Genomic DNA, 57,239 nt, shown 5'->3' on the forward strand with positions numbered 1-57,239 from the left:
CACCGCCATCGTAAATGGCGGTTTTTCTTTTATAGCCTCTCAAAGCACCAGCCATCTTCCCGCCATGTCAGACTGTGGGTCAGCTTCAGCGCCTGCAAGAAAGCTTCATCATGCGAGACCACCAGCATCGCACCGGGAAACCGGGCCAGCGCTTTTTCAATCGCCTGAGTGGATGCCAAATCGAGATGATTCGTGGGCTCGTCCAGCAGCAGAAGCTGCGTGGCATCACGCCGCCAGAGTACGCAGGCCAGCGCCGCCTTCAGTCTCTCGCCTCCGCTCAGTGCCGATAGCGGCAGATCGACTTTATCCGCCCCCAGCTGTAGCTGCGCCAGCTGGCTACGCAACGCGCCTTCTTTTAAGGGCGTATCGCCGAGGTTCAGGTGCTTCATAACCGATAATGACAGGTCCAGCTGGGTCAGATGCTGGTCCAGATACGCCGCGTTAACCGATAAGCGGCAGCGTCCAGCGATCGGCAGCTCCAGACCCAGCAGCGTTTTCAGCAACGTGGTTTTACCGCAGCCGTTGGGACCACGCAGCGCCACCCGCATTGGCCCATCCATCCGCCAGCTCAGCGGTGCCAACATCGTATGCGCCAACCGCACCGCATCCAGTTCCAGCACCTGTTTTCCCGGGGCTATCCGGTTGCCAGGTAACGTAAACATCACCGGGCTCTCCTCTTCCACTCTCTCCCGCGCCTGTACTACCGCGTTGTTAAGGGCGCCATTTTGCTGTCGATGCTGGCGCTGCAGGCTGCCGGGACGTTCTTTTGCTGCGCCTTTCCAGGCAACCCGCTCGAATGACGCGATATTTAGCGTATCGACGGTGCGTAACGTTTGCGCGGAACGCCGCTGGCAGGCATCGTGCTCTTTGTGCATCCGCGCGCGGGTACGGCGCCGTTCAGCGACGGCATGATCCAACGCGGAGCGAGCCGCCTGCTGTTCCAGCTCACGCTGCTGCTGATAATCCGCATAGTTGCCGCCGTAGCGACGCAAAGTCGCAGGCGTCAGCTCAAGGATACGCGGCATGACCGCTAATAACTCCCGGTCATGGCTGGCAATTAGCGCCCCGCCGCGCCATTGTTTAAGCTGCTGATACAGCCACTCGCGTCCCGGACGGTCGAGATGGTTGGTGGGTTCATCAAGCAGAAGAAAATCGGCGCCGGACAGGAATGCCCCGCAAAGCTGCGCCTTCACTCTTTCACCGCCGCTCAGCGAAGAGGCGGGCCGTGCAGGAGAAAATGTACCTAAGCCAGCCGCAAGAAACGCCGTATCCAGACGATCCGGGAGATCCCAAAAACCATCAAGACGTTCAAGATCGTCACTTCGTCCCTCCCCTCGATCAAGGCGAGCGAGAGCAGCGAAAATGGACTCCAGGCCCAGCAATTCCGCCAGCGTCATCTCTGAAGCCCTATCCCGCAGCTGAGCAACGTAGCTCACGGAAACCATGCGATCGATGTGGCCGCTCGACGGCGTGTCATGGCCCGCCAGCAAGCGTAAAAGCCGGGTTTTACCGACGCCGTTGCGCCCGACAAGGCCACAAAGAGAGGAGTCCAGCGATAAATTCAGCGGACCAAAAAGGGTATCTCCTGTCGCAAAGTGACAGGTGACCTGATGCAAAATAAAAGAGGGGATCTGGGCACAATGAGCCATAAGCACTCCTGAATGAAATCAATACTTCCCCTGCTCGCCAATAGCGCTAAGCAAGGCATGAGATTCATCAGTCGTGTTTGTTCATTTGGCGCGTGCTCTCCAGTAAGACGAGGGATTCGTCGGGCCATAGGATAGCCACACCCTGATATGAATTTCAAGCCTGTTTTTTCACCGGATGGCAAAACGGTAAAAAAAAAGCCTCCTGAAAACAGGAGGCAAATTATTTATTTGATGAAAAAAACAGGGTGCCTTGAGAATGCTTCACGCCGTAAGAATGGCGGAGATCGCTCTCCGCCACCGTCTCTTACGTTTTAATCCCACAGGCTAAGAACGCCACCAGCTCAATATTCCCCTGTCTGATCTGTAATTCACACAGCGAATCACGCACCATCCAGGTAAATAATAAAATAGTGAAGCAAATCACTATTAAGCTAAACAACAGATACTTTTGCGGCATTCCTCGCCTCCCGTGTTGATTTTCAACAGGTAAGAGGCTACTCTTATGGTGTTCATGCATAGGGGAGCCTCACTTTGATTTATCATCAGGTGGGGCTTTTCTCTGTTTGTCTCCCGCTGAACGCCTGAGACAAACAGTCTCAAGCACCCGTCAGCATTCTACCGTAAATATCTGACCAGATTACGTTAGCATATTCCTAAAATAATTCCTGGCAATCAATGCAAATTAAATAAATATTATTCAGAGAATTATTAACGGTTCATTTATTTATATTCCATGCATAAAAAAACCTGCCCGCAGGCAGGTTTTTTATTATTACCCATTCACTTACTGCAGCAGGGAAATATCCGCTACCTGCAGGAACAGATCGCGCAGCTTGGACAGCAGCGTCAGTCGGTTTACGCGCACGTCCTGATCTTCTGCGTTCACCATCACGTTCTCAAAGAACTCATCCACCGGCTCGCGCAGGGACGCCAGCTCAATCAGCGCATCCTGGTAACGCCCTTCGGCGAAGTACGGCTGCAGCTTATCGCGCAGCACGACTAAATTGCCCGCCAGCTTGATCTCGGCCGCTTCTTTCAATACCGAAGCATGGACGATATCGTTCAGCGTAACGTCTGATTTCGCCAGAATGTTAGAAACACGCTTGTTGGCCGCCGCCAGCGCAGAGGACTCTTCGAGGGTACGGAAGTGGGAAACCGCCTTCATACGCGCATCGAAGTCTGCCGGACGGGTCGGACGACGCGCCAGTACCGCCTGAATCGTGTCGACGGTATAGCCTTCATCCTGATACCAGGCGCGGAAGCGCCCCAGCATGAAGTCGATAACATCATCAACGACGTTGCCGTTGGTCAGCTTATCGCCGTACAGACGCACCGCTTCTTCGGTGAGGGTCTGCAGGTCCAGATTGAGGTTCTTCTCAACGATAATACGCAGCACGCCCAGCGCGGCGCGGCGCAGCGCAAACGGGTCCTTATCGCCTTTCGGATGCTGACCGATGCCAAAGATACCCGCCAGGGTGTCCATCTTATCGGCAATCGCAACCGCGCAGGCTACCGGGTTAGACGGCAGGTCATCGCCAGCAAAGCGCGGCTGATACTGCTCGTTCAGGGCAACCGCAACGTCTTCCGCTTCGCCATCATGGCGCGCGTAGTGCATGCCCATCACGCCCTGCGTATCGGTGAACTCGAAGACCATGTTGGTCATCAGGTCGCACTTGGAGAGCAGGCCCGCGCGGGTGGCATGATTCACGTCAGCGCCAATCTGCTCGGCGATCCAGCCGGCCAGCGCCTGAATACGATCGGTCTTATCGCGCAGCGTACCCAGTTGCTGCTGGAACAGGACGGTTTGCAGACGCGGAAGGTTATCTTCCAGACGTTTTTTACGGTCAGTATTGAAGAAGAACTCAGCATCCGCCAGGCGCGGGCGAACCACTTTCTCGTTACCGGAGATAATCTGCTGCGGATCTTTCGACTCAATGTTGGCGACGAAGATGAAGTTCGGCAGCAGCTTGCCCGCGTTGTCGTAAACCGGGAAGTACTTCTGGTCGCCCTTCATGGTGTAAACCAGCGCTTCGGCAGGCACCGCAAGGAATTTCTCTTCGAACTTCGCGGTGAGGACTACCGGCCATTCCACCAGTGAAGTCACCTCTTCCAGCAGACTTTCGCTCAGATCGGCGTTGCCGCCAATTTTACGCGCTGCTTCTTCTGCATCGGCTTTAATTTTGGCTTTACGCTGTTCGTAATCGGCGATGACTTTACCGCGCTCCAGCAGGATCTGCGGATACTGATCGGCATTGTCGATAGTGAACTCAGCCTCGCCCATAAAGCGGTGGCCGCGAATAACGCGATCGGACTGGACGCCCAGAATAGTTGCCGGGATGACTTTGTCGCCCAGCAGCAGGGTCACGGTATGAACCGGACGCACGAAGTGGACGTCGGACGCGCCCCAGCGCATCAGTTTCGGGATCGGCAGCTTCGCCAACGAGGTTGCGATCATGTTTGGCAGCAGCGCTTCGGTGCTCTCGCCTTTCACGTGAGCACGATACAGCAGCCATTCGCCCTTATCGGTCGTCAGACGTTCCGCCTGATCGACGGTGATACCGCAGCCGCGCGCCCAGCCTTCGGCCGCTTTACTCGGGTGGCCGCTGGCGTCAAACGCCTGGGCAATCGCCGGACCGCGTTTTTCGACTTCGCGGTCTGCTTGCGCAGCCGCCAGATTCGCCACTTTCAGCGCCAGACGGCGCGGCGCGGCAAACCATTCAACTTTACCGTGCGCAAGGCCAGCGTTATCCAGCTCTGCGGTCACGTTCGCAGCAAAGGATTCAGCCAGGCTGCGCAGGGCTTTTGGTGGCAGTTCTTCAGTGCCGATTTCCACCAGGAAAGTTTTCTCAGACATGGCCGCCTCTTATTTATTCTTGTTGCACATCGGGAAGCCAAGGGCTTCACGGGAAGCATAGTAAGCTTCAGCCACTGCTTTGGTCAGGGTGCGAATGCGCAGGATATAGCGCTGACGCTCGGTGACGGAGATGGCTTTACGCGCGTCCAGCAGGTTAAAGCTATGGGCGGCTTTCAGAATGCGCTCGTAGGCAGGCAGCGGCAGCGGGTTTTCCAGCGCCAGCAGCTGCTGGGCTTCTTTCTCGTACTGCTCGAAGCAGGAGAACAGGAAGTCCACGTCAGCGTATTCGAAGTTATAGGTGGATTGCTCCACTTCGTTCTGATGGAACACGTCGCCGTAGGTCGTTTTCCCCAGCGGGCCATCGCTCCAGACCAGATCGTAAACGCTGTCGACACCCTGGATATACATCGCCAGACGTTCCAGACCGTAGGTGATCTCGCCGGTAACCGGCTTACACTCCAGACCGCCCACCTGCTGGAAGTAGGTGAACTGCGTGACTTCCATACCGTTCAGCCACACTTCCCAACCCAGACCCCAGGCGCCCAGCGTCGGGTTTTCCCAGTTGTCTTCGACGAAGCGAATGTCGTGGATGGTCGGGTCCATACCCAGCTCTTTCAGCGAGCCAAGGTAGAGCTCCTGGATGTTCTCCGGGGAGGGTTTTATCACTACCTGGAACTGATAGTAGTGCTGTAAGCGGTTCGGGTTTTCACCGTAACGGCCATCGGTCGGGCGACGAGACGGCTGCACGTAGGCGGTCGCCATCGGCTCTGGACCCAATGCGCGTAAGCAGGTCATCGGGTGAGAGGTGCCTGCGCCGACTTCCATGTCCAGTGGTTGAACAATGGTGCAGCCCTGGCGAGCCCAGTAATCCTGTAAGGTCAGGATCAGGCCCTGGAAGGTCCTGGTATCAAACTTTTGCATATGATTTCGTGCTGGATACGTGTGGATTTAAAGGAAGGAGCCAGTATACCCGCTGGCTGCGAGATATACAGTACGAAACGGGGTTGTTTAGGGAAAATTGCGGAAATTAGCGCCAGCGCGGCCGTAGTTAGCGCATCGAAAGATGTAAAAACTGCCCGTCCGGGTCAAAAGAACAGATAAAGCGTTCATTCCGCGCAGTCTTGCCCGAAAGCTCGAAGCTGCCCTGGAACTGCTCGAAATGGCTGACGTCCACCTGGCGCACGCCTGTATTATAACGGACGGCGGCATTATCCTTGCAAAGCTGCTCCATATTGAGGGTGGTCTGCGGCGTTATCCGCGCTTTCTGCGCCTTCTGCGTAGGCTGAGGCGGCGTTGCGCTGCAGCCCGCCAGCAGACACAGCAGTAGTCCAGAAAACGCATATTTCATCACCATTTGTTCTCGACCGCCTTGTTAGTAAATTGTTATCGTGCAGCTTACGTAAAATAACCGGCTCATTGTGCGAATTGGGCCACACCTCGACAAGTCTATGGCGAAAAACTCAGATTATTCCACTGCGACAGGGTCGAATATGGATAGTCAGAGCCAGATGGAGAAGGTGAAACTGAGGTTCTGATGCAGGAAAAAATACACTGGATTACTAATTTGCGCGGCATTGCCTGTCTGATGGTCGTCATGATTCATAGCACTACCTGGTATATTACGCACCCGCACGCGATTAGCCTGCTGGAGTGGGATTTGGCCAATATCCTCAACTCTGCGTCCCGCGTCAGCGTACCGCTATTTTTCATGATTTCAGGCTATCTGTTTTTCGGTGAGCGCAGCGCCCAGCCCCGCCATTTTCTGCGTATCGCGCTGTGCATTCTCTTCTACAGCACGCTATCGCTGCTCTATATCACCCTGTTCACCCATATCAACGTTGAGCTGTCGCTGAAGAATTTGCTGCAAAAACCGGTGTTCTACCATCTGTGGTTTTTCTTCGCCATCGTCGTGATATATCTGCTTTCGCCGCTGGTGCAGGTTAAACAGGTAAGCGGCAGGATGCTGCTGGCGCTGATGCTGGTACTGGGCATTCTGGCGAACCCCAATATGGTCCAGGTAAAAGCCGGAGGCGTTGAATGGTTGCCGTTCAATCTTTATATCAATGGCGACACGTTTTACTACGTGATGTATGGCGTGCTGGGACGGGCTATCGGCATGCTGGATACCGAGAAAAAATGGCTGACCGCCCTCTGCGCCGCGCTGTTCATCGCCGGCGTGTGGGTAATCTCACGCGGCACGCTGCACGAGCTGCGCTGGCGCGGCGATTTCGGCGATACCTGGTATTTATACTGCGGTCCTGCGGTTTTTGTCTGCGCCATCGCTCTGCTGACGCTGGTAAAAAACACGCTCAATCGGCGTCAGCTGCCGCTTATTGCGCCGATTGCGCGCCATTCTTTAGGGATTTACGGTTTTCATGCGCTGATCATTCACGCGCTGCGCGCCAGCGGGCTTGAACTAAGCCGCTGGCCGTTACTGGATATTATCTGGATATTCAGCGCCGCGCTGCTGGGCAGCTTACTGCTCTCGGCTCTGGTTCAGCGGTTTGATAGCCGCCGTTTCGTCAGCTAAGGCTATTCCGTAGGGTCTTGCGGCGCCACGCCCGCCGCCAGTGCTTTATGCGGCAAGGCTGACGCGCCGTACATGCACACAAACCAGGCCGCCACGTAGATGCTTTTCTCATCCCAACCGGCAGGTACAAACCTCGCGCCGACCATTAACAGGCCAAGCGAAAGCAGGAGCACCAGTCGGCATAGCGATACAAACCCGTCGTCATTTCTGCGCTCCTCCTGCATCGTGCGCTGATGGGCCAGCATGGCGAACATCCCCATCACCAGTACGCCGAGGAAATAGCCTTTACCGCTAAATAACGGACAGGTGTGCCAGATCCCCATCAGATACACCAGCGCCCCGATGACCATCAACAGTTTCGGCGCAATATTCTTATTTTTCATGGAGCCTCCCTGCAAAAGATGGCGTCCATTATGTACCGGTAAAGCTTTACTGCTGATGCTTCAGGAAGCAGAAACGACAAATTCGGAATATATAAATACGCAGGACAGATAAATGCGAACGATGCATTCATGGATGTAATTTGCCCTCGTTAACCGAGGGCAAAATATTACGACATCAGCGGTAAAAGCTGCTGATAAATCTGTCGGAATGTCTCCCGACGGGGGGCGTAGCGGGCAAAACGCTCGTCATCAGGGCAGTGGGCCTGCTCCAGCGGGAGCTGCGGCAGCAGATCGGAGAATGCGACGTTTTTATGCAGCGCCAGCTGCGCCAGTCGCGCCGCGCCAAGCGCCGGTCCCACGTCGCCGCCGGTGCGGAAATCAAGCTGCTGACCGCTGATATCCGCCAGCATTTGCCGCCAGTACGCGCTGCGCGCGCCGCCGCCAATCAGCGTCACGCTTTCCGGCTTCACGCCGCAGGAGTGCACCACATCCATGCCATCCGCCAGCGCATAACCGACGCCCTCCAGCACCGCCCGCGCCAGCTCCGCCGGACCATGTTGATGAGTCAGGCCAAAAAAGACGCCTTTCGCCTGCGGATTGTTGTGCGGCGTACGTTCACCGGAGAGGTAAGGCAGAAACCAGATAGGATCGGCACTCTCGTTCGCCGACTCCGCCGCCGCAATCAACGCCGGAACCGTGCCAAGGCCGGTTAATGTCGCCGCCCAATCCAGACAGGAAGCCGCGCTCAGCATCACCGACATCAGGTGCCAGCGCCCGGGCAGCGCGTGGCAGAAACTGTGTACGGCGCTTTCCGGCTTACTAAGAAAGCCGTCGCTGACCGCAAAGTAGACGCCCGAGGTCCCCAGCGACAGCATCGCCTGCCCCGCATCCGCCATACCTACGCCAACCGCACCGGCTGCGTTATCGCCGCCGCCGGCTACCACCAGCGCTTCCGGCATATTCCACGACTGCGCAACCGTCGGGCGCAGCGCCCCCGTGACTTCACATCCTTCGAACAGCGTCGGCATGTTGTCGCGGTTCAGACCGCAGGCGGCGAGCATCTCATCGCTCCAGTCCCTTCGCGCTACGTCCATCCACATCGTTCCAGCGGCATCGGACATATCGCTGGCAAACTCGCCGGTCATGCGTAAACGTAGATAATCTTTAGGCAGCAGGACTTTATCAACCCGCTCGAAGATCTCAGGCTCGTGGCGTTGTACCCACAGCAGCTTCGGCGCGGTGAATCCCGGCATCATCAGGTTGCCGGTTATCTGCCGCGAGCGGCTGACTTTCTCTTCCAGCAGCGCGCACTCATCACCGCAGCGGCCATCATTCCATAAAATCGCCGGGCGCAGGACGCGCTGTTGCTTATCCAGCAGCGTCGCGCCGTGCATCTGGCCCGCAATACCTAACGCTTTGACTTCGCGCAGCGAGTGCTGCGCGCCCAGCGCCTTCATCGCGCGGTCCGTCGCCTGCCACCAGTGCTCGGGGTCCTGTTCAGACCATAGAGGGTGCGGACGCGACACGTTGAGCTTTTCAGTATGCGAAGCCACGACCTCGCCCTGCTCATTGAGCAGAATAGCTTTGACGCCCGAGGTGCCCAGATCAATCCCGATATACATACAGCCTCTCCTTACTGACGCGCCACGGCTAAGCGTGGCGCGAATAAAGCATCGGTTATAGCCAATGCCCGGTCCCGCCGGGCATCATCGCCTTCATTAGCGATCAAAAAGGTAGCGGTTTACCACATTTTCCAGCAGTTCCTGATGGCCGCTCTGGTGCTGCGGCGCCAGGTCATGCTGAGTGGCATAGCGAGCAATATCCGCCAGGTTCATCTGGCCTTTCAGGATCTGCTGACCCAGCTCGCCGTTCCAGCCGGCATAACGTTTGGCAACGCGTTTATCCAGCTCGCCGCCTTCAATCATGCGCGCGGCAACTTTCAGCGCCAGCGCCATGGTGTCCATTGCGCCGATATGGCCGTAGAACAGGTCGTATTTATCGGTGCTCTGACGACGCACTTTAGCATCAAAGTTCAGGCCGCCGGTGGTGAAACCACCCGCTTTCAGGATTTCGTACATCACCAGCGCGTTTTCTTCAACGCTGTTCGGGAACTGGTCGGTATCCCAGCCCAGCTGCGGGTCGCCGCGGTTAGCGTCAACGGAACCAAACAGTCCCAGAGCAATGGCAGTCGCAATTTCGTGATGGAACGTATGACCGGCCAGCGTCGCGTGGTTCGCTTCGATGTTCAGTTTGATCTCTTTTTCCAGGCCGAACTGTTTCAGGAAACCATAGACGGTAGAAGCGTCGTAATCATACTGATGTTTGGTTGGCTCCTGCGGTTTGGGTTCAATCAGCAGCGTACCCTGGAAGCCAATCTTGTGCTTGTGCTCAACGACCAGCTGCATAAAGCGGCCAATCTGCTCGCGCTCCTGACGCAGATCGGTATTCAGCAGGGTTTCATAACCTTCACGGCCGCCCCACAGGACATAGTTTTCGCCGCCCAGCTTGTGGGTCGCATCCATTGCGGTGACCACCTGAGTCGCCGCCCAGCTGAACACTTCCGGATCCGGATTGGTTGCCGCCCCGGCGCCATAGCGCGGGTTCGTAAAGCAGTTTGCCGTTCCCCACAGCAGCTTGACGCCGCTCTGCTGCTGTTTTTCCGCCAGCACTTCAACCATTTGCGCAAAGTTGTTGGCATACTCTTTCAGCGATGCCCCTTCAGGGGAAACGTCAACGTCGTGGAAACAGTAGTACGGTACGTTCAGTTTGTGGAAAAACTCAAACGCGACATCCGCTTTGCGTTTCGCCATTTCCAGCGCTTCGCCCGGCTGCTGCCACGGGCGGTTAAAGGAGCCCACGCCAAACATGTCAGCACCATTCCAGCAGAAGGTGTGCCAGTAGCAGGCCGCAAAGCGCAGGTGGTCCTCCATCCGTTTGCCCAGCACCAGTTCATCCGGGTTGTAATGACGGAAAGCCAGTGGGTTAGCGGATGTCGGGCCTTCATAACGAACGCGATCGAGTTGATCAAAATAGGTCTGCATAATGAACTCCATATTCAGGGATGCGGCGAGTAATAAGTCATAAGCCAATATAGAATTCTCTTTTTACTTTCCTCAATTACGTTATTTCACACCGTGATTGAGAGAATCCACAAACGTGCGCCAGGTCGCAAAAACAATAGAACAACGCCCTCACTTCGCTGCTTACGCCACGAGAGATCAATGAAATACGATGAGAACTAATTATTAAAGTACGATCCCGGTCATAAATTAACAAATAAACAAAATTTCATAACGGCAAAATAAGCATAGATAATTGCCAGCGCCCCTTTCCGCGTTAAAAATCTGCTACGTATCAGGCCGTTTATTTTTATCGTTCGTCTTATCCTGCACTTTACAAAAAAGGTGTTATTATTATGAAGATAAAGAACCTTTGCCTAACGCTCTGTGCTTCACTCCTCCTCACCAGCCTGTCGGGCATTGCGAAAGAAGTTAAAATTGGCATGGCGATTGACGACCTGCGTCTTGAGCGCTGGCAAAAAGATCGCGATATTTTTGTCAATAAAGCTGAATCATTAGGTGCAAAAGTATTCGTCCAGTCAGCCAATGGCAACGAAGAAACGCAAATGTCGCAAATCGAAAACATGATTAATCGCGGCGTCGACGTTCTGGTTATTATTCCCTATAACGGTCAAGTGCTGAGTAATGTGATAAAAGAGGCTAAACAGGAGGGAATTAAAGTTCTCGCCTACGATCGTCTCATCAATAATGCCGACATTGATTTTTATATTTCTTTTAATAATGAGAAAGTGGGCGAAATGCAGGCGCAAAGCCTGGTCGATAAAGTGTCTCAGGGTAACTATTTCTTAATGGGCGGCTCGCCCGTTGATAATAACGCCAAGCTTTTCCGCGCCGGCCAAATGAAAGTCCTTAAGCCCTATATTGATGAAGGCAAAATTAAAGTCGTCGGCGATCAGTGGGTTGACGGATGGCTACCTGAAAACGCATTGAAAATTATGGAAAACGCCCTGACCGCCAACAATAACAAAATTGATGCGGTTGTCGCCTCTAACGATGCCACCGCCGGCGGCGCCATTCAGGCCCTGAGCGCCCAGGGGCTCGCAGGCAAAGTGGCGATCTCCGGTCAGGATGCCGACCTCGCCGGCGTGAAGCGCATTATCGCTGGCACCCAAACGATGACCGTCTACAAACCGATCGCCACCCTTGCCACCACCGCGGCGGAGATTGCCGTCGAACTGGGCAACGACAAACAGCCGAAGGCTGACGCCACGCTCAACAACGGCCTGAAAGATGTCCCTTCTCGTCTGCTGACGCCCATTGAAGTCAATAAGGACAACATTGACCAGACGGTGATCAAAGACGGTTTCCATAAAAAAAGCGAGCTGTAATCTCTGACGCCCTCTGCCGGGGGCGTTACTCCATCCAGCCGGATATCGCTTATGCGGAGCCTCTATGTCCTGGTTACTCGAAATGAAAAACATGACTAAAACCTTCGGCGCGGTGAAGGCGATTGATAATGTCAGCCTGCGGCTGAACGCCGGGGAAGTGGTCTCATTATGCGGAGAAAACGGCTCCGGGAAATCTACGCTCATGAAGGTGCTTTGCGGAATATACCCGCACGGTAGCTATGAGGGAGAGATTATTTTTTCCGGAGAAACTTTGCAGCCGGGCCATATTCGCGATACCGAACGCAAAGGAATTGCCATCATTCATCAGGAGCTGGCGCTGGTAAAACACCTGACCGTTCTGGAGAATATTTTTCTCGGCGCGGAGATCTCCCGCCACGGTCTGCTGGATTACGAAACCATGACCTTACGCTGCGAGAAGCTGCTGGCCCAGGTCAATTTAGCCATATCACCCGACACCCGCGTCGGCGATTTAGGCCTTGGCCAGCAGCAGCTGGTCGAAATAGCGAAAGCGCTAAATAAACAGGTACGGTTGTTAATTCTCGACGAACCCACCGCCTCATTAACGGAACAAGAAACGGCCATTCTGCTGAATATTATTCGCGATCTGCAAAATCACGGTATTGCCTGTATTTACATTTCCCACAAACTCAATGAAGTCAAAGCGATATCCAATACTATCTGCGTGATCCGCGATGGGCAGCATATCGGTACCCGTAACGCTGACGGCATGAACGAAGATGACATCATCACCATGATGGTCGGCCGCGAGCTTACCGCCCTCTATCCGAACGAAGCCCATAGCTGCGGCGATGAAATCCTGCGCGTAGAAAATTTAACCGCCTGGCATCCGGTCAATCGCCACATTAAGCGGGTCAATGACGTCTCCTTTTCACTGCGGCGCGGCGAAATTCTGGGGATAGCCGGACTGGTCGGCGCGGGTCGTACCGAAGCGGTACAGTGCCTGTTTGGCGTCTGGCCGGGCCGCTGGCAGGGGAAAATTTTCATCGATGGCCAGCAGGTGACGATTCACAACTGCCAGCAGGCCATCGCGCAGGGCATCGCCATGGTGCCGGAAGACAGAAAGAAAGACGGCATCGTGCCGGTGATGGCGGTGGGTAAAAATATCACCCTCGCCGCGTTAAACCAGTTTACCGGCCCGCTGAGCAGCCTTGACGATGCCGGAGAGCAGCACTGCATTCAGCAATCCATCCAGCGTTTGAAAATCAAAACCTCATCGCCAGAGCTGGCGATCGGTCGCCTGAGCGGCGGCAATCAGCAAAAGGCGATCCTCGCCCGCTGCCTGCTGCTGAACCCGCGCATTCTGATACTCGATGAGCCTACCCGCGGCATTGATATCGGCGCCAAGTACGAAATCTACAAGTTGATTAATCAGCTGGTGCAGCAGGGGATCGCCGTCATTGTCATTTCATCCGAACTGCCCGAAGTACTGGGGCTAAGCGATCGGGTGCTGGTGATGCATGAGGGCAAACTGAAGGCCGATTTGATTAATCAGGGCCTGACACAGGAACAGGTGATGGAAGCCGCACTGAGGAGCGAACGCCATGTCGAAGAACACGTCTGAAATGAAACTCACCCCGCCCGTCTCCGGGGCTTTTTCCGGGCTAAAAGGGATGAATCTCCAGGTATTCGTGATGATCGCCGCTATCGTGGCCATTATGCTGTTTTTCACCTGGACTACCGAAGGCGCTTATTTGAGCGCGCGTAATATCTCTAACCTGCTGCGCCAGACCGCCATCACCGGCATTCTCGCGGTCGGCATGGTGTTTGTGATTATTTCCGCCGAGATCGATCTTTCCGTCGGCTCGATGATGGGCCTGCTCGGTGGCACAGCGGCAATATTTGACGTCTGGCTCGGCTGGCCGCTGCCGCTGACGATTGTGATCACGCTGGCGCTTGGCCTGCTGCTGGGCGCATGGAACGGTTGGTGGGTCGCCTACCGTAAAGTCCCGTCGTTTATCGTGACGCTCGCCGGTATGCTGGCATTCCGCGGTATTCTGATAGGTATCACCAACGGGACCACCGTCTCTCCCACCAGCCCGGCGATGTCGCAAATCGGCCAGAGCTATCTGCCTGATGGTATTGGCTTTGGTATCGGCGTGGCGGGAATGGCGGCCTTTATTATCTGGCAATGGCGCGGCCGTATGCGACGTCAGGCCCTGGGACTTGCCACGCCCGCTTCCGCTTCGACCGTAGGTCGCCAGACGATTACCGCCGTTATTGTGCTGGGCGCTATCTGGCTATTAAACGACTATCGCGGCGTCCCGACGCCGGTACTGATCCTCGCCGCGTTGCTGCTGGCGGGTATGTTTATGGCCACCCGCACCGCGTTTGGCCGCCGCATCTACGCCATCGGCGGCAACCTGGAAGCCGCGCGTCTATCCGGTATTAGCGTGGAACGCACCAAGCTGGCGGTGTTCGCCATTAATGGCCTGATGGTGGCGATTGCCGGGTTGATTCTCAGTTCACGTCTGGGCGCCGGTTCTCCTTCTGCCGGCAACATCGCCGAACTGGACGCCATCGCCGCCTGCGTGATCGGCGGAACCAGCCTCGCCGGCGGCGTCGGCAGCGTTGCCGGCGCGGTCATGGGCGCGTTTATCATGTCCGCGCTGGACAACGGCATGAGCATGATGGATGTCGCCACCTTCTGGCAGTACATCGTTAAAGGGGTCATTTTATTACTCGCGGTGTGGATGGATTCAGCCACCAAACGCCGGAGCTGAGAGCTTTGAAAAAAAATGCCCGAATTCTTTGCGCTACAGCCAAACTTAGGCACAAGTAGCTTGAAATAATCCGGGCATTGGCCGGTATTGTATGGCCTGCAAGAGAGACCAGGAACAACACTATGTTTGAAAAGCGTCACCGTATTACGTTGTTATTCAACGCCAACAAGGCCTATGACCGCCAGGTCGTTGAGGGCGTCGGCGAATATTTACAAGCATCGCAATTGGAATGGGATATCTTCATTGAGGAAGATTTTCGGGCGCGAATTGAAAACATCAAGGAGTGGTTAGGCGACGGCGTTATTGCCGATTACGACGACCCGGAGATTGAAAACCTGCTGCTCGACGTTAATGTTCCAATTGTCGGCGTCGGCGGCTCCTTCCACCGCCCGGAGTGCTATCCGCCGGTTCACTACATCGCTACCGACAACGCCGCGCTGGTCGAGAGCGCCTTCCTCCATCTGAAGGAAAAGGGCATTAACCGCTTTGCCTTTTACGGCCTGCCCACATCCAGCTGTAAAGGCTGGGCCGCAGAGCGCGAGCATGCTTTTTGTCAACTGGTCGCCAGAGAGAAATATCGCGGCGTGGTCTATCAGGGGCTCGAGACAGCGCCGGAAAACTGGCAGCATGCGCAAAATCGCCTCGCCGACTGGCTACAAACCCTGCCGCCGCAAACCGGCATTATCGCCGTCACCGACGCCCGCGCCCGTCATGTGTTACAGGCCTGCGAGCTGTTGCATATCCCCGTTCCGGAAAAGCTGTGCGTTATTGGCATTGATAACGAAGAGCTTACCCGCTATCTGTCGCGCGTGGCGCTGTCTTCCGTTGCTCAGGGCACCCGCCAGATGGGCTATCAGGCGGCAAAGCTGCTGCATCGTCTGCTGGAGAATGAAGAGCTGCCGCTTCAACGACAGCTTATCCCGCCGATGCGCGTAGTAGAGCGCCGCTCCACCGACTACCGTTCGCTAACCGACCCTTCGGTTATCCAGGCGATGCACTATATTCGTAACCACGCCTGTAAAGGGATTAAGGTAGAGCAGGTACTGGACGCCGTAGGCATTTCCCGCTCGAATCTGGAAAAACGCTTCAAAGAGGAAGTGGGCGAGACCATTCATACGGTGATCCACAGCGAGAAGCTGGAAAAAGCGCGCAGCCTGCTGGTTTCAACCACCCTGTCGATTAATGAAATCTCGCAGATGTGCGGCTATCCGTCGTTGCAGTACTTCTATTCGGTGTTTAAGAAAGAGTACGACGTGACGCCGAAGGAGTATCGCGATCGGCACAGTGAAGTCATGATGTAGAGAGCAAAGAAAAATGCCCGGACTTGCGCGCCGGGCATTAAGAATGTCATGGATAAGCCATTACATATGCGCGGCAATCAACCGCTGGTTATCCTGATACATGGCGAAGAGATAGTTGTTATAGCTCGACCCTTTAGTCGAATAGCCCTTCAGCTTATGAATCATGGTGCTGGCGGTCACTTCCTGATCGGCCTTGCGCAGCTGCGCACGCGATTTACGGAACGATGAATAAGCCGGATGCGTATTCAGGTTTCTCACGTAGGCCTGAACGGACTCTTCCACCGAATCAAACTGCGAGTAGCCCTTCACCGCGCCGCGGCAGTTTCCACCGCCACACTTCATACCAAACAGATTGTTGTTAACGCGCGCCAGTTTTGACGTTCCCCAGCCGCTTTCCGCCGCCGCCATGGTTGCAACCATGCTGTTCGGGATAATATCGACGCGTTCAAGCAACGAGTTCCATGGAATATGGCGAGTATTGCCGGACCACTTCACTTTATAGCGCGAGGCGATCTCTTTCAGGCGCGTACGCTCGCTCGGCGACCAGCGCGCATCGTACTGCTTGGAAACCAGCCAGTTACGATCGGCAGTAATCACCTGATTCTGTTTCGTAATATAAGGCATTACCGTCCGGAGAAACGCTTTTTTCCTTGGTGTCCCGGAAGGGTATTTTCGCAAATCAGGAAGTGAACTGCTCTTTACACTATTGCGAGAATACTCTTGTTTACTGCTTACCTTGCTTACTTTAACGGTACTTTTCTTTTTAACTATTGGGGCTTTATGACTCGTTGTTGCTGTGTGTGTTGTTGCCAGCACACTACCTGAAAATATGCAGGTAAGTAACATGAGTATCGCGGCCCCATATCGTCGAATGGGAGTCGATATCATTAGGTCTCCTGGTCGGATGCAATCATTCCAACGCCTTGTTTTTCACAAAAAATCGATAGTTGAATCGCGAATAGTATCAAAAATACCCAGATGACGCACCCACAGAAATAGTCCAATTCCGAAATGGTGTCACCTGAAATCGGTTTCTGCCAGCCTGCGAAGGCGCAAAAATGCTAGCGCCGTCTCATTTTCTGCGCATTTTTTGAGCGCGATCACTCACCCCTTTTCATCCTCCCTGGAAAAGCGCGGCCGGGATGAGTTCATCAGGCGGGTAGACGCGCAAACTGAACAAAACACCGCCTACAGGACTCCGCAATGAAACTCGCTGCGCTTGCGTCGCTGCTGTTGCCTGGGATGGCCTTCGCCGCCTGGACTACCGCAGACTTTCCCGCCTTCACCGAAGAGGGCACCGGCAGATTTATCAGTCAAAACGAGGTAGCAAAGGGTACGCGCCCGCTGCGAATTAATTTTGACCAACAGTGCTGGCAGCCCGCTGGCATGATCAAGCTCAACCAGATGCTCTCGATGGAACCCTGTCGCGACCCGGTGCCGCAGTGGCGCATCTTTCGCGACGGGCGCTATACCCTGGAATTGGACACCCGTTCGGGTACGCCAACCCTGATGGTCTCCCTTGAGGAGAAACAGTCCGCTGCCGCCGCGCCGCAGATCAAGCAGTGTCCGAAATGGGATGGCAAGCCGCTGACCATTGACGTCAGTAAATCCTTTGCCCAAGGCAGTAAAGTTCGCGACTTTTACAGCGGCAATATCGCGACCGTCAGCGGCGGTAAAATTACCCTCCAGCCGGCGTTTAACAGCAATGGTCTTCTGCTGCTTGAGCGCGCGGAAACCGAATCCGCCGCGCCGTTCAACTGGCACAACGCCACCGTCTATTTCGTTCTGACCGATCGCTTTGTTAACGGCAACCCGGCCAACGACAATAGCTATGGCCGCCACAAAGACGGCATGCAGGAAATCGGCACCTTCCACGGCGGCGACCTGCAGGGCCTGACCAGCAAACTTGATTACATCCAGCAGCTCGGCGTTAACGCGCTCTGGATCAGTTCGCCGCTGGAGCAAATCCACGGCTGGGTCGGCGGCGGTACGAAAGGTGATTTCCCGCATTATGCCTATCACGGCTACTACACCCAGGACTGGACTAAGCTGGATGCCAATATGGGGACGGAAGAAGATTTGCGCCGTCTCGTAGACGAGGCCCACAAGCGCGGGATTCGCATTCTGTTCGACGTGGTGATGAACCATACCGGCTACGCGACCCTGGCCGATATGCAGGAGTTTCAGTTTGGCTCGCTGTACATCCAGGGTGACGAACTGAAAAAGACGCTCGGAGAGCGCTGGACCGACTGGAAGCCTCGCGCGGGACAGAGCTGGCACAGTTTTAACGACTACATTAACTTCAGCGATAAAGCCGGATGGGAGAAATGGTGGGGTAAAAAATGGATCCGCACCGATATCGGCGATTACGACAACCCCGGCTTTGACGATCTGACCATGTCGCTGGCCTTCCTGCCGGATCTGAAAACCGAATCCACGGAGCCCTCCGGCTTGCCGAACTTCTATCGTCATAAGCCGGATACTGCCGCTAAAGCGATCCCCGGCTACACGCCGCGCGATTATTTGACCCACTGGCTGAGCCAATGGGTACGCGATTATGGCATCGACGGTTTCCGGGTTGATACCGCCAAACACGTCGAGCAGGCGGCCTGGCTGCAGCTAAAAACCCAGGCCAGTGAAGCGCTGGCGGAATGGAAAAAAGCCAATCCGGATAAAGCGCTGGATAACGCGCCGTTCTGGATGACCGGCGAAGCCTGGGGCCACGGCGTGATGCAGAGCGACTACTATCGTCACGGCTTTGATGCCATGCTGAACTTTGATTATCAGGATCAGGCAGCAAAAGCGACAAGCTGCCTGGCCAATATGGATCTGACCTGGCAACAAATGGCGGAAAAGCTCCAGGGTTTCAACGTCTTAAGCTACCTCTCTTCGCACGATACCAGCCTGTTCCGTGAAGGCGGCAGCACGGCGGCGGAACTGCTGCTGCTTGCGCCTGGCGCAGTGCAGATCTACTACGGCGATGAATCCTCACGACCATTTGGTCCGACCGGCTCCGACCCGCTTCAGGGAACGCGTTCAGATATGAACTGGCAGGACATCAACGGCAAAGCCGCGCGCAGCGTGACCCACTGGGAGAAACTGGGCCAGTTCCGCGCCCGTCATCCGGCCATTGGCATGGGTAAACAAACCACGCTATCGATGGCGACAGGCTACGGCTTTATCCGCGAGAGCGGTGATGACAAAGTCATGGTGGTGTGGGCAGGACAGCAGTAGCTTTTTGATGAGCGGCTCCCCCGACGATCGTGGGAGCCTTTTCAGGATAAACGACCAAAAATCATCTACCTCAAAGCATAAAAACGAATTATCTTCCTGATACCTCGATTTGCACCCTGTCTGCGCTGGCGTTATGGTTACCCACTTTCCTGGGATACCGACAGACTAATCGCGATGACATTTTCACTTTTTGGCGACAAATTTACCCGTCATTCGGGCATCACCCGCTTGATGGAAGACCTCAATGACGGCCTGCGTACGCCAGGCGCCATCATGCTGGGCGGCGGCAATCCCGCACAGATTCCGGAAATGAATGATTACTTCCACAGCCTGCTGAGCGACATGCTGAATAACGGCAAAGCCCTTGATGCGCTTTGCAATTATGACGGCCCGCAGGGTAAAAGCGAGCTGCTGACCCTGCTGGCGCAAATGCTGCGTGATGAACTGGGTTGGGAGATCGAGCCGCAGAATATTGCACTGACAAACGGCAGTCAGAGCGCGTTTTTCTACTTGTTTAACCTCTTCGCAGGACGTCGCGCGGATGGAACCACGCGTAAAGTGCTGTTTCCATTGACGCCTGAGTATATCGGCTACGCCGACTCCGGCCTCGAAGAAGAGCTGTTTGTCGCCACTCGCCCGAACATTGAACTGCTGCCGGAAGGCCAGTTTAAATACCATGTGGATTTCGAACATTTGCAGGTCACGGACGAAACGGGAATGATCTGCGTTTCCCGTCCCACCAACCCAACCGGTAACGTGATCACCGATGATGAGCTGATCAAGCTCGATGCGCTGGCCAATCAGCACGGCATCCCGTTGGTTATCGATAATGCCTACGGCGTTCCGTTCCCGGGCATTATTTTCAGCGACGCCCGACCGCTGTGGAATCCGAATATCGTCCTGTGCATGAGCCTCTCCAAGCTTGGCCTGCCGGGCAGCCGCTGCGGGATTATCATCGCTAACGAAAAAATCATCACCGCCATCAGCAATATGAACGGCATTATCAGCCTCGCCCCCGGTGGAATGGGGCCGGCCATGATGTGCGAGATGATTAAACGCAACGACCTGCTGCGCCTGTCGGAAACGGTGATTAAGCCGTTCTACTACCAGCGCGTTCAGGAGACTATCGCTATTATTCGCCGCTACCTGCCGGAAGATCGCTGCTTGATTCATAAGCCGGAAGGGGCCATTTTCCTCTGGCTGTGGTTTAAAGATTTGCCGATATCTACCGAGCTGCTGTACCAGCGCCTGAAAAAGCGCGGCGTCCTGATGGTGCCAGGCGACTATTTCTTCCCGGGGCTGGATAAGCCGTGGCCGCACACGCATCAGTGCATGCGCATGAACTACGTGCCGGATCCGGAGAAGATTGAAGCGGGCGTGAAGATTCTCGCCGAAGAAGTTGAACGCGCATGGAGCGAACAGGACGCGTAATGTGCATCAGCAGACCGGCGGGGCCACCATCGTCTGCCGATCAGTAGCCCCGACAGGCGCGTAGCGCCGTCTACAAGAAATACGCTACATCGCCAGCGCCATCCGCTGGCGACGTTCAGCGGCTATTCTTTCCAGCTCCATGGGCTCTATGCAGCGTAGCGCCTGCGTCGGGCATGCCGCCACGCAGGCCGGGCCCTCTTCACGATGGCTGCACAAATCGCACTTCAGCGCCTGTACGCCCTCCTCCACCCGCATCACCGTTATCGCGCCATAGGGGCACGCCACCATGCAGCTTTTGCACCCAATACAGCGGCGCTGATCTACGCGCCAGACCGAATTTTCTCGGCGGATAGCGCCCTCGGGGCAGACGTTGGCGCAGGGCGCATCTTCACACTGGCGGCACAACGTCGCCGTCGAAAGTTCATCATTCTTTACCACGCGGATCCGCGGTGCAAAGCGCGTAGCGGATACGCCAGAACAATCCTGATTCTGCTGATGGGACACCACGCAGGCGACTTCACAGGTACGGCAGCCGATGCACTTTTGCGCATCCGCGATAATAAACCGGTTCATCCTTGCTCCATTAGGGATAAAAATGCAGAGTGCCAGAAAAAGCCGCTTCCGCGCCTTGATCCTGAATGGAGTCAGCGGCGTTTTCTCTCAGATGCCCGGGACAATTAGGTCATCTGCCTTAGCCTTCCCGCACGGAAAAGCCCAGTTCGCGAGAAATCGCCTCTGCCGTCTCGCGCAGCGGTTTGAGTAAACGCTTCTCTCCCGCCATTTCAGGGCGCAGTGCAAATCAGAGTAACAACAGAGAAACGAACTCAGAAGCAGCAATAAGCGGGCTATTTTCAGATTGACCCCCCTCGCTCCCAGGCCACATACTTTCTCCCGCCCCCCGCTGCTAGCGGGCGTCTGATGGCGCAAGCGACGTCATGTCTCCCGGTGTTTTAGAACAGGATCTTTTGATTTATGGATGAATTCATTACCGTTTCTTTAAAAAAAATGAGCGCGAGCAGTATTTATAAAATCCTGCTTATCGGCCTGACCTGCTCATTAGTGCCGCTCGGCCTTTTAAACGGCATTCTCGCGGCGGTTGGCGTCAATTTACTGACGCTGCGCTGGAACGGAGAAACTGTCCATGGCTTCAGCGCGATTATTATCAGCCCGATCTTCTGCTTCATCCTGGCGCTGGTGTTGACCGGCATCGTCGGCAGCCTGGCCTGGCTCGGATTATGGATTTACGGCCAGTTTCGCCCGCTGACTCTGCGCATCTCTTCCACCGATCGGGGTTAATGCAACCCGCTGGCCGGGCCATCAGACCGGACCTGATAGCCCGGCCAGGCGCCTCCGGCAACTTCTGTTTATTCTTTTATGAACAATGCTTTATCCCGCAGAATATGGTCGTTACCGCGACGGCGAGTAAAACCGATGCGGTCAAAATACTCGAGGATCTGAATCGCCAACTTGCGCCCGACGTTCAGCGTATCGCGGAAATCCGCCGCGCATGTTGAACCCCTTTCCAGATCCAGTTCACGGATCATTTTGGCAAACTCCACGATCCGATCGTTGCGATAGTAGCGATCTTTGACGATCGCGGTAATCATCCCCTGCTGCGCCGCCTGGCGAAGCACCGCACGCATTAACGACTCTTCCACGCAGGCTTCCCGCGCCAGATCGCGAACCCACCAGGGCTCATCGGCAAACAGCCCGGCGACCCGCTGCCAGATGGCCTGCTGCTCGTCGGTAAAGCCCGCTTTATGTTCCGGCAGATGCAGCCAGCCGTGGTGGCTATGAACAATACCGCTTTCTCGCATTTGCTCAATCAGCAGCAGCACCAGCGCTTCATCTTCCATCGGCAGCGCAATACGCCGCAGCCGTTCGCGGCCCGGTCCCGGCTCATCGCGATGCTGATCGTGATAGCGCGCGAGGGCTTCAAGCAGCTTGCGCTGCCAGCGCGCGGCGAGCGGGGCGCTCAACAGGCTCTTTCCCGCCTGTAGATAGTCAGGGCGGTTAATCAGGGCGTTGAGGCCATCGCTACTGAGCTGACGCGCCCAGGCGAAATCATCGAGACGCACCGCATCGCGCTGAAGGTGAATATCCAGCGCCTGGACGTCATCGCTTTGCGCAGCAGCCAGCGCGTGCAGCCACTGTAAATACTCCGGCTTACGCTTGCCCCGGCGCGGCGGATTGAGCGTCACCACTCGCGCACCGGCGAGCGTCAGGCGCGCGGAAATATCGCGGAGCACCAGACGGTCATTATCCGCCAGCCGCAGCGGCGTATCGAGGACCAGCTCCGCCAGCGCGCCTTCAAGCAGCGACACCCGGCCGGTAATATGGCTGGCGGCGTGGTGGATATGCAGCGGCTGCCACTGGCTAAGCGGCGTGTGGCACTGGAGCTCGACAATGACCCGGTCACAGGCTTCCGGGGGCTGTACCGAGAGCAGCCAGTCGCCGCGATTGAGGTCCTCTTTTTGCGCATCGCCGACAATATTCAGGGCAATACGCTGGCCGGCCCGGGCCTGCTCAACCGGCTGATTTTGCGCGTGCAGACCGCGCACGCGCATCGGTTTATCCACGCCGGTCAGCCACAGCGTCTCGCCAACGTTGACCTCGCCGGATAGCGCCGTCCCGGTAACCACCAGCCCCGCGCCTTTGACGGTAAATGCCCGGTCGATCGCCAGGCGAAAACGCTGACGCTGCGGATGCGCGCGCGCGGCAAGGCGCAGGAGATGCTCGCGCAGCTCGTCAATGCCCCGCCCTTCCGTCGCCGCGACGGTAAACAGGGTCGCGCCGGTAAAGCCGAACTCCGCCAGCGCCGCATCGATTTCCGCCTTTACCTCCTCGATCCGAGTTGCTTCTACGCGGTCAGCTTTGGTCAGCGCGACGGTTAACGTCGGCTGCCCGGTAAGCTGGAGGATCGCCAGATGTTCGCGCGTCTGCGCCATCACCCCATCATCGCAGGCCACCACCAGCAGCGCGTGATCGATACCGCCGACACCGGCCAGCATGTTGGACAAAAACTTTTCGTGACCGGGTACGTCGATAAACCCCAGTACCCGCCCGTCGGGCTGCGGCCAGTAGGCGTAGCCCAGATCGATTGTCATCCCGCGCGCTTTCTCTTCCGGCAGGCGATCGGCGTTGATGCCGGTTATCGCCTGCAGCAACGTGGTTTTGCCGTGATCAACGTGTCCGGCGGTGGCAATAATCATCTCAGTAACATCTCCATAAACCGGGTTTCATCCTCAAGACAGCGCAGGTCCAGCCACAGGCGGCCATCATAGATCCTGCCAATAACCGGCACGGACAGCAGACGCCAGCGTGCCGCCAGGGCCTCCAGCTGGCTGCCGCGACCATCGCGCGGAGTCAACGTCAACGCCGCGCTGGGCAAGCGGTCCACCGGCAGCGAGCCGCTGCCGATCTGCGACAGGCATGGCTCAACCCGCAGGTCAAAATCAGCATAATGCGCGACCAGAGCCGTTCGTATACGTTCGGCCTGCTGACGAATATCATCCGCCTGACGAGTCAGCAGGCGTAGAGTCGGCAGCTCTGCGGCCAACTTTTCCGGGTGCAGATAGAGGCGCAGCGTGGCTTCCAGGGCCGCGAGGGTCATTTTATCCGCCCGCAGGGCGCGCTTGAGCGGATGGCTCTGCAAACGGGCGATTAGCGATTTTTTGCCGACGATGATTCCCGCCTGCGGGCCCCCCAGCAGTTTATCGCCTGAGAAGCTCACCAGGCTGACGCCTGCGGCAATCATCTCCTGCGGCATCGGCTCTTTCGGAAGGCCGTACTGGCTTAAATCTACCAGCGAACCGCTACCGAGATCGGCCACCACCGGGATATTCAACTCGCGCCCCAGCTCGGCCAGCTCCGCTTCATCGACCGCTTTCGTGAAGCCCTCAATGCTGTAGTTGCTGGTATGCACCTTCATCAGCAGGCCGGTATTGTCGTTCACCGCCTGACGATAATCTTTCGCGTGGGTGCGGTTAGTGGTACCGACTTCATGCAGAACGCAGCCCGCCTGGCGCATCACGTCAGGAATACGGAACGCGCCGCCGATCTCCACCAGCTCACCGCGCGACACCACCACCTCGCTGCCGCCGGCGATCGCCGCCAGCATCAGCAATACCGCCGCCGCGTTGTTATTGACGATACAGGCGTCTTCCGCACCGGTGATACGGCACAGGAGGTCGGCGAGCGCTCGGTCGCGGTGGCCGCGTCCGGCATCATCAAGATCGTATTCCAGCGTCACCGGCGCGCGCATCGCCCGGGCAACCGCCTCAACCGCCGCTTCCGCCTGAATCGCCCGGCCAAGATTGGTGTGCAACACGGTACCGGTCAGGTTAAAAACCGGACGCAGCGCGCTCTGCTGCGTCAGCGCCAGCCGCCTCGTCGTTTCCTGCAGCCAGTCATCGCACCAGCCCGGCAGCGCCTGGTTCTGACGGATATTTTCCCGCGCCTCGTCCAGCATCTGGCGCAGCAGCGCCACCGTCTGGGAGTGACCATATTGCATCAGCAGCGGCGAGAATGCGGGATCGCGGAGTAAACGGTCGATGGCCGGAAGCCGGGTATAAAGCGCACGAATCTCGGTAGTCATGAATGAGCCTATTTTCCCCCCTCCCGACGGGAGAGGGAGTCAACAAATGAGCAGCAATTGTAATCCCTTCACGAGAAAACTGTTACCTGCCTGGGTCAACTCACCGGCGGTTCGGTGCGCGCAAAGCTGGCGCGCTGAAAGAGGGAATCCACCAGACGGACCAGCTTCGGTCGGGTGGCGCACCAGCCTGGCGCGACGCGGCGGAAATTGAGATAAGCGATGGCGCAGGCTGCGGAGATGGTCGCCAGATTAACCTCATCAGGGCGCAACGTTCCGTCACTCGCATAGCCTTCCAGCGCATCGAGACCGCGCGCGACCTTTTCGCGCTGGCGCAGCAGTTCGCTTTCCGACTGCTGCGCCGCTGGCCACGCTTTCTCCCGTACCAGAGTTTGCGCGGCCTCCATCACCCCATCTGCCAGCGCCTCAATTTGACGCAGTTTCAGCGCGGCTTTCGGTTCCGCAGGCAGCATAGCCGGGGCGATGCCGAGCAGCTCCAGGTATTGAGCAATAATGGGAGAATCGTACCAGCAGTCGCCGTCATCGGTGACCAGCGCGGGCACTTTTCCCAGCGGATTATACTGCGCCACGCCGTTAGTCTCGTGGTAAGGGAATTCGTTGACGAACTCAAAGGGGATCGCTTTTTCCAGCAGTATGACGGAAATTTTGCGCACAAAGGGACTGGTGTAGCTGCCGATCAGTTTCATTGCCTGCTCCTTTCGCCAACAAAGTAATAAGTATGGCGCAGGCGCAGGCAAATAGCAGAGAGAGAAATCACCCCATGCCAGACTGACCCCGCTAATGGTCCAGATAGAGATAGTGCATCCAGCTGGTCATGCGCAGTAGCACTTTACGCATCACCGAAACGTGGGTGAAATGATCGGAGTAAACCGCCACCTGGGCATAGATCCCGTCAGGCAGAGCGTCGACGGCAGCGTTGGGCTCCAGCTCAATGGTCGCCAGCACGCCATCGGTACCCGGCGTCACCGTCAGTGCCTGCAGCGTGCCCTGCGCCTGGTATGTTCCGCCCGGCACGACCGGCAGGATACTCACCAGCTTGCCGCGAAAGACCTGTCCCGGCAGCGCGTTGAACACCGCTTCGGCATCGTCGCCCTGCTCCAGCCTGAGCAGCGAATTTTGCCGGAACTGCGCCACGATGAGGCGTTTCTGTTGCGGAATAAAGACCATCACCGGCCGCAGAGGCAGCGAGGCGGCATAGGTACCGGGACGAATCAGGACCTGGGTAATATAACCGTCGCTGGGCGCGCGCACGGTGGTCTGGTCAAGATTATATTTCGCCTCCGCCAGCTGCGCGCGGAGGCTCACTATCTGAGACTGCTCGCCGTTAACCATGCTGTCGAGCTGACTCTGAATTTGCGCCTGCTCCGCCACCGATCCTTTCACCATCGCATCCTGGGCGAGGTAGTTTTGCCGGGCATTATCGATATCGCTTTCCGAAAACGGATTAACCCGCGCCTGGCTTCCTTTCAGGTAGCGCTGATAATCCTTATACAGACGGTCGCGCTCCGCCGAAACGCGCGTGGTGTTGGCCTGAGCCTCAGAAAGCTGGGCTTTAAGGGTATTGATACTGTGCAGCGCGGTCACAAGATCGGCCTGGAGTCTGTCGACCCGTGCCTGATAACGTGTCGGGTCGATGGTAAACAGCACCTCTCCCTTTTTAACTCGTTGATTGGCTTTATCCGTAACGCTGCTGACCACTCCGGTAACCTGCGGGGTAATCGGAATAGAAATCACCGCCTTCTGCGCAGTGAAGGTATAAGGATGGTTGTAGTTCATTAATAAAATAAGCGCGCTAACAATTAATACGCCGCCCAGCGCCGCGGTGGGAACCGTCCATTTATTTACCGGGATCTTAAATATTTTAAATATCGACCAGGCTATCGCCACGTAGGTTAAAATAATCAGCAGATCCATGAGTTATTTCTCCACCGTAGGGGATTGGGTAGATGGCTGAATACCCGTTATCTGCTTTTCAAGCGCAATAACCCGTTGCCGCAGTTCGCTAAGTTCATCCTCGCTTTCCGTCGCCTCCGGCGACATCTCATCCCGCGAGTGCTGCATCCCCCAGCCGCGTTCAGGCCGATAAAGCGTGGCCCAGATCCATAAAAACGGCCAGATAACGTGCAGAGTAAAAAGACTCACCCAACCCGCAACATGAATGGCATCGGCATGCGGGTGGTTACGTTTCTTCGCGATCAGATAAGGAATATCATGGAGAATGATGATTCCATAAAAAATCACCAGAAATACAAAGATCAGAACGCCGAGCGCAAAATAATTGAGAAACATAATTTCCTCGGATTTACGCTAATTATTTCCAGGATGTATGCCGGGCCCGACAAAAAAAGGGCGGACAAATTGAGCATAATTCACCCGTTTCATTTTCGCCATTGACGACTAAAATGTTCTTTAAGCCCTCGCGTTGCTGAATGACGCATCAGCAAGCGGAACGCGGTATAACCTGCGCGAGATCACATCAGGGAAAATCCAGGTGAAAATATTTTGTGATATACATCACAAATAAATAACAAAACGTCAAAGTAAATTTGTGATTTTAATCACATAAAAATGCATTATCCCCCCTTAAAACCGGGTCTGTTGTTTTTTTACACACCAATTTTGTGACTAAGATCACTACAAAAGACCCTCGCCGCCCTATATTCATGTGATACAAGTCACATAAAAGTCCATCGACTGGACAGCTTAACGATTCAGTGCCAAATTTCGCACTATCACTCAGGGCCCGGCTACCTCTGCCGCCTTATTAACAACAAGCCTCGGGCTTTCAGCCTGCCGATAGCAAAAACAGAAGAAGGGGTGTTTTATGTCATCCGATATCAAGATCAAAGTGCAAAGCTTTGGTCGTTTCCTCAGCAATATGGTGATGCCAAATATCGGCGCGTTTATCGCGTGGGGTATTATCACCGCACTATTCATTCCGACAGGATGGTTACCGAACGAAACGCTGGCGAAGCTGGTCGGTCCGATGATCACCTATCTGCTGCCGCTGCTGATCGGTTATACCGGCGGTAAGCTGGTTGGCGGCGAGCGCGGCGGCGTAGTCGGCGCGATTACCACCATGGGCGTTATCGTCGGCGCGGATATGCCGATGTTCCTCGGCTCCATGATCGCCGGTCCACTGGGCGGCTGGGCTATTAAAAAATTCGACGTGTGGGTAGACGGTAAGATCAAGTCCGGTTTTGAGATGCTGGTGAATAACTTCTCCGCAGGCATCATCGGTATGATCCTCGCTATCCTGGCGTTCCTCGGCATTGGCCCGGCGGTTGAAGTTCTGTCGAAAATCCTGGCTGCGGGCGTTAACTTCATGGTGGCGCACGACATGCTGCCGCTGGCGTCTATCTTTGTTGAACCGGCAAAAATCCTGTTCCTCAATAACGCCATCAACCACGGTATCTTCTCGCCGCTGGGCATCCAGCAGTCTCACGATCTCGGCAAATCTATTTTCTTCCTGATTGAAGCCAACCCGGGTCCGGGGATGGGCGTCCTGCTGGCGTACATGTTCTTTGGTCGCGGTAGCGCGAAACAGTCTGCGGGCGGTGCGGCAATTATCCACTTCCTCGGCGGTATTCACGAAATTTACTTCCCGTACGTACTGATGAACCCGCGCCTGATTCTGGCGGTTATCCTCGGCGGTATGACCGGCGTGTTTACCCTGACCCTTCTCAACGGCGGTCTGGTTTCTCCGGCCTCTCCGGGCTCCATCCTCGCCGTGCTGGCAATGACGCCGAAAGGCGCCTACTTCGCTAACATCGCCGCGATTGTTGCCGCCATGGCCGTCTCCTTCGTGGTTTCAGCCGTGCTGCTGAAAACCAGCAAAGTTAAAGAAGAAGATGATATTGAGGCCGCAACCCGCCGTATGCAGGATATGAAAGCGCAGTCCAAAGGCGGCGCCACTCCGCTGGCCGCGGGAGACGTGGCTAACGACCTGAGCCACGTGCGTAAAATCATCGTTGCCTGCGATGCCGGTATGGGCTCCAGCGCAATGGGCGCAGGCGTGCTGCGTAAAAAAGTGCACGATGCCGGACTGAGTAATATCTCCGTCACCAACTGTGCGATCAACAACCTGCCGCCGGATGTTGACCTGGTCATCACCCACCGCGACCTGACCGAGCGTGCGATGCGCCAGGTGCCGCAGGCGCAGCATATTTCGTTGACTAACTTCCTCGACAGCGGCCTGTACACCAGCCTGACCGAACGTCTGGTTGCGGCGCAGCGCCACACGGATAACGAAGAGAAAGTTCGCGATAGCCTGAAAGACAGCTTCGACGCGTCTGACACCAACCTGTTCAAACTCGGCGCGGAGAACATCTTCCTCGGCCGTAAAGCGGCGACGAAAGAAGAAGCGATTCTGTTTGCCGGCGAACAGTTGGTGAAAGGCGGCTACGTTGAACCGGAATACGTCCAGGCGATGCTGGATCGTGAAAAGCTGACCTCCACCTATCTGGGTGAGTCCATCGCGGTACCGCACGGCACCATTGAAGCCAAAGACCGCGTTCTGAAAACCGGCATCGTCTTCTGCCAGTACCCGGAAGGCGTGCGCTTTGGTGAAGAAGAGGATGAGGTGGCTCGCCTGGTTATCGGTATCGCCGCCCGTAATAACGAGCATATCCAGGTGATTACCAGCCTGACCAACGCGCTGGACGATGAGTCGGTGATTGAGCGTCTGGCGAAAACCACCAGCGTTGAAGAAGTTCTGACGCTGCTGAAAGCGTAGCCTGTAGCCCGGCAGTGCGCCGGGCAACGCCCGCCTCTCCTCATACGTGGGGAGAGGGTTCGGGTGAGGGAAAAGCCTCACCCGAACCCTCTCAGGTAAAAACATTAATTGAAGGTTAATACTATGAAAGCATTACATTTTGGCGCAGGTAATATCGGTCGTGGTTTTATCGGCAAACTGCTGGCGGACGCGGGGATACAGCTGACGTTCGCGGATGTAAATCAGGTCGTGCTTGATGCCCTGAATGCCCGTCATAGCTATCAGGTTCACGTGGTCGGCGAGAATGAGCAGGTCGATACCGTTTCCGGCGTTGACGCCGTCAGCAGCATCGGCGACGAAGTTGTCGAGCTGATTGCCAGCGTGGATCTGGTGACCACCGCCGTCGGCCCGGTCGTGCTGGAACGCATCGCCCCGGCGATTGCCAAAGGCCTGGTCAAACGTAAGGCGCAGGGGGTTACTGCCCCGCTCAACATCATCGCCTGCGAGAACATGGTCCGCGGTACCACCCAGTTGAAGGGACATGTCTTTAACGCCCTGGCCGAAGAAGATAAAGCCTGGGTTGAAGCCAACGTCGGCTTCGTTGATTCCGCCGTTGACCGCATCGTTCCGCCATCGGCTTCCGCTACTCACGATCCGCTGGAAGTCACCGTGGAAACCTTCAGCGAGTGGATTGTCGACAAGACCCAGTTCAAAGGCGAACTGCCGAACATCCCCGGTATGGAATTAACCGATAACCTGATGGCATTTGTCGAACGTAAGCTATTCACCTTAAACACCGGACATGCTATAACCGCCTACCTCGGAAAACTGGCGGGTCATCAGACCATCCGTGACGCGATTCTTGATGAGAAGATTCGCGCTGTGGTTAAAGGGGCCATGGAAGAGAGCGGCGCGGTGCTGATCAAACGCTATGCCTTTGACGCGCAGAAGCACGCTGCTTACATCCAGAAAATTCTCGGTCGCTTTGAGAACCCGTATTTGAAAGATGACGTTGAGCGCGTTGGCCGCCAGCCGCTGCGTAAACTGAGCGCGGGCGACCGTTTAATTAAGCCGCTGCTTGGTACGCTGGAATACGGCCTGCCGCACCGGAATCTGCTGAAAGGGATCGCCGCGGCGATGCACTTCCGCAGCGAAGACGATCCGCAGGCGCAGGAGCTGGCGGCGCTGATTGCCGAGAAAGGCCCACAGGCCGCGCTGGCGCAGATTTCTGGTCTGGACGCGGCAAGTGAAGTGGTGGCGGAAGCCGTTAACGACTACAACGCGACCAAATGAGGCAAGACCTGGCGCGGTCAGAACCGCGCCCATTACTTATGTCAGATATGCAGGCAATAATGGAAGAAACACAGGCATTTGAAAACCGTGTGCTTGAACGTCTGAATGCTGGCAAAACCGTACGAAGCTTCCTGATCGCCGCCGTTGAACTGCTGACGGAAGCGGTCAATATCCTGGTGCTTCAGGTATTCCGTAAAGACGACTACGCGGTGAAATACGCAGTGGAGCCGTTGCTGGACGGCGACGGGCCGCTGGGCGACCTTTCCGTACGCCTGAAGCTGATCTACGGCCTTGGGGTGATTAGCCGCGCCGAATATGAAGATGCCGAACTGCTGATGGCCATGCGCGAAGAGTTGAATCACGATGGTAATGAGTACAGTTTTACCGACGATGAGATCCTCGGACCGTTTGGCGAGCTGCACTGCGTCGCCGCCCTGCCGCCCACGCCGCAATTCGATGATAGCGATGCGGAGCTGCTGGCAATGCAAAAGCTGCGCTACCAGCAGGTCGTACGTTCAACAATGATGCTTTCTCTGACCGAGCTGATTTCTAAAATCAGCTTAAAAAAAGCCTTTCAAAAATCAACGCTCTGATTCTGACTCTTGCTGGTCGCACGTCGGCCGATAAAGCTGACGATAATACTCAAGACGTCGCAGAAACAGCGCTTCTTTATCAGCCGGAATATCCGGCGGTATATGCTGCAAACGCGGAGATTTTTTTAGATATTCCATAAAAGCCTGACTTGAAGCCATAAAATCTACGGCTTTATCAATAATACGCGGTACGCCGTCGCCTATTTTCGCCATCACGCTCTCCTCTGCTGGGGAATGATCCTATTAAGGATTAGCCAAAAATAGCGTTTCAGATGAGGAAAACGTGCTTAACAGCCGACAGGCTTCACAGAAATGAGTATTCGCCAACTCTGCCTTGAAACAGGAATAATTTTCAATAAGTTATATTGTGCCGTTACGCCTGTTAAGGGTAAAAAAATGGCGTCGTTTTGATAAATAACTACCCACAACCCAAGCGACAGCACATACTATAGTCTGATAATGCCCCTTTCTTAATAGATTAAACCACCATGAAAGAAGTCGAAAAAAACGAAATTAAGCGCCTGAGCGATCGTCTTGATGCTATCCGCCACCAGCAGGCCGAGCTGTCACTGGTCGAAGCTGCTGACAAGTACGCCGAACTGGAAAAAGAGAAAACCACCATTGAGACGGAGCTCGTCCGCCTGCGTGAGGTTCAGGGCCAGAAGCTGAGCAAAGAAGCGCAAAAGCTGATGAGCATGCCGCATCGCCGCGCCATCACCAAAAAAGAGCAGGCCGATATGGGCAAGCTTAAGAAAAGCGTACGCGGTTTGGTCGTTGTCCATCCGATGACCGCGCTGGGACGCGAAATGGGCCTCAAAGAGATGACCGGCTTCTCAAAAACCGAGTTCTGATATTTTCATCCCGTGAATCTCCCGGCTCGCGCTGTGCTTAGCCGGGCTACGGGTTCACTCTCCTCTGCGAGACGGTAGCCCGGGCAGATGCGCTGCATCGCCTCCGGGATCTATTCTGATTCTAACGCTATTCACCGCCCCAATTGGCCCTACCAATTATTTCTTAAACCCCCTAATGGTTCACATATCCATCATTTTCCGTCACAATCATATTGCTCAGCAATAACATTTGATTAACCATTCCTTGTCGTTAATCCTACAATCGCAATTTGGCTGGGCCAATTTTACAAATGATGTGACCTGCTAAGAGCACAAGACTCAGCACGGCATCATGGCGGCCCGATGGAGACCTGCATGAACCTCTGGCAACAAAATTACGATCCGGCCGGCAACATCTGGCTATCGAGTCTTATCGCATCGCTACCGATTCTTTTTTTCTTTTTTGCCCTGATTAAGCTCAAGCTGAAAGGGTACGTCGCCGCGACCTGGACCGTGGTCATTGCGCTCTCCGTCGCCCTGCTGTTCTACAAGATCCGGTTGACCACGCGCTGGCCTCCGTCATCTACGGCTTCTTCTACGGCCTGTGGCCAATCGCGTGGATTATTATCGCCGCGGTCTTCGTCTATAAAATTTCGGTGAAAACCGGGCAGTTCGACATTATCCGCTCATCAATCTTATCGATTACTCCGGACCAGCGTCTGCAAATGCTGATCGTCGGTTTCTCCTTCGGCGCCTTCCTTGAAGGGGCCGCCGGTTTTGGCGCGCCGGTCGCTATCACCGCAGCGCTGCTGGTAGGACTCGGCTTTAACCCGCTGTATGCGGCGGGCCTGTGCCTGATCGTTAATACCGCGCCGGTGGCGTTTGGCGCGATGGGCATTCCGATTCTGGTCGCCGGGCAGGTTACGGGACTCGACAGCTTTGAAATTGGCCAGATGGTCGGCCGCCAGCTGCCGTTCCTGACCATCATCGTGCTGTTCTGGATCATGGCGATTATGGACGGCTGGCGCGGCATTAAAGAGACCTGGCCTGCGGTCATGGTCGCCGGCGGCTCCTTTGCTATCGCTCAGTACCTCAGCTCAAACTTCCTCGGCCCGGAGCTGCCGGACATTATCTCTTCGCTGGTATCGCTGGTCTGTCTGACGCTGTTCCTCAAACGCTGGCAGCCGGTACGCATCTTTCGCTTCGGCGATATGGGCGCATCGCAGGTCGATATGAACCTGGCGCGCACGCACTACACGCCGGGACAGGTGATTCGCGCCTGGACACCGTTCCTGTTTCTGACCGCCACCGTGACCCTGTGGAGCGTGCCTCCGTTCAAAGCGCTCTTCGCTCCCGGCGGCGCAATGTACGATTTTGTGATTAATATTTCCGTGCCGTTCCTCGACAAGATGGTAGCGCGCATGCCGCCGGTGGTTAGTGAAGCCACGCCATATGCCGCGGTCTATAAATTTGACTGGCTCTCCGCCACCGGCACCGCGATCCTGTTCGCCGCGCTGCTTTCCATCGTCTGGCTGCGCATGAAGCCAAAAGATGCGATTTCCACCTTTGGCAGCACGCTGAGAGAGCTGGCGTTGCCGATTTACTCCATCGGCATGGTGCTGGCGTTCGCCTTTATTTCCAACTATTCCGGTCTATCCTCAACGCTGGCGCTGGCGCTGGCGCACACCGGCCATGCATTTACCTTCTTCTCGCCGTTCCTCGGTTGGCTGGGGGTATTCCTGACCGGTTCAGATACCTCGTCTAACGCGCTTTTTGCCGCGCTGCAGGCCACGGCGGCCCAGCAGATTGGCGTCTCCGATATCCTGCTGGTCGCAGCAAATACCACCGGCGGCGTGACCGGGAAAATGATCTCCCCGCAGTCGATCGCCATCGCCTGTGCGGCGGTCGGCCTGGTGGGTAAGGAGTCCGATCTGTTCCGCTTTACCGTCAAACACAGCCTGATTTTCACCTGTATGGTCGGCGTCATCACCACGCTGCAGGCGTATGTCTTAACCTGGATGATCCCGTGATAGTGATGCCAAAACGCCTTGCCGACGACGTCGCCCGTCGCGTGCGGGCGCTGATTGAAGAACAAAAGCTGGAGGCGGGCATGCGATTGCCCGCCGAGCGCCAGCTGGCAACGCAGCTCGGCGTATCGCGCAATTCTCTGCGCGAAGCGCTGGCGATGTTAGTCAACGAAGGGGTGCTGCTCAGCCGTCGCGGCGGCGGCACCTTCGTGCGCTGGCAGCACGAAGCGTGGTCGGAGCAAAACATCGTTCAACCGCTGAAGACGCTGCTCTCCGACGACCCCGATTACAGCTTTGATATCCTCGAAGCCCGTCATGCTATTGAAGCCAGCACCGCCTGGCATGCGGCAATGCGGGCAACCGATGCCGAAAAAGAGAAAATCCGCCTCTGCTTTGAAGCCACCCAAAGTGAAGACCCGGACCTGGCCTCGCAGGCCGATGTCCGCTTCCACCTGGCGATCGCCGAAGCCTCGCACAACGTGGTGCTCCTGCAAACCATGCGCGGTTTTTTTGATCTCTTACAATCCTCAGTCAAGGAGAGCCGCCAGCGGATGTATCTCGTCCCGCCGGTATTCGCTCGCCTCACCGAACAGCACCTGGCGGTCATGGAGGCGATTGTCGCCGGTGACCCGGAAGGTGCCAGACAGGCGATGATGGCCCATCTGGGCTTCGTTCACGCCACCATCAAACGTTTTGATGAAGACCAGGCCCGCCAGGCGCGAATTACCCGCCTGCCCGGTGACCATAACGACAATTCCAGGGAGAACTTGTGATGATTATTTCCGCCGCCAGCGACTACCGCGCCGCCGCACAGCGTATCCTGCCACCGTTCCTGTTCCACTACATCGACGGCGGCGCTTACGCCGAGCACACCCTGCGCCGCAACGTTGAGGATCTCTCCGACGTGGCCCTGCGCCAGCGCATTCTGCGCAATATGTCGGACCTGAGCCTGGAAACCACCTTATTCAATGAGAAACTGGCGATGCCAACGGCGCTGGCGCCGGTTGGGCTGTGCGGGATGTACGCGCGCCGTGGTGAAGTGCAGGCCGCCGGCGCAGCGGATGAGAAAGGCATACCCTTCACCCTCTCTACCGTTTCCGTCTGCCCGATAGAAGAAGTTGCCCCGACCATTAAGCGTCCGATGTGGTTCCAGCTGTACGTTCTGCGCGACCGCGGCTTTATGCGCAACGCGCTGGAGCGCGCGAAGGCGGCGGGTTGTTCAACGCTGGTCTTTACCGTCGATATGCCGACCCCCGGCGCACGCTATCGCGATGCTCACTCCGGGATGAGCGGCCCGAACGCGGCGATGCGCCGCTACTGGCAGGCCGTGACCCATCCGCAGTGGGCATGGGACGTCGGATTAAACGGCCGCCCACATGATTTAGGCAACATCTCCGCCTACCTCGGCAAGCCGACCGGCCTGGAGGATTACATCGGCTGGCTGGCGAATAACTTCGATCCCTCGATTTCCTGGAAAGACCTTGAGTGGATCCGTGAATTTTGGGATGGCCCGATGGTGATCAAGGGGATCCTCGATCCGGAGGACGCCCGCGACGCGGTGCGCTTCGGCGCTGATGGCATCGTGGTGTCTAACCACGGCGGCCGCCAGCTTGATGGGGTGCTCTCTTCCGCCCGCGCCCTGCCCGCGATTGCCGATGCAGTTAAAGGCGACATTACGATTCTCGCCGATAGCGGCATCCGCAACGGCCTCGATGTCGTGCGCATGATTGCCCTCGGCGCCGATAGCGTGCTGCTGGGCCGCGCTTATCTGTATGCGCTGGCCACGCACGGCAAGCAGGGTGTCGCCAATCTGCTGAACCTGATCGAAAAAGAGATGAAGGTGGCGATGACGCTGACCGGGACGAAAACCATCGGCGAAATCAGTCGTGAATCCCTGGTGCAAAACGCCGATGCGCTGCGGACCTTTGATGTGATCAAAGCAGCGAACGCGGCGGTTAGCCCTAATCCTGAAGAAACCGTCCGGCAGGTGGGTTAACGTCCTCGTCGGGCCATCCGGCTCACAGGCCGGCGTCGGTTTGCTCCCTTTCCGCGAGAGGGTCGGGGTGAGGGTTAGCCAAATATCTGCTATTCTGCCCCCCGCAATGTAAGGGGGCAGCATGCTTAACATCGTCTTATTTGAACCAGAAATCCCGCCAAATACCGGGAATATCATCCGCCTGTGCGCTAACACCGGCTTCAATCTGCATATTATCGAGCCTATGGGGTTTGCCTGGGATGATAAGCGCCTGCGCCGCGCCGGTCTGGATTACCACGAGTTCGCCGCCGTCCAGCGCCATCGCGATTACGCCGCGTTTGTTGAAAGCGCAAAGCCGCAGCGCCTGTTCGCCCTGACCACCAAAGGCACGCCGGCGCACAGCGCGGTGAGCTATCAGGACGGCGATTATCTGATGTTTGGCCCGGAAACTCGCGGACTGCCGGGCAGTATTCTTGATGCCCTGCCGCCAGAACAAAAAATCCGTATTCCGATGATGCCGGACAGCCGCAGCATGAACCTGTCAAATGCGGTGTCGGTGGTGGTCTATGAAGCCTGGCGCCAGCTGGGATATCCCGGCGCGGTACTGCGCAGCTGAGCTGGCTTTCTCCCGGAGGCGGCGCGTAGCGCCTGTCCGGGCTACCAGACTGCGCTCGGCTTTGTAGCCCGGATAGATGCGCAGCATCGCCTCCGGGAAATCAATCAAATACCGTCACCGTACTCGAAGGTATGGTGTATGCCATTAAAGTGCTGATCCATATCCATTGCGGGCTTATCGCTCTCTGGCTTGCCCACAATACGGGCCGGTACGCCTGCGGCGGTGGTATGCGGCGGCACCGGCTGCAGCACCACCGAACCCGCGCCGATTTTTGCTCCGCGCCCAACTTCGATGTTGCCGAGGATCTTCGCCCCGGCGCCAATCATCACCCCTTCACGAATTTTCGGATGACGATCGCCGCTGGTTTTACCGGTACCGCCGAGGGTCACGGATTGCAGAATCGATACATCGTCTTCAATCACCGCCGTTTCGCCGACGACAATACCGGTGGCGTGGTCAAGCATGATCCCGCGGCCAATCTTCGCCGCCGGGTGGATATCCACCTGGAACGATACGGAAACCTGATTTTGCAGGAAGATCGCCAGCGCCCGACGCCCCTGATTCCATAGCCAGTGGCCGATACGATAGGCCTGCAGCGCGTGGAACCCTTTCAGATAAAGCAGGGGGGTAGAGTATTTATCCACCGCCGGGTCGCGCGTTCGCACCGCCTGAATATCACAGGCGGCGGAGGCGATCATTTCCGGGTCAGCGGCGTAGGCCTCTTCCACTACTTCTCGGATCGCGATGGCGGGCATAATCGGAGAAGCCAGCTTGTTCGCCAGCATATAGCTCAGGGCGCTGCCGAGATTTTCGTGCTTGAGTAGCGTGGCGTGGTAAAAACTGGCGAGCATCGGCTCACAGTCAGCTAAAGCCCGGGCTTCGGCTTTAATGTTATTCCAGACGATATCCAGTTCTTCACACGGCATTGCTGACTCCAGACGATATAATCATGACCGGCCAGTTCTTCGCTGGCCGGGTCATTCAGGTGATCCAGGTTCCATTACGGTTAATTGCTGCGCTCGTCCTTGCGTGCACGGCCTAATAAGGTCAATGCTGCCTCGCGCGCAATTTTTCCGCAATACAATACCTGATAAATTTCCTCGGTTATTGGCATTTCGACGCCTAAACGCTGCGCCAGAACGCGAACCTCTTTGGTATTGCGATAGCCTTCAACCACCTGGCCAATCTTCTCCTGAGCGCTTTGCACATCCATACCCTGGCCGAGCATCATGCCGAAGCGGCGGTTACGCGACTGGTTATCGGTGCAGGTGAGCACCAGATCGCCTAAGCCCGCCATACCCATAAAGGTTTCCGGATCGGCGCCAAGGGCCTCCCCGAGGCGAGACATTTCGACCAGCCCGCGGGTAATCAGCGCGGTACGCGCATTGGCGCCAAAGCCGATGCCGTCAGACATGCCGGCGCCGATAGCGATAACGTTTTTCACCGCTCCGCCGAGCTGCACGCCGATAAAATCCGGGTTGATATAGACGCGGAAGCTCTTGCCGCAGTGCAGCAAGCGTTGCAAATCATCAGCAAACTGCGGATCCGTCGACGCCAGCGATATCGCCGTCGGCAGGCCTGCCGCCAGCTCTTTCGCAAAGGTCGGACCGGAAATTACCGCCAGCGGAATATCGTCGCCCAGGGCTTCACGGGCCACGTCCTGCAGCAGGCGTCCGGTTTCCGCTTCCAGACCTTTTGTCGCCCAGACCAGACGAGCGTCAGAGCGCATCAGCGGTTTAATCTGCCGCAGCACTTCGCCGAAAACGTGGCTCGGCACGACTACCAGAATATCGCGGCTGGCAGCCAGCGCGGTCGCCAGATCGCTTTCCAGATGCAGCGTGTCGGGGAAAGGAACGTCAGGAAGAAATGCGGCGTTGCAGCGATCGTGCTGCAGCGTCGCAATATGTTTCGGGTCATGGCCCCACAGCACAACGTGGTGGCCATTTCTTGCCAGGGTGATGGCAAGAGCGGTGCCGTAAGAGCCGGCACCGATTACAGTCATTGCAGCGTTAAGCGCGTTCATCAGGCATCCTGATGTTGTTCAGCACCTTCGCCAGCCTGCTGCTGCAGATAGTTCATAAACAGCGCATCGAAGTTCACTGGCGCAAGGTTCAGTTGCGGGAAGGTACCGCGAGAAACCAGGCTGGTGATGCACTCACGCGCGTACGGGAACAGAATGTTCGGGCAGTATGCGCCGAGGCAGTGCGCCATCTGGGTACCGTCGATGCCTTCGATGGAGAAAATACCGCCCTGCTGAACTTCACACAGGAATGCAGTTTCTTCGCCCAGCGAGGCGGTTACGGTGACACGCAGCACCACTTCATACACGCCTTCAGCCAGCTGGCTGGAAGCTGTATCCAGATCAAGTTTAACTTCCGGCTGCCAATCTTTCTGGAAAACTTGCGGCGCGTTCGGCGCTTCAAAAGAAATATCTTTGGTATAGATGCGCTGAATCTGGAAAGTCATTTCGGTGCTGTTTTGTTCTGACATAGTAAAACCCTTTCGTGTTGTCCTTAAGTACGCCCGTCCAATGGAGATGAGCGCAAAAAATTAGCGCAAGAGGGGATCGAGTCCACCACGTGAATCAAGCGCATACAAGTCGTCACAGCCGCCAATGTGCTGCGCATCAATAAAAATCTGCGGAACCGTCGTCCTACCGCTGCGCTGAATCATCTCTTCACGCTTTGCAGCATCGCCATCGATAGGCAACTCGTTGAACGTGACGCCCTTGCTGTTCAGCAGGGCTTTCGCACGCACGCAAAACGGACATGTCGCTTTGGTATAGATATCAATATTGGCCATGACTTCACTCCTGTTTTTACCCCCGAGGGTTTTACACCGCAGGCAATGTTCCCCCGCTGGCGAATCGCCGGCACAGGGGAAACCGCACTACGCCATAAAGACGCGGGTAAATTATTTACCGCGTACCAGCGGAAGGTTCTCGCCGCTCCAGCCTGCGATGCCTTCCTTCAGTACGAAGACCTTTTCAAAACCGGCTTTGTTCAGCGCGCTGGCGGGTTCTTGCGCCTGCATACCTGAGCCGTCTACTACTATAATGGGTTGTGCTTTGTGCTTTTCCAACTCGCCGACGTTATTTGCTTTGATATCGCTCGGCAGCAGGTTAATAGAACCCGCAATATGACCTTTGCGGAAATCGTCACGCTGACGCAGGTCGACAACCACGGCATCTTCTTTGTTGATCAGGCGCGTCGCTTCACCGCGGGTGATGACTTTAACTTTCGACATCAGCCCTTTAAAGGTGGTGAACAGCACCGCCGCCAGCAGCGCGACCCACGCGATGCTCAGGACGGGGTGACGGCTGATGAATTGCATAATTTCTTGCATGGGGGGTTACAACTCCCGACTAAGTGAGAAAAAAACCAGGGAAGGAGTATACCTGTGCATTGCGGCAAATACAGCCAGTGAGCGCGATGTAATGTATTTTCTGCGGCCCGTCACGAAAAAAAACCGCTCTCGCCGCGGCGATGCGCTCTGGCCGCCCTCTTTCTTTGATCTTTTACGGTGATTTGATCGATTCAGCTGTAGTAAAATTACGCAAATTTTCTGTCTTTGAGCATGAGGTTGTCGCAATGTCGGTTTCTAAAAAACCTATGGTACTGGTGATTCTGGATGGCTATGGCTACCGTGAAGACCAGCAGGATAACGCTATTTACAGCGCCAAAACCCCTGTTATGGACGCACTGTGGGCAAAACGTCCGCATACTCTGATTGATGCTTCAGGCCTGGAAGTCGGTCTGCCGGATCGTCAAATGGGTAACTCCGAAGTGGGCCACGTCAACCTCGGCGCGGGCCGCATCGTATATCAGGACCTGACCCGCCTGGACGTTGAAATCAAAGAACGCACCTTCTTCGCCAACCCGGTACTGACCGGCGCGGTGGATAAAGCCGTTGCCGCTGGCAAAGCCGTGCATATTATGGGCCTGATGTCTCCGGGCGGCGTCCACAGCCACGAAGACCACATCATGGCGATGGTGGAGCTGGCAGCCGAACGCGGCGCGGATAAAATCTATTTGCACGCTTTCCTCGACGGCCGCGATACCCCGCCGCGCAGCGCTGAAAAGACGCTGGCGAAATTCGAAGATAAATTTGCCGCACTCGGCAAGGGCCGCGTCGCCTCAATCATTGGCCGCTACTACGCCATGGATCGCGACAACCGTTGGGATCGCGTTGAGCAGGCTTACGATCTGATGACTCTGGCGAAAGGCGAGTTCCAGGCCGATACCGCCGTTGCGGGCCTGCAGGCCGCTTATGCACGCGATGAAAACGATGAATTCGTGAAAGCAACCGTTATTCGCGCTGAAGGCCAGGCCGATGCGGCCATGGAAGACGGCGATGCGCTGATTTTCATGAACTTCCGTGCCGACCGCGCTCGCGAAATCACCCGCGCCTTCGTTAACGCCGATTTCGACGGATTTGCCCGTAAGAAAGTGGTTAACCTCGATTTCGTCATGCTGACCGAGTACGCCGCAGACATTAAAGTCGCCTGTGCTTATCCGCCGGCATCTCTGGTGAACACCTTCGGCGAATGGATGGCGAAAAATGACAAAACCCAGCTGCGCATCTCCGAAACTGAAAAATACGCTCACGTCACCTTCTTCTTCAACGGCGGCGTTGAAGAGCCGTTCAAAGGCGAAGAGCGCATTCTGATCAATTCACCGAAGGTCGCAACCTACGATCTGCAGCCGGAAATGAGCTCCGCTGAGCTGACCGAAAAACTGGTTGCCGCCATCAAGGGCGGTCAGTTCGACACCATCATCTGTAACTACCCGAACGGCGATATGGTTGGCCACACCGGGGTGATGGAAGCCGCCGTTAAAGCAGTAGAAGCGCTGGATCGCTGCATTGACGAAGTGAGCAAAGCCGTTGAATCCGTTGGCGGACAGCTGCTGATCACCGCAGACCACGGCAACGCCGAGCAGATGCGCGATCCGGCCACTGGCCAGGCGCACACCGCGCACACCAACCTGCCGGTTCCGCTGATTTACGTTGGCGATAAAAACGTCAAAGCGGTCAACGGCGGCAAACTTTCCGACATCGCGCCGACCATGTTGACGCTGATGGGAATGGAAATCCCGCAAGAGATGACTGGCAAGCCGCTGTTCATCGTGGAATAATCCTTCCCCATGAGGGGAAAGGCGACTTATTCAACTACATGGATCGCAACGGCAGTTCGATCCGTCCTTTACGCCAGCGCGCTTAGCGCTGGCGTATTGCTGTGCGCCGCATCTGCTCACGCCGACGATCGCGACCAGCTTAAATCCATTCAGGCCGACATTGCCGCTAAACAGCGGGCGATTAAACAACAGCAGCAGCAGCGTGCTTCCCTGGTTGCCCAGCTTAAAGCGCAGGAGGAGGCCATCTCCGCCGCCGCGCGCAAGCTGCGCGAAACCCAGGAAACGCTGAACCAGCTAAATAAGCAGATCGACGAAATGAACGCCGCGCTCGCGAAGCTGGAGCGTCAGCGCGCCTCGCAGGAGCGCAACCTTTCCGCCCAGCTCGATGCCGCGTTTCGTCAGGGGCCGCACACCGGCATCCAGATGATCCTCAGCGGCGAAGAGGGGCAGCGTAATCAGCGTCTGCAGGCCTACTTTGGCTATCTGAATCAGGCGCGTCAGGAAACCATCGCCCAGCTCAAGCAAACTCGCGAAGACGTGGCGGTGCAAAAATCCATGCTGGAAGAGAAACAGAGCCAGCAGCAAACCCTGGTGTACGAGCAGCGCGCCCAGCAGAGTAAGCTGGAGCAGGCGCGCAACGAGCGTAAAAAAACCCTCGCCAGCCTTGAATCCTCTATTCAGCAAGGCCAGCAGCAGCTCAGCGAAATGCGGGCTAACGAATCACGCCTGCGCGGTCGTATCGCCCAGGCGGCGGCGGCGGCCAAAGCGCGAGCGGATCGCGAAGCCCGCGAAGCGCAGGACGTACGCAATCGCCAGCAGGAAGCCTCACGTAAAGGCACCACCTACAAACCTACCGAAAGCGAACGCTCGCTGATGTCCCGCACCGGCGGGCTTGGTTCACCGCGAGGCCAGGCATTCTGGCCGGTTCGCGGCTCAATTCTCCATCGCTATGGCGAACAGCTGCAAGGTGAACTACGTTGGAAGGGGATGGTTATCGCTGCGTCTGAAGGCACCGAGGTCAAAGCCGTTGCCGATGGTCGGGTTATTCTTGCCGACTGGCTGCAGGGCTATGGCCTGGTGGTGGTCGTTGAACACGGCAAAGGCGACATGAGTCTTTACGGCTATAACCAAAGCGCGCTGGTCAGCGTCGGCACTCAGGTCCGGGCGGGCCAGCCGATCGCTCTCGTAGGCAGCAGCGGCGGTCAGGGCCGTCCGTCGCTCTATTTCGAAATTCGCCGCCAGGGTCAGGCGGTCAATCCACAGCCGTGGTTGGGAAGATAAGTTTTGCTTCAATTTCGCAGAATTGCACTCGCGGTAACCAGTACGCTGGTTATGGCGTCGCCGGTTTTTGCCGGCAAACTCTCCATTGTTATCGACGACTTTGGCTATCGTCCACAAACGGAAAATCAGGTGCTGGCGCTGCCAGCGACGATCTCCGTTGCCGTACTTCCTAATGCGCCCCACGCCCGCGAAATGGCGACGAAAGCGCATAATCTCGGCCACGAGGTGCTAATTCACCTGCCGATGGCGCCGATCAGTAAACAGCCGCTGGAAAAAGATACCCTCCGCCCGGATATGAACAGCAGCGAGATAGAACGCATTATCCGCGAAGCCTACGGTAAGGTTCCGTACGCCGTGGGGCTGAATAACCATATGGGCAGCGCCATGACGTCGAATCTCTTCGGTATGCAGAAAGTGATGCAGGCGCTTGAGCGCTACAATCTCTACTTTCTGGATAGCGTCACCATCGGCAATACCCAGGCCATGCGGGCGGCGCAGGGCACCGGCGTTAAGGTGATTAAGCGTAAGGTTTTCCTCGACGATACCCAAAACGAAGCGGATATTCGCTATCAGTTCAACCGCGCCATCGCTTTGGCGCGACGCAACGGTTCCGCAATTGCTATCGGCCACCCGCACCCGACGACGGTGCGCGTGCTGCAGCAGATGGTGTATAACCTGCCGCCGGATATCACCCTGGTTCGCCCGAGCAGCCTGCTCAACGAGCCGCAGGTGGACACCTCAACGCCGAACGCTGCCCCGCCGCCGAAACAGCCGCCGCGCAACCCGTTCCGTGGCGTGAAGCAGTGCAAATCTAAGCGCCCTCCGGAGCCGATCAACGCCAGCCGCTTCTTTACCATTCTGAGCGAAAGCATCAGCAAGAGTACGCTGGTGCAGTATTACCAGCTGAAGTGGCAGGGCTGGGATACCCCCACCAACTAAACCGTCCTGGAGTCCCGGCGTTTATCCGCCGCGGATTCCGGCTTATCCTGATGGGCATACCAGGCTTTAAAGTATTTCAGAAAGCTATAAAAGGTCGCATAGAGCCCGGTGACCACGCCCACCTTACCCTTTCGCCAGGCCCCGCTGAACAGATACCATTTAAAGAAAGCGCCAATCGCGCTGATCGCTCCGCGTGCGAGAGATGGCCTGATCTTCTGGTATTTAACCAGCCGCGTAGTGTAGCTATTGAGCTTATTAAACACCTCATGCAGGGAGTAAAAGGTGTCATGTCGCACGAAGCCCGGTAGCTTGCTGGAGTGCTGAAAGCCCACGACCTGATCGTCTACCGGCCGATCGTTGAACCTGGCGACGGAGCGATTAAACAAACGAACCGGGAAATCCGGCGATGATACCGGATAAATGGTGCGAACCTCCTCGCCCAGTACGAACCAGTAACGCGGCAGTCGCCAGGCGCGGGCCGGGTCAGGATCGTCCCCCGCCTTCAGCGCCAGAATAGCCGCCACCACTTCGTCGTCAAGAATCTCATCGCTATCCATACACAGCACCCAATCGTGGCAGGCCAGAGAGGTCGCGTAGTTCATCTGCGCGCCGTGAGAAGTATAGGGATGATGGTGAACGGTGAGCCCGAACTGTTGGCAAATCTGCAGCGTGGCATCCGTGCTGCCTGAGTCGATGACGATAAATTCATCGGCCACCTTAAGCAAAGGTGGTAAAACCTCCCGTAATAAGCGGGATGAATTACAGGTCAATAAGCATACAGAGAGTTTAAGCATAGTATTTGTGTGGTTAAACTGCGATTAAACTGACTGTATAAACGAATAGGTGAGAAAGCGATTTAGAAAAAGTGCGGAGTGGATTAAAAATCAGAAAAGTGGAAGTCAGCTCTCTAAATAAAGCGCCCGCAGGCGCTTTTTTAAGCTCAAATTCGGAGCAGGTTAATCCCAGCTGAGAATAACTTTGCCAGACTGGCCGGAGCGCATCGCGTCAAAGCCCTGCTGGAAATCATCAATGCCAAAGCGGTGGGTGATGATCGGCGACAGATCGAGGCCGGACTGGATGAGCGCGGCCATCTTGTACCAGGTTTCGAACATTTCGCGACCATAAATCCCTTTGATAAACAGCCCCTTGAAGATCACCTTGGTCCAATCGATGGACATATCCGACGGCGGAATACCCAGCATGGCGATGCGCCCGCCATGGTTCATGGTATCGAGCATGGTGCGGAACGCCGGCGGCGCACCGGACATCTCGAGGCCCACATCGAAGCCTTCCGTCATGCCCAGCTCGGCCATCACATCGCTAAGGTTCTCTTTCGCCACATTCACCGCCCGGGTGACGCCCATTTTGCGCGCCAGTTCCAGGCGATATTCGTTAACGTCGGTAATCACGACGTTGCGCGCACCAACGTGTTTCGCCACCGCGGCCGCCATCACGCCGATGGGGCCTGCGCCGGAAACCAGTACGTCTTCACCCACGAGGTCGAATGAAAGCGCGGTATGTACAGCGTTGCCAAACGGGTCAAAAATCGATGCCAGATCGTCGGAGATATTGTCCGGAATTTTAAAAGCGTTAAACGCCGGGATCACCAGATATTCGGCAAAACAGCCCGGACGGTTCACGCCGACGCCCGTCGTATTGCGGCACAGATGCGTACGGCCGGCGCGGCAGTTACGGCAGTGGCCGCAGGTGATATGCCCCTCGCCGGAAACGCGGTCGCCCAGCTTAAAGCCGCGAACTTCCTGACCGATACCCACCACTTCGCCAACGTATTCATGGCCCACAACCATCGGTACCGGAATGGTCTTTTGCGACCATTCGTCCCAGTTATAGATATGTACGTCGGTACCGCAAATCGCGGTCTTGCGAATTTTAATCAGCAGATCGTTGTGGCCGACTTCCGGTTCCGGTACGTCGGTCATCCAGATGCCTTCTTCCGCCTTCAGTTTGGATAACGCTTTCATCTCACACCCTCAGGCAATGACGCCCAGTTGTTTACCGATGCGGGTAAAGGCTTCCACCGCACGTTCAATTTGTTCAGGGGTATGCGCCGCAGACATCTGGGTACGTATACGCGCCTGGCCTTTTGGAACCACCGGATAGAAGAATCCGGTGACGTAGATACCTTCTTTTTGCAGCTCGCGCGCGAACTGCTGCGCCACGGTGGCTTCACCGAGCATTACCGGGATAATGGCGTGGTCGGCGCCCGCGAGGGTAAACCCTGCCGCAGTCATTTTTTCGCGGAACAGGCGCGCGTTCGACCACAGGCGGTCGCGCAGTTCGCTGCCGGCTTCCACCATCTCCAGCACTTTGATCGAAGCGGCGACAATCGCCGGAGCCAGCGAGTTGGAGAACAAATACGGACGCGAGCGCTGGCGCAGCCACTCGACGACTTCTTTGCGCGCGGCAGTATAGCCGCCGGACGCGCCGCCCAGCGCTTTACCCAGCGTACCGGTGATAATGTCAACGCGGCCCATCACGTCGCAGTACTCATGGGAACCGCGGCCGTTTTCCCCTACGAAACCCACAGCATGAGAATCATCGACCATCACCAGCGCATCGTATTTATCCGCGAGGTCGCAAACGCCTTTCAGGTTGGCTATCACGCCGTCCATCGAAAACACGCCGTCGGTGGCGATCAGCACATGACGCGCGCCGGCTTCACGCGCCTCTTTCAGACGGGCTTCCAGCTCCTGCATGTCGTTGTTGGCATAGCGGAAGCGCTTCGCTTTACACAGGCGCACGCCGTCGATGATCGACGCGTGGTTCAGGGCATCGGAGATAATCGCATCCTCTGCGCCGAGCAGAGTTTCAAACAGTCCGCCGTTGGCGTCGAAGCAGGAGGAGTACAGAATCGCGTCTTCCATGCCTAAAAAATCCGCCAGCTTCTTCTCAAGCGCTTTGTGGCTATCCTGAGTGCCGCAGATAAAGCGCACGGAGGCCATGCCAAAACCGTGGCTATCCATACCGCTTTTCGCGGCGGCAATGAGATCCGGGTGGTTCGCGAGACCCAGATAGTTATTGGCGCAGAAGTTAATGACCTGGCTACCGCCGACGGTGATATCCGCCTGCTGCGCCGAAGTAATAATACGCTCTTCTTTAAACAACCCTTCCGCGCGCGCGGTATCGAGGTCATTGGTTAACTGTTTGTAGAAATCACCACGCATTGCAACTCTCCAGATTCGGCAAAATTTGGCACATATTACCTAAAGCTATACGCTGATACGAGATGATGCATTACTGCATGAATTATTTGCAGCATAAATCACGAGACCCTCTTCACCTTATCGGCGAATGGCTGAAGCCTTTCCGATGTGGTGATATGATAGGAGTATTCATGTCCGGATTGTCTCTGGACTACCCACTTCAAAGGTTACAGTTATGATCATCGTTACCGGCGGCGCAGGCTTTATCGGCAGCAATATCGTTAAGGCGCTGAATGACAAAGGCATTACCGACATTCTGGTCGTAGATAATCTAAAAGACGGCACTAAATTCATCAACCTGGTGGATTTGAACATTGCCGATTACATGGATAAAGAAGACTTCCTGATCCAAATTATGGCGGGCGAGGAGTTCGGCGATATCGACGCCATTTTCCATGAAGGCGCCTGCTCGTCCACTACAGAGTGGGACGGCAAGTACATGATGGATAACAACTATCAGTATTCCAAAGAGGTACTGCACTACTGCCTGGAGCGTGAAATCCCGTTCCTGTACGCCTCTTCCGCCGCGACCTACGGCGGCCGCACCAGCGACTTTATTGAATCCCGCGAATACGAACAGCCGCTCAACGTTTACGGCTACTCCAAGTTTCTGTTTGATGAATACGTCCGTCAGATCCTGCCGGAAGCAAATTCGCAGATCGTCGGCTTCCGCTATTTCAACGTCTACGGGCCGCGCGAAGGTCATAAAGGCAGCATGGCCAGCGTCGCGTTCCATCTGAACACTCAGTTGAATAATGGCGAAAGTCCGAAACTGTTCGAAGGCAGCGATGGCTTCAAGCGCGACTTCGTCTACGTCGGCGACGTCGCGGCGGTAAACCTGTGGTTCTGGGAAAACGGCGTTTCCGGCATCTTTAACCTCGGCACCGGCCGTGCGGAGTCTTTCCAGGCCGTTGCAGACGCAACGCTGGCTTATCATAAGAAAGGCAGCATCGAATACATTCCGTTCCCGGATAAGCTGAAAGGCCGCTATCAGGCGTTTACCCAGGCGGATCTCACTAACCTGCGCGCAGCGGGCTATGATAAACCGTTCAAGACCGTCGCCGAAGGCGTAACGGAATATATGGCCTGGCTCAATCGCGACAATCATGCGAATTCATAAAATCATTCGGGCGGTATTAAGGCAGCAACTGAGCGAATCTTCAGGAACATAGGATAACGATGTGACTGAAGTGAACGAAGGCAGCCAACGCAGAGACAGCTTGAAGGATGAAATGAATGAAGATACTGGTGGTAGGCCCGTCATGGGTGGGCGACATGATGATGTCGCAAAGTCTCTATCGTACGCTCAGGGCGCGCTATCCCCAGGCGATAATCGACGTGATGGCGCCCACATGGTGCCGTCCGCTGCTATCGCGCATGCCGGAAGTCAACGAAGCGATCCCGATGCCGCTCGGCCACGGCGCGCTGGAAATCGGCGAACGGCGCAAGCTTGGGCACAGCCTGCGCGAGCGTCGCTACGATCGCGCTTACGTGCTGCCGAACTCGTTTAAATCGGCGCTGGTGCCGTTTTTCGCCGGTATCCCGCATCGCACCGGCTGGCTCGGCGAGATGCGCTACGGCCTGCTGAACGATGCCCGTAAGCTGGATAAAGCGGCCTGGCCGCTGATGGTCGAACGCTACGTCGGTCTCGCATACGATAAAGGCGTGATGCGCTGCGCGAAAGATCTGCCGCAGCCGCTGCTCTGGCCGCAGCTGCAGGTGCATGAAGGCGAAAAATCGCAGGCCTGTAGCGCATTTAATATTTCAGCCGAGCGCCCGATAATCGGCTTCTGCCCAGGCGCAGAGTTCGGCCCGGCAAAACGCTGGCCGCACTATCACTACGCCGAGCTGGCGAAACAGCTGATCGATGAAGGCTTTCAAATCGTGCTGTTTGGTTCCGCAAAAGATCATGAAGCGGGTAATGAAATCCTTGCCGCGCTCACGACTGAGCAGCAGGCATGGTGCCGCAACCTGGCCGGGGAAACTCAGCTTGAGCAGGCCGTCATTCTGATCGCCGCCTGTAAAGCGGTGGTTAGCAACGATTCCGGCCTGATGCACGTTGCCGCGGCGCTGGATCGTCCGCTGGTGGCGCTCTATGGGCCAAGTAGCCCGGACTTCACCCCTCCGCTGTCGCACAAAGCGCGCGTTATCCGCCTGATCAGCGGCTACCACAAAGTGCGTAAAGGCGACGCCGCCGAAGGCTATCATCAGAGTTTGATCGACATTACGCCGCAGCGCGTACTGGAAGAATTAAACGACCTGCTGCTGGAAAAAACGGAACAAGAGGAAGCCTGACGGATGCGGGTATTGATCGTAAAAACCTCGTCCATGGGCGACGTGCTGCATACGCTGCCCGCGCTGAGCGACGCCGCGCTGGCCTTTCCCGGCATTCGTTTCGATTGGGTGGTTGAAGAGGGCTTCGCACAGATCCCCTCCTGGCATGAGACCGTCGACAGGGTCATTCCGGTGGCGATTCGTCGCTGGCGCAAAGCGTGGTTTTCCGCGCCCGTTAAAGCCGAACGCAAGGCATTTCGCGACGCCGTACAGGCGGAAAAGTACCACGCCATCATTGATGCCCAGGGGCTGGTGAAGAGCGCCGCGCTGGTCACCCGACTGGCCCGCGGCGTTAAGCACGGTATGGACTGGCAGACCGCTCGCGAACCGCTGGCGAGCCTGTTCTATAACCGTCGCCACCATATCGCCAAACAGCAGCACGCCGTTGAGCGCACCCGCGAGCTGTTCGCTAAAAGCCTTGGCTACGCGAAGCCGGAAACCCAGGGCGACTACGCTATCGCTCGCCATTTTTTGCGCCAGGCCGACGCCTCCGCTGTGCCCTATCTGGTATTTCTCCACGCCACAACGCGGGATGATAAACACTGGCCGGAAGAGAACTGGCGAGCGCTAATCGCTCTGCTTGCCGACAGCGGCGTGCGTATCAAACTGCCGTGGGGCGCCCCCCATGAAGAAGCGCGGGCCAGACGCCTGGCGGATGGGCACGATTTTGTCGACGTCCTGCCGCGTATGAGCCTGGAGCAGGTGGCCCAGGTGCTGGCAGGCGCGCGCGGAGTGGTTTCCGTCGATACCGGACTGAGCCATCTCACCGCCGCGCTCGATAAACCGAACTTCACGCTGTACGGCCCGACCGATCCGGGGCTGATTGGCGGCTACGGTAAAAACCAGTATGTCGTGCGCCCGGAAAGCGGCAACAGCACGGGGGATATTGCCGCCTCCCGGATTCTGCAACTGTTGAAATCTCAGGAACTGGCTTAATGGGTTCATTATTTAAGCAGATCTATCGCTACACGCATCGACGAGCCTTTCGCCATAACGAAAATCTTTGGCCGTTTACCCATATCACCCGCGCGGCAAGCGGTGAAATCCGCACCCTGAAATACAAAGGAAAAGCGGTCCCGCTGGTCAACCTCAGCGAACTAAAAGATAGCGCTCAGGGCGAAGTGCTGCTGACGGCAACCGGTCCCTCTACGCGCAGTATCGATTTTACGCGGCTGCCGAAAAGCATCCCGGTGATGGGGGTGAATGGCGCGTGGCATCTCTCTGATAAAATTAAATTTTCGCTCTATACCATTGTGGACATGGAGTTTTACGATAAAAAACCGGACATTATTCGTGCGGTGATTAGCCAACCGGACATCGTACTCTTCACCACCATGCATGGCATTGCCAAAATCCTCGACCGCCACGGCTCAGCGCTTCGCTGTCGTTTGGCATTAATTGAAGACGCCTGTTATAAAATTTACCAGCCTAAAGTCCCGAGAAGCGCGATACAGCAGGTCTGGCGCGGCGTCACCGCGCTACGCTTTCATCCGCAAAGGCAGGATATTTGCTTTAGCACCGACATCCGCCATGGCATTTTTGATGCCGGTACCGTGGTCTACTGGGCTCTGCAAATTCTGATGTGGCTGGGATTTAAAACTATTCTGATAAGCGGGCTGGATATGAGCAATTTCAACCAGCCGCGGTTCTACGAAACGGAACAGGATAAACTCCCCTCCTGGCTGGCAAATAAGGTGGATGACCTGGTCATGCCGTCCTTTTCGCACGCTGCCAACGTGCTGCAACAAAACCATATTCGGGTCGTTAACTTCTCCTTAGAAAGCGCGGTTCCGGAAACGATTTTCGAAAAGGTTTCATTTGATGAGTACTTTAAAAATCAGTAGTTATGCCAGACAGGGTTACACCATTTTCTTTCCTTTGTTTCTGTTTTTTAGCGCTATTTTTTGCGTATCAACTCGCGCAAATAACCTTCTTCATTTATCCATTTTGCTGTTTTTGCTTTCACAGCTGAACACAGACAACCGCCGGGCATTAGCGGAGAGCCTGCGCCAGCAGTGGCCGGTCTATGGTCTGCTGGTCGTATTCTGCGTGTACTATGCGCTGAGCAATATTTGGGGCCAGACGCCGCAGCATATCGATTCCCCTCTGACCCACGGCACCTATACCATTTTCTATCTTCTGCTGCTGACAACGCTACTTGGCCATCCTCGCACCCGGCATCTGACGCTGCTGAGCATCGTGGCCGGGATCGCGGTGCTGTCTATCTGGACGATGGTTATCGACTTCACCCTGGTCCTCAAGGAGCGCCTGGTGTCGCCGGATAATCCCGGCCCGACCAACGTTATCGACCTGGCGGGTTATTGCGGTATTGGGGTTCTTATTTGCGCCATGCTGCTGAAAGAAAAAGGCAGCCACCTTCTGTATGTGCCGATGGCTATCATGCTGGTGATGCTATTTCTGACCCAAAGCCGCGGCCCGATTATCGCCCTACTGGTGGCGTTTGTTTGCACCCTGCATCTGCACGTCTTTACCCGCCGTAATATCTTGATTGTCGCCGCGTTAGCGATGATTCTGGGACTGCTTTTCTTCTTCACCCCCACTGGAGACCTGCTGCTGGCGCGCTTTGAGGAGCTGGGGACGCAAAGCGGTTTGCGCATCAGCATCTGGCATCATACGATCGAGGAAGTGGCCAGCCAGCCGTGGCTGGGGCGAGGTTTTGACTACGAGCTGAACTTTACCAACTACAGCGGCGAACATATCACCACCACCCACAGCGTCTATCTTGGCGCCCTGCTGAAAGGCGGCATCATTGGTCTGGCGCTGCTGTTGGCGGTGATTGCCGGAGGGCTATGGCAGGCATGGCGCAAACAGCAGGATGGCCGCTACGGACTGGCGATTTTTATCTATGCGCTGATTTTTATGGCTTCGCAGGGCATGTTTATCATCAGCAATCCTCGCGAAACCTGGCCGCTGTTTTGGCTACCGCTGGGTATTGCGCTGAGCGGCAGCCTGAAGGCGAAACGCTAAGCAAAGGGCCCGTTACGGGCCTTTTTTATGCCTGCTCGCGAGAGGCAACCAGGTCGTCCGCCTGCGCTTTAATCACCGGCCAGACGGCGTCAATCGTCATGTCGGCGACGTGGGTCTCTTCACAGACAATCTGTCTGGCCTTGTCATAACCCGGCGCCCAAATAGTATAGCCCGGCAAACCGGTATCTTTGAGCTTACGTTTGTTGTAAACCGCCACCATGGGCTTGTCGAATGCGCGGGCAATATGCACGATGGCGGTATCCGCCGTAATCACCAGATCGCACTGGCGAACGATCTCTACCGCTGAATTAATATTGCTATCAGGCAGATATAGCGCTTTATCCAGATTTAGCTGGCGAATTTTTTCGCTATGCCCAACCATGATGACGCTCACGGCATACGGAAGCGTATGCAGGCGGTCAATCAGAGTCGCCACCTGATGATGACAAAAGTCTTTATCCGTTGAAGCGGTAAACGGGTTGATCGCAATACAGAGAGCGCGCGCTTTTTCCTGATTAAGTAAAAGCTTAACCCTTTCCCGTTCGTGAAGATCGCCGGGCAGATGATAGTGGTAACGATCGTGTTCTATGCCAAATAGCCTGGCCACTTCTTTGTAGCGGGCGGAAATATGCCTGGCGCTGTCAAAAAAAGGAATGGAGTGATCGTAAAGCTTATATTCTTGTTTATTAAAACCAATAACGCAGCCAGGCCGCAGATCAGAGAGCAGTTTAAAACGCTCGTAGGTTTTAACATCATCAAAATCAACGACCGCGTCAAATCCCACCGCACGCAGCGCATCTAAGGGCATCCGCGGTTGATATAAATAGACCTGCTCAAGAAAATCCGCACCGGCAAGCATCTGTTTACAGACAGGCCCGGTAAGAACAGATACCTTATAGCCCCGGTCGGCCAAAAGCTTTGCGCAGCCGGTCGTCACGACCATATCCCCGACTTTGTCATCCAGGCGCAATAATAAAACATGCTGAATCTTCGCGGGATTAAAAGGCTGGCGTGCGCTTTTATTTCTGTAACGATAGTTAATTAAATTAAATTTAATTTCGCGGAAGAAGGCATTTTTCTTCCGCGTGAACTGCTTCACGATACGCATACGGTACCTGGTTGTGATCTTTTATCGCTGTGCGCGTTTCTGTTGGTAATATTCCGCCAACGTCATTCCCTTCACCTGCGGTGCCAGCCAGCTGAAAAAAGCGTCCAGATCGGCATATAAGCGCTCAATATCCTGCTCGTTTTTAAACGTCGGGCTGCCGCCAGGCATATACTCAGAAGAGTGGAGCATATATTCGACGTAGTCATTACCCTGAGTCAACGTTTGTTCAACCACTTTTTTCATCGTCTCCACGTTGCCGCCCATCGGACGCAGCCAGTGTACCGACGGCGAGCGGACTTTGCCGCGCAGGCGATCGTAACCCTGCTTCAGGCTATTCATCCACGCAGAATGCTTGTACTGAATGCTCATTGGCACTTCCAGCAGCGGCGACTGGCCTTCACGACGAATATCGTTCTCGTCGAGAAAGTAGGCGTGCTGCGGGAAGTGACGATAATCGGTACCGCCGTCGCCCTGCGGCGCGCCTTTCGCCGTTTTCCAGTTCACCCTGGGAGTAACCGAGCAATCGACCAGATAGCCATACTCCACCAGCAGACGCGCGTAGCGCTCGTCAAACGCCCAGCGTCCGGCGCGATGGCTGACCATTTTAGTCTGGAAGGTATCCTCCAGCAGACGGGTCATATAGTCGACTTTGGCACGCATCGCCGTATCGCTGTACTCGATCAGATACGGTTTATGCCGCCAGTCGTCATCGGTAAGCGGGTCGGTCGGTGGGCTGTTCCAGGCATGCAGATGCATGCCGATTTCCGCCGTCCCCCGGGCAATCACATCTTTGGCGAATTCGATATAAACCGGGTCGATGGCCATTTCATAGTTGGTCAAATAAACCGGTTTGAAGCCATACTTTTCGCAAAGCTGCTGAAAACGCGGTAAATAGCGCGCATTCTCGGTGGTGATGCTGTCATGTTTTTGCCAGAGGTTATCGCCCTCTGTATCAATCGTGATGAGAAATGCGGGTTTGTGCACGAAAACGTCCTCAGGCCATACGTATCGGGTCATGGTAGAGCAAGACAAGGCTTCTCTCAATCTATCTGATCCCCTAGAATCGGAGCCCTGACCCTGAATGAAGAACAGAGAATGACGCCTGAAACCCGCACTTCCGGCCGCGTGAACCCGGCGCGAATCCTGGTTATTAAGCTTCGCCATCATGGCGATATGTTATTGATAACGCCGCTTATTCACTCGCTAAAACAGCAATACCCCGCCGCCTGCGTGGATGTGCTGCTTTATGAAGAAACCCGGGATATGCTCGCAGCGAATACTGAGATCCGCCATATTTATGGTATCGATCGGCGCTGGAAAAAACAGGGCACCGGCCATCAGCTCAAGATGGAATGGCAGCTGATCCATACGCTCCGCCAGCAGCGCTACGATATGGTGCTCAATCTTGCCGATCAGTGGCCCAGCGCGATTATCACTAAACTGACCGGGGCGACCACCCGCATCGGCTTTGACTTTCCGAAGCGTCGTCATCCGGCCTGGCGTTTTTGCCATACCGCCCTCGCCTCAACCGAGCTGCACAACCAGCTGCATACCGTACAGCAGAATCTGTCGATTCTGGCGCCGCTTGGGCTGGATATTGATGATGCGCCGGCAACGATGGGCTACAGCGAACAGGACTGGCTCGCCAGCCGCGCGCTGCTGCCGGAAGGATTTCGGGACAACTATATCGTCATTCAGCCGACCTCCCGCTGGTTCTTTAAATGCTGGCGCGAAGCGCGGATGAGCGCCCTGATAAACGCGCTTTCTGAGGCAGGCTATCCGGTCGTGCTGACCTCCGGCCCCGACGCCAAAGAGAAGCAGATGATCGACACGATTATGACGGGCTGTCCCAATGCTCGCCTGTACTCCCTCGCCGGGCAGCTCACCCTGCGCCAGCTGGCGTCTCTCATCGACCATGCCCGCCTGTTTATCGGCGTCGACTCCGTGCCGATGCATATGGCCGCCGCGCTGGGCACACCGCTGGTGGCGCTATTCGGCCCCTCCAAGCTCACTTTCTGGCGTCCATGGCAGGCGCAGGGGGAGGTAATTTGGGCGGGTGATTTCGGCTCGATTCCCGACCCTGACGACATAGATACCAACACCGAGGAACGCTATCTCGATTTAATCCCCACCGACGCGGTTATCGCGGCGGCGAAAAAGGTACTGGCATGAGTAAATTCAGGCTGGCTCTGGTACGCCAGAAGTATCGCCCGGACGGCGGCGCGGAACGATTTGTCTCCCGCGCGCTGGAGGCCCTCGACGACAGCGACCTTGAGCTGAACGTCATCACCCGCGAGTGGCAGGGGCCGGTGAAGCCCGAGTGGAACATCCACATCTGCAATCCGCGTAAATGGGGGCGGATCAGCCGCGAGCGTGGGTTTGCCGACGCCGCCCGCCAGCTGTGGCAGCGCGAAGCCTTCGATCTGGTGCAAAGCCATGAGCGTATCCCCGGCTGCGACCTGTACCGCGCCGGAGACGGCGTACACCGCCGCTGGCTGCAGCAGCGCTCGCGCATTTTGCCCGGCTGGAAAAGCCGCCTGCTGTTTGCCGACCGCTACCATCGCTATGTGATGCAGGCCGAGCGCGAAATGTACCAGGACTCGCACCTGCGCGGCGTTATCTGCAACGCGGAGATGATTAAACGCGAGATTATTGCAGACTTCGGCCTGCCGGCGGAAAAAATCCACGTTATCTATAACGCCATCGATAACCAGCGTTTTCTGCCGCCGACGGAAGCGGCCTTTGTCGCGCTGCGTACCAAATGGAATCTGCCGCTCCAGGCGACCTGCCTGATTTACGTCGGCTCCGGCTTTGAGCGCAAGGGGCTGGATGCGGCGATCCGCGCCATCGCGCCGACCAACCGCTACCTGCTGGTAGTAGGCAAAGATAAAGAGCAAAGTCGTTATCAGCAGCTGGCGAAAACGCTGAACTGCGATGAGCGGGTGCGCTTTTTCGGCATGCAGTCGGAAACCCTGCCGTTTTATCAGATGGCCGACGGCCTGCTGCTGCCGACGC

At 56.2% G+C, this 57,239-nt stretch carries 51 protein-coding genes and 2 pseudogenes (1 of these 53 only partly in view); 26 read left to right on the top strand and 27 right to left on the bottom strand.

From position 1 onward, the window contains the following. Window positions 1-29: 29 nt before the first annotated feature. From ACSIPU_RS14515 to ACSIPU_RS14535, 5 genes are all read right to left on the bottom strand, one after another. Window positions 30-1,649: an ATP-binding cassette domain-containing protein gene (locus tag ACSIPU_RS14515; RefSeq protein WP_049593699.1), complete on the bottom strand. Its 1,620-nt coding sequence runs from the start codon at window positions 1,647-1,649 to the stop codon at window positions 30-32. Window positions 1,650-1,953: 304 nt separating this feature from the next. Then, window positions 1,954-2,106, bottom strand: a complete 153-nt coding sequence (hokA, locus tag ACSIPU_RS14520) for a type I toxin-antitoxin system toxin HokA (protein ID WP_047720531.1) — start codon at window positions 2,104-2,106, stop codon at window positions 1,954-1,956. Between the two features lie 327 nt (window positions 2,107-2,433). Beyond that, entirely contained in the window at window positions 2,434-4,503 is a 2,070-nt protein-coding gene (glyS, locus tag ACSIPU_RS14525; protein WP_004106780.1) for a glycine--tRNA ligase subunit beta, read from the bottom strand. A 9-nt stretch (window positions 4,504-4,512) separates the two neighbouring features. Further along, window positions 4,513-5,424, bottom strand: a complete 912-nt coding sequence (glyQ, locus tag ACSIPU_RS14530) for a glycine--tRNA ligase subunit alpha (protein ID WP_004106786.1) — start codon at window positions 5,422-5,424, stop codon at window positions 4,513-4,515. A gap of 127 nt (window positions 5,425-5,551) precedes the next feature. Continuing rightward, entirely contained in the window at window positions 5,552-5,857 is a 306-nt protein-coding gene (locus ACSIPU_RS14535; RefSeq protein ID WP_004116342.1) for a YsaB family lipoprotein, read from the bottom strand. Window positions 5,858-6,037: 180 nt separating this feature from the next. On the opposite strand from ACSIPU_RS14535, the gene ACSIPU_RS14540 reads away from it, so the two are divergent. Then, complete coding sequence (locus ACSIPU_RS14540) at window positions 6,038-7,033, top strand: acyltransferase (RefSeq protein WP_004106791.1); 996 nt, start codon at window positions 6,038-6,040, stop codon at window positions 7,031-7,033. Between the two features lie 2 nt (window positions 7,034-7,035). Here ACSIPU_RS14540 and yiaB read toward each other — a convergent pair whose 3' ends face one another. From yiaB to xylA, 3 genes are all read right to left on the bottom strand, one after another. Beyond that, window positions 7,036-7,416: an inner membrane protein YiaB gene (gene yiaB / locus ACSIPU_RS14545; RefSeq protein ID WP_004106793.1), complete on the bottom strand. Its 381-nt coding sequence runs from the start codon at window positions 7,414-7,416 to the stop codon at window positions 7,036-7,038. 167 nt (window positions 7,417-7,583) lie between these two features. Then, window positions 7,584-9,038 carry a xylulokinase gene (gene xylB, locus ACSIPU_RS14550; protein ID WP_047720530.1) on the bottom strand — a complete coding sequence of 485 codons (1,455 nt, stop codon included), beginning with the start codon at window positions 9,036-9,038 and terminating at the stop codon, window positions 7,584-7,586. A 96-nt stretch (window positions 9,039-9,134) separates the two neighbouring features. Next, the gene (gene xylA, locus ACSIPU_RS14555; protein WP_064356406.1) at window positions 9,135-10,457 is read right to left on the bottom strand and encodes a xylose isomerase; all 1,323 of its coding nucleotides are present in this window, start codon (window positions 10,455-10,457) and stop codon (window positions 9,135-9,137) included. Window positions 10,458-10,831: 374 nt separating this feature from the next. Between xylA and xylF the strand changes: the two genes are divergently transcribed. The 4 genes from xylF (at window position 10,832) to xylR (ending at window position 15,887) form a co-directional block, all read left to right on the top strand. Continuing rightward, entirely contained in the window at window positions 10,832-11,824 is a 993-nt protein-coding gene (xylF, locus tag ACSIPU_RS14560; protein ID WP_049593700.1) for a D-xylose ABC transporter substrate-binding protein, read from the top strand. A 64-nt stretch (window positions 11,825-11,888) separates the two neighbouring features. After that, window positions 11,889-13,427: a xylose ABC transporter ATP-binding protein gene (locus tag ACSIPU_RS14565; RefSeq protein ID WP_004106801.1), complete on the top strand. Its 1,539-nt coding sequence runs from the start codon at window positions 11,889-11,891 to the stop codon at window positions 13,425-13,427. Further along, entirely contained in the window at window positions 13,408-14,586 is a 1,179-nt protein-coding gene (xylH, locus tag ACSIPU_RS14570; protein WP_004106802.1) for a xylose ABC transporter permease XylH, read from the top strand. The genes ACSIPU_RS14565 and xylH overlap by 20 nt, the downstream gene beginning before the upstream one ends. A 122-nt stretch (window positions 14,587-14,708) precedes the next feature. Beyond that, the gene (xylR, locus tag ACSIPU_RS14575; RefSeq protein ID WP_004106805.1) at window positions 14,709-15,887 is read left to right on the top strand and encodes a D-xylose utilization transcriptional activator XylR; all 1,179 of its coding nucleotides are present in this window, start codon (window positions 14,709-14,711) and stop codon (window positions 15,885-15,887) included. Window positions 15,888-15,947: 60 nt separating this feature from the next. Here the strand turns inward: xylR and ACSIPU_RS14580 are convergent, their stop codons facing one another. Next, window positions 15,948-16,775 carry a protein bax gene (locus tag ACSIPU_RS14580; RefSeq protein WP_071530269.1) on the bottom strand — a complete coding sequence of 276 codons (828 nt, stop codon included), beginning with the start codon at window positions 16,773-16,775 and terminating at the stop codon, window positions 15,948-15,950. A gap of 315 nt (window positions 16,776-17,090) precedes the next feature. Between ACSIPU_RS14580 and ACSIPU_RS14585 the strand changes: the two genes are divergently transcribed. Together ACSIPU_RS14585 and avtA are read left to right on the top strand one after the other, a co-directional pair. Further along, complete coding sequence (locus tag ACSIPU_RS14585) at window positions 17,091-19,121, top strand: alpha-amylase (RefSeq protein ID WP_196557638.1); 2,031 nt, start codon at window positions 17,091-17,093, stop codon at window positions 19,119-19,121. Between the two features lie 174 nt (window positions 19,122-19,295). Then, window positions 19,296-20,552 carry a valine--pyruvate transaminase gene (gene avtA / locus ACSIPU_RS14590; protein ID WP_047720528.1) on the top strand — a complete coding sequence of 419 codons (1,257 nt, stop codon included), beginning with the start codon at window positions 19,296-19,298 and terminating at the stop codon, window positions 20,550-20,552. Window positions 20,553-20,636: 84 nt separating this feature from the next. Here the strand turns inward: avtA and ACSIPU_RS14595 are convergent, their stop codons facing one another. Both ACSIPU_RS14595 and ACSIPU_RS14600 read right to left on the bottom strand, forming a co-directional pair. Continuing rightward, the gene (locus ACSIPU_RS14595; protein ID WP_004106813.1) at window positions 20,637-21,125 is read right to left on the bottom strand and encodes a 4Fe-4S dicluster domain-containing protein; all 489 of its coding nucleotides are present in this window, start codon (window positions 21,123-21,125) and stop codon (window positions 20,637-20,639) included. Window positions 21,126-21,243: 118 nt separating this feature from the next. Continuing rightward, window positions 21,244-21,342, bottom strand: a pseudogene (locus ACSIPU_RS14600) (IclR family transcriptional regulator); the annotation flags it as partial. A gap of 182 nt (window positions 21,343-21,524) precedes the next feature. Here ACSIPU_RS14600 and ACSIPU_RS14605 point away from each other — a divergent pair. Beyond that, on the top strand, window positions 21,525-21,848 hold the full coding sequence (locus ACSIPU_RS14605) for a hypothetical protein (protein ID WP_004106814.1): 324 nt from the start codon (window positions 21,525-21,527) through the stop codon (window positions 21,846-21,848). Between the two features lie 68 nt (window positions 21,849-21,916). On the opposite strand, the gene selB is transcribed toward ACSIPU_RS14605, so the two are convergent. The 5 genes from selB to ACSIPU_RS14630 form a co-directional block, all read right to left on the bottom strand. After that, window positions 21,917-23,764, bottom strand: a complete 1,848-nt coding sequence (gene selB / locus ACSIPU_RS14610) for a selenocysteine-specific translation elongation factor (protein WP_064370681.1) — start codon at window positions 23,762-23,764, stop codon at window positions 21,917-21,919. Next, the gene (selA, locus tag ACSIPU_RS14615; RefSeq protein WP_016807714.1) at window positions 23,761-25,149 is read right to left on the bottom strand and encodes an L-seryl-tRNA(Sec) selenium transferase; all 1,389 of its coding nucleotides are present in this window, start codon (window positions 25,147-25,149) and stop codon (window positions 23,761-23,763) included. The genes selB and selA overlap by 4 nt, the downstream gene beginning before the upstream one ends. A gap of 95 nt (window positions 25,150-25,244) precedes the next feature. After that, the gene (locus ACSIPU_RS14620; protein WP_004106819.1) at window positions 25,245-25,853 is read right to left on the bottom strand and encodes a glutathione S-transferase; all 609 of its coding nucleotides are present in this window, start codon (window positions 25,851-25,853) and stop codon (window positions 25,245-25,247) included. Between the two features lie 91 nt (window positions 25,854-25,944). Further along, on the bottom strand, window positions 25,945-27,081 hold the full coding sequence (locus ACSIPU_RS14625) for an HlyD family secretion protein (protein ID WP_004106821.1): 1,137 nt from the start codon (window positions 27,079-27,081) through the stop codon (window positions 25,945-25,947). A gap of 3 nt (window positions 27,082-27,084) precedes the next feature. Further along, window positions 27,085-27,456 carry a DUF3302 domain-containing protein gene (locus tag ACSIPU_RS14630; RefSeq protein ID WP_047720526.1) on the bottom strand — a complete coding sequence of 124 codons (372 nt, stop codon included), beginning with the start codon at window positions 27,454-27,456 and terminating at the stop codon, window positions 27,085-27,087. Window positions 27,457-27,991: 535 nt separating this feature from the next. Between ACSIPU_RS14630 and mtlA the strand changes: the two genes are divergently transcribed. The 3 genes from mtlA to mtlR all read left to right on the top strand — a co-directional run bounded on the left by mtlA (window position 27,992) and on the right by mtlR (window position 31,767). Next, entirely contained in the window at window positions 27,992-29,902 is a 1,911-nt protein-coding gene (mtlA, locus tag ACSIPU_RS14635) for a PTS mannitol transporter subunit IICBA (protein WP_004106823.1), read from the top strand. A 123-nt stretch (window positions 29,903-30,025) separates the two neighbouring features. Then, window positions 30,026-31,174 carry a mannitol-1-phosphate 5-dehydrogenase gene (gene mtlD, locus ACSIPU_RS14640; RefSeq protein ID WP_024274808.1) on the top strand — a complete coding sequence of 383 codons (1,149 nt, stop codon included), beginning with the start codon at window positions 30,026-30,028 and terminating at the stop codon, window positions 31,172-31,174. Next, window positions 31,171-31,767, top strand: a complete 597-nt coding sequence (gene mtlR / locus ACSIPU_RS14645) for a mannitol operon repressor MtlR (RefSeq protein ID WP_024274809.1) — start codon at window positions 31,171-31,173, stop codon at window positions 31,765-31,767. Before mtlD ends, mtlR begins: the two co-directional genes overlap by 4 nt. On the opposite strand, the gene ACSIPU_RS14650 is transcribed toward mtlR, so the two are convergent. Further along, window positions 31,756-31,980 carry a hypothetical protein gene (locus tag ACSIPU_RS14650; protein ID WP_004106828.1) on the bottom strand — a complete coding sequence of 75 codons (225 nt, stop codon included), beginning with the start codon at window positions 31,978-31,980 and terminating at the stop codon, window positions 31,756-31,758. The genes mtlR and ACSIPU_RS14650 overlap by 12 nt on opposite strands. Window positions 31,981-32,255: 275 nt before the next feature. Here ACSIPU_RS14650 and ACSIPU_RS14655 point away from each other — a divergent pair, with 275 nt between their 5' ends. The 5 genes and pseudogenes from ACSIPU_RS14655 (at window position 32,256) to trmL (ending at window position 37,215) form a co-directional block, all read left to right on the top strand. Continuing rightward, the gene (locus ACSIPU_RS14655; RefSeq protein WP_004106830.1) at window positions 32,256-32,618 is read left to right on the top strand and encodes a YibL family ribosome-associated protein; all 363 of its coding nucleotides are present in this window, start codon (window positions 32,256-32,258) and stop codon (window positions 32,616-32,618) included. A 354-nt stretch (window positions 32,619-32,972) separates the two neighbouring features. Then, window positions 32,973-34,627, top strand: a pseudogene (lldP, locus tag ACSIPU_RS14660) (L-lactate permease). Next, entirely contained in the window at window positions 34,624-35,397 is a 774-nt protein-coding gene (gene lldR, locus ACSIPU_RS14665; RefSeq protein WP_004106838.1) for a transcriptional regulator LldR, read from the top strand. The pseudogene lldP and the gene lldR overlap by 4 nt, the downstream one beginning before the upstream one ends. Next, window positions 35,397-36,620, top strand: a complete 1,224-nt coding sequence (gene lldD, locus ACSIPU_RS14670) for an FMN-dependent L-lactate dehydrogenase LldD (protein ID WP_049127866.1) — start codon at window positions 35,397-35,399, stop codon at window positions 36,618-36,620. The genes lldR and lldD overlap by 1 nt, the downstream gene beginning before the upstream one ends. Before the next feature lie 121 nt (window positions 36,621-36,741). Beyond that, a complete protein-coding gene (trmL, locus tag ACSIPU_RS14675; RefSeq protein ID WP_004106843.1) occupies window positions 36,742-37,215 on the top strand; it encodes a tRNA (uridine(34)/cytosine(34)/5-carboxymethylaminomethyluridine(34)-2'-O)-methyltransferase TrmL in 474 nt (157 codons plus the stop codon). 104 nt (window positions 37,216-37,319) lie between these two features. Here trmL and cysE read toward each other — a convergent pair whose 3' ends face one another. The 5 genes from cysE to ACSIPU_RS14700 all read right to left on the bottom strand — a co-directional run bounded on the left by cysE (window position 37,320) and on the right by ACSIPU_RS14700 (window position 40,560). Further along, window positions 37,320-38,141 (bottom strand): serine O-acetyltransferase, encoded by an 822-nt coding sequence (gene cysE / locus ACSIPU_RS14680; protein ID WP_004106845.1) that lies wholly within the window; start codon window positions 38,139-38,141, stop codon window positions 37,320-37,322. Between the two features lie 80 nt (window positions 38,142-38,221). Beyond that, window positions 38,222-39,238 (bottom strand): NAD(P)H-dependent glycerol-3-phosphate dehydrogenase, encoded by a 1,017-nt coding sequence (gene gpsA / locus ACSIPU_RS14685; protein ID WP_004106848.1) that lies wholly within the window; start codon window positions 39,236-39,238, stop codon window positions 38,222-38,224. Continuing rightward, complete coding sequence (secB, locus tag ACSIPU_RS14690; protein WP_004106849.1) at window positions 39,238-39,705, bottom strand: protein-export chaperone SecB; 468 nt, start codon at window positions 39,703-39,705, stop codon at window positions 39,238-39,240. Before secB ends, gpsA begins: the two co-directional genes overlap by 1 nt. Before the next feature lie 60 nt (window positions 39,706-39,765). Continuing rightward, window positions 39,766-40,017, bottom strand: coding sequence for a glutaredoxin 3 (gene grxC / locus ACSIPU_RS14695; RefSeq protein WP_004106850.1), 252 nt, complete (start codon window positions 40,015-40,017; stop codon window positions 39,766-39,768). A 111-nt stretch (window positions 40,018-40,128) separates the two neighbouring features. Then, window positions 40,129-40,560, bottom strand: coding sequence for a rhodanese-like domain-containing protein (locus tag ACSIPU_RS14700; RefSeq protein WP_004106853.1), 432 nt, complete (start codon window positions 40,558-40,560; stop codon window positions 40,129-40,131). A gap of 245 nt (window positions 40,561-40,805) precedes the next feature. Between ACSIPU_RS14700 and gpmM the strand changes: the two genes are divergently transcribed. Genes gpmM through ACSIPU_RS14715 form a run of 3 tightly spaced genes read left to right on the top strand, consistent with a single transcriptional unit; the run spans window position 40,806 to window position 44,570 of the window. Beyond that, window positions 40,806-42,350 (top strand): 2,3-bisphosphoglycerate-independent phosphoglycerate mutase, encoded by a 1,545-nt coding sequence (gene gpmM, locus ACSIPU_RS14705; protein ID WP_017145241.1) that lies wholly within the window; start codon window positions 40,806-40,808, stop codon window positions 42,348-42,350. Between the two features lie 9 nt (window positions 42,351-42,359). Further along, window positions 42,360-43,631: a murein hydrolase activator EnvC gene (envC, locus tag ACSIPU_RS14710; RefSeq protein WP_004106857.1), complete on the top strand. Its 1,272-nt coding sequence runs from the start codon at window positions 42,360-42,362 to the stop codon at window positions 43,629-43,631. Window positions 43,632-43,634: 3 nt separating this feature from the next. Next, on the top strand, window positions 43,635-44,570 hold the full coding sequence (locus ACSIPU_RS14715; RefSeq protein WP_032726811.1) for a divergent polysaccharide deacetylase family protein: 936 nt from the start codon (window positions 43,635-43,637) through the stop codon (window positions 44,568-44,570). Here ACSIPU_RS14715 and ACSIPU_RS14720 read toward each other — a convergent pair. The 3 genes from ACSIPU_RS14720 to kbl form a co-directional block, all read right to left on the bottom strand. Beyond that, complete coding sequence (locus ACSIPU_RS14720; RefSeq protein WP_004106861.1) at window positions 44,567-45,364, bottom strand: glycosyltransferase family 2 protein; 798 nt, start codon at window positions 45,362-45,364, stop codon at window positions 44,567-44,569. The two genes, ACSIPU_RS14715 and ACSIPU_RS14720, sit on opposite strands and share 4 nt — an antisense overlap. A 162-nt stretch (window positions 45,365-45,526) precedes the next feature. Next, a complete protein-coding gene (gene tdh / locus ACSIPU_RS14725; protein WP_004106864.1) occupies window positions 45,527-46,552 on the bottom strand; it encodes an L-threonine 3-dehydrogenase in 1,026 nt (341 codons plus the stop codon). A gap of 9 nt (window positions 46,553-46,561) precedes the next feature. Then, a complete protein-coding gene (gene kbl, locus ACSIPU_RS14730; RefSeq protein WP_004116405.1) occupies window positions 46,562-47,755 on the bottom strand; it encodes a glycine C-acetyltransferase in 1,194 nt (397 codons plus the stop codon). A gap of 214 nt (window positions 47,756-47,969) precedes the next feature. Here kbl and rfaD point away from each other — a divergent pair, with 214 nt between their 5' ends. The 5 genes from rfaD to ACSIPU_RS14755 all read left to right on the top strand — a co-directional run bounded on the left by rfaD (window position 47,970) and on the right by ACSIPU_RS14755 (window position 53,116). After that, the gene (rfaD, locus tag ACSIPU_RS14735) at window positions 47,970-48,914 is read left to right on the top strand and encodes an ADP-glyceromanno-heptose 6-epimerase (RefSeq protein ID WP_004106868.1); all 945 of its coding nucleotides are present in this window, start codon (window positions 47,970-47,972) and stop codon (window positions 48,912-48,914) included. Between the two features lie 116 nt (window positions 48,915-49,030). Then, window positions 49,031-50,089: an ADP-heptose--LPS heptosyltransferase RfaF gene (gene rfaF, locus ACSIPU_RS14740; protein WP_004106869.1), complete on the top strand. Its 1,059-nt coding sequence runs from the start codon at window positions 49,031-49,033 to the stop codon at window positions 50,087-50,089. A gap of 3 nt (window positions 50,090-50,092) precedes the next feature. Beyond that, window positions 50,093-51,064, top strand: a complete 972-nt coding sequence (gene rfaC, locus ACSIPU_RS14745; RefSeq protein WP_004106870.1) for a lipopolysaccharide heptosyltransferase RfaC — start codon at window positions 50,093-50,095, stop codon at window positions 51,062-51,064. Then, entirely contained in the window at window positions 51,064-51,972 is a 909-nt protein-coding gene (locus tag ACSIPU_RS14750; RefSeq protein ID WP_004106872.1) for a hypothetical protein, read from the top strand. Before rfaC ends, ACSIPU_RS14750 begins: the two co-directional genes overlap by 1 nt. Then, on the top strand, window positions 51,950-53,116 hold the full coding sequence (locus ACSIPU_RS14755) for an O-antigen ligase family protein (protein ID WP_004106875.1): 1,167 nt from the start codon (window positions 51,950-51,952) through the stop codon (window positions 53,114-53,116). The genes ACSIPU_RS14750 and ACSIPU_RS14755 overlap by 23 nt, the downstream gene beginning before the upstream one ends. 25 nt (window positions 53,117-53,141) lie before the next feature. On the opposite strand, the gene ACSIPU_RS14760 is transcribed toward ACSIPU_RS14755, so the two are convergent. Beyond that, complete coding sequence (locus tag ACSIPU_RS14760) at window positions 53,142-54,224, bottom strand: glycosyltransferase family 9 protein (RefSeq protein ID WP_196557636.1); 1,083 nt, start codon at window positions 54,222-54,224, stop codon at window positions 53,142-53,144. Window positions 54,225-54,245: 21 nt separating this feature from the next. Next, window positions 54,246-55,208: a polysaccharide deacetylase family protein gene (locus ACSIPU_RS14765; protein ID WP_024274814.1), complete on the bottom strand. Its 963-nt coding sequence runs from the start codon at window positions 55,206-55,208 to the stop codon at window positions 54,246-54,248. 111 nt (window positions 55,209-55,319) lie between these two features. Between ACSIPU_RS14765 and rfaQ the strand changes: the two genes are divergently transcribed. Together rfaQ and ACSIPU_RS14775 are read left to right on the top strand one after the other, a co-directional pair. After that, on the top strand, window positions 55,320-56,396 hold the full coding sequence (gene rfaQ / locus ACSIPU_RS14770) for a putative lipopolysaccharide heptosyltransferase III (RefSeq protein ID WP_024274815.1): 1,077 nt from the start codon (window positions 55,320-55,322) through the stop codon (window positions 56,394-56,396). Then, on the top strand, window positions 56,393-57,239 hold the 5' portion of the coding sequence (locus ACSIPU_RS14775; protein WP_024274816.1) for a glycosyltransferase family 4 protein. It continues 281 nt past the right edge of the window; only the first 847 of its 1,128 coding nucleotides appear in the window; it begins with the start codon at window positions 56,393-56,395; its stop codon lies beyond the right edge, outside the window. Before rfaQ ends, ACSIPU_RS14775 begins: the two co-directional genes overlap by 4 nt.

This window comes from Klebsiella sp. HN106, from assembly GCF_051209435.1.
Taxonomy (GTDB): domain Bacteria; phylum Pseudomonadota; class Gammaproteobacteria; order Enterobacterales; family Enterobacteriaceae; genus Klebsiella; species Klebsiella oxytoca.

Bases quoted from the DNA above. Each gene is read 5' to 3' on its own strand.
- selA (WP_016807714.1), bottom strand. From the start codon at position 25,149: ATGACTACCGAGATTCGTGCGCTTTATACCCGGCTTCCGGCCATCGAC.
- kbl (WP_004116405.1), bottom strand. From the start codon at position 47,755: ATGCGTGGTGATTTCTACAAACAGTTAACCAATGACCTCGATACCGCG.
- glyQ (WP_004106786.1), bottom strand. From the start codon at position 5,424: ATGCAAAAGTTTGATACCAGGACCTTCCAGGGCCTGATCCTGACCTTA.
- rfaQ (WP_024274815.1), top strand. From the start codon at position 55,320: ATGACGCCTGAAACCCGCACTTCCGGCCGCGTGAACCCGGCGCGAATC.
- selB (WP_064370681.1), bottom strand. From the start codon at position 23,764: ATGATTATTGCCACCGCCGGACACGTTGATCACGGCAAAACCACGTTG.
- gpmM (WP_017145241.1), top strand. From the start codon at position 40,806: ATGTCGGTTTCTAAAAAACCTATGGTACTGGTGATTCTGGATGGCTAT.
- mtlR (WP_024274809.1), top strand. From the start codon at position 31,171: ATGAGGCAAGACCTGGCGCGGTCAGAACCGCGCCCATTACTTATGTCA.
- ACSIPU_RS14580 (WP_071530269.1), bottom strand. From the start codon at position 16,775: ATGATATCGACTCCCATTCGACGATATGGGGCCGCGATACTCATGTTA.
- ACSIPU_RS14630 (WP_047720526.1), bottom strand. From the start codon at position 27,456: ATGTTTCTCAATTATTTTGCGCTCGGCGTTCTGATCTTTGTATTTCTG.
- ACSIPU_RS14535 (WP_004116342.1), bottom strand. From the start codon at position 5,857: ATGGTGATGAAATATGCGTTTTCTGGACTACTGCTGTGTCTGCTGGCG.
- ACSIPU_RS14585 (WP_196557638.1), top strand. From the start codon at position 17,091: ATGAAACTCGCTGCGCTTGCGTCGCTGCTGTTGCCTGGGATGGCCTTC.
- ACSIPU_RS14650 (WP_004106828.1), bottom strand. From the start codon at position 31,980: ATGGCGAAAATAGGCGACGGCGTACCGCGTATTATTGATAAAGCCGTA.
- glyS (WP_004106780.1), bottom strand. From the start codon at position 4,503: ATGTCTGAGAAAACTTTCCTGGTGGAAATCGGCACTGAAGAACTGCCA.
- ACSIPU_RS14720 (WP_004106861.1), bottom strand. From the start codon at position 45,364: ATGCTTAAACTCTCTGTATGCTTATTGACCTGTAATTCATCCCGCTTA.
- mtlA (WP_004106823.1), top strand. From the start codon at position 27,992: ATGTCATCCGATATCAAGATCAAAGTGCAAAGCTTTGGTCGTTTCCTC.
- yiaB (WP_004106793.1), bottom strand. From the start codon at position 7,416: ATGAAAAATAAGAATATTGCGCCGAAACTGTTGATGGTCATCGGGGCG.
- rfaF (WP_004106869.1), top strand. From the start codon at position 49,031: ATGAAGATACTGGTGGTAGGCCCGTCATGGGTGGGCGACATGATGATG.
- ACSIPU_RS14760 (WP_196557636.1), bottom strand. From the start codon at position 54,224: ATGCGTATCGTGAAGCAGTTCACGCGGAAGAAAAATGCCTTCTTCCGC.
- xylA (WP_064356406.1), bottom strand. From the start codon at position 10,457: ATGCAGACCTATTTTGATCAACTCGATCGCGTTCGTTATGAAGGCCCG.
- xylB (WP_047720530.1), bottom strand. From the start codon at position 9,038: ATGTATATCGGGATTGATCTGGGCACCTCGGGCGTCAAAGCTATTCTG.
- gpsA (WP_004106848.1), bottom strand. From the start codon at position 39,238: ATGAACGCGCTTAACGCTGCAATGACTGTAATCGGTGCCGGCTCTTAC.
- cysE (WP_004106845.1), bottom strand. From the start codon at position 38,141: ATGCCGTGTGAAGAACTGGATATCGTCTGGAATAACATTAAAGCCGAA.
- ACSIPU_RS14515 (WP_049593699.1), bottom strand. From the start codon at position 1,649: ATGGCTCATTGTGCCCAGATCCCCTCTTTTATTTTGCATCAGGTCACC.
- ACSIPU_RS14605 (WP_004106814.1), top strand. From the start codon at position 21,525: ATGGATGAATTCATTACCGTTTCTTTAAAAAAAATGAGCGCGAGCAGT.
- ACSIPU_RS14565 (WP_004106801.1), top strand. From the start codon at position 11,889: ATGTCCTGGTTACTCGAAATGAAAAACATGACTAAAACCTTCGGCGCG.
- rfaC (WP_004106870.1), top strand. From the start codon at position 50,093: ATGCGGGTATTGATCGTAAAAACCTCGTCCATGGGCGACGTGCTGCAT.
- secB (WP_004106849.1), bottom strand. From the start codon at position 39,705: ATGTCAGAACAAAACAGCACCGAAATGACTTTCCAGATTCAGCGCATC.
- ACSIPU_RS14625 (WP_004106821.1), bottom strand. From the start codon at position 27,081: ATGGATCTGCTGATTATTTTAACCTACGTGGCGATAGCCTGGTCGATA.
- ACSIPU_RS14595 (WP_004106813.1), bottom strand. From the start codon at position 21,125: ATGAACCGGTTTATTATCGCGGATGCGCAAAAGTGCATCGGCTGCCGT.
- rfaD (WP_004106868.1), top strand. From the start codon at position 47,970: ATGATCATCGTTACCGGCGGCGCAGGCTTTATCGGCAGCAATATCGTT.
- ACSIPU_RS14655 (WP_004106830.1), top strand. From the start codon at position 32,256: ATGAAAGAAGTCGAAAAAAACGAAATTAAGCGCCTGAGCGATCGTCTT.
- ACSIPU_RS14620 (WP_004106819.1), bottom strand. From the start codon at position 25,853: ATGAAACTGATCGGCAGCTACACCAGTCCCTTTGTGCGCAAAATTTCC.
- mtlD (WP_024274808.1), top strand. From the start codon at position 30,026: ATGAAAGCATTACATTTTGGCGCAGGTAATATCGGTCGTGGTTTTATC.
- ACSIPU_RS14540 (WP_004106791.1), top strand. From the start codon at position 6,038: ATGCAGGAAAAAATACACTGGATTACTAATTTGCGCGGCATTGCCTGT.
- ACSIPU_RS14755 (WP_004106875.1), top strand. From the start codon at position 51,950: ATGAGTACTTTAAAAATCAGTAGTTATGCCAGACAGGGTTACACCATT.
- ACSIPU_RS14700 (WP_004106853.1), bottom strand. From the start codon at position 40,560: ATGCAAGAAATTATGCAATTCATCAGCCGTCACCCCGTCCTGAGCATC.
- ACSIPU_RS14750 (WP_004106872.1), top strand. From the start codon at position 51,064: ATGGGTTCATTATTTAAGCAGATCTATCGCTACACGCATCGACGAGCC.
- xylR (WP_004106805.1), top strand. From the start codon at position 14,709: ATGTTTGAAAAGCGTCACCGTATTACGTTGTTATTCAACGCCAACAAG.
- tdh (WP_004106864.1), bottom strand. From the start codon at position 46,552: ATGAAAGCGTTATCCAAACTGAAGGCGGAAGAAGGCATCTGGATGACC.
- envC (WP_004106857.1), top strand. From the start codon at position 42,360: ATGAGGGGAAAGGCGACTTATTCAACTACATGGATCGCAACGGCAGTT.
- grxC (WP_004106850.1), bottom strand. From the start codon at position 40,017: ATGGCCAATATTGATATCTATACCAAAGCGACATGTCCGTTTTGCGTG.
- xylH (WP_004106802.1), top strand. From the start codon at position 13,408: ATGTCGAAGAACACGTCTGAAATGAAACTCACCCCGCCCGTCTCCGGG.
- avtA (WP_047720528.1), top strand. From the start codon at position 19,296: ATGACATTTTCACTTTTTGGCGACAAATTTACCCGTCATTCGGGCATC.
- xylF (WP_049593700.1), top strand. From the start codon at position 10,832: ATGAAGATAAAGAACCTTTGCCTAACGCTCTGTGCTTCACTCCTCCTC.
- lldD (WP_049127866.1), top strand. From the start codon at position 35,397: ATGATTATTTCCGCCGCCAGCGACTACCGCGCCGCCGCACAGCGTATC.
- hokA (WP_047720531.1), bottom strand. From the start codon at position 2,106: ATGCCGCAAAAGTATCTGTTGTTTAGCTTAATAGTGATTTGCTTCACT.
- trmL (WP_004106843.1), top strand. From the start codon at position 36,742: ATGCTTAACATCGTCTTATTTGAACCAGAAATCCCGCCAAATACCGGG.